The 54,889-nt window shown below is 67.2% G+C and carries 57 protein-coding genes, 2 tRNA genes and 1 pseudogene (2 of these 60 cut by a window edge); 34 read left to right on the forward strand and 26 right to left on the reverse strand.

Annotation, left to right across the window (positions count from 1 at the left end):
* On the reverse strand, positions 1-407 hold the 5' portion of the coding sequence (locus HH110_RS01050) for a lipocalin family protein (RefSeq protein ID WP_176987935.1). Its footprint begins 88 nt before the window's first position; the window shows 407 of its 495 coding nt (coding positions 1-407); it begins with the start codon at positions 405-407; its stop codon lies beyond the left edge, outside the window.
* 182 nt (positions 408-589) lie between these two features.
* Between HH110_RS01050 and HH110_RS01055 the strand changes: the two genes are divergently transcribed.
* On the forward strand, positions 590-838 hold the full coding sequence (locus tag HH110_RS01055; protein ID WP_176987936.1) for a hypothetical protein: 249 nt from the start codon (positions 590-592) through the stop codon (positions 836-838).
* Between the two features lie 117 nt (positions 839-955).
* Positions 956-3,370, forward strand: a complete 2,415-nt coding sequence (locus HH110_RS01060) for a DUF3772 domain-containing protein (protein ID WP_241696357.1) — start codon at positions 956-958, stop codon at positions 3,368-3,370.
* A gap of 193 nt (positions 3,371-3,563) precedes the next feature.
* On the opposite strand, the gene HH110_RS01065 is transcribed toward HH110_RS01060, so the two are convergent.
* Together HH110_RS01065 and HH110_RS01070 are read right to left on the reverse strand one after the other, a co-directional pair.
* A complete protein-coding gene (locus HH110_RS01065) occupies positions 3,564-5,666 on the reverse strand; it encodes a phosphoglycerol transferase I (protein WP_176987938.1) in 2,103 nt (700 codons plus the stop codon).
* Between the two features lie 285 nt (positions 5,667-5,951).
* Positions 5,952-7,607 (reverse strand): annotated as a pseudogene (locus HH110_RS01070) (ABC1 kinase family protein); the annotation flags it as partial.
* A 165-nt stretch (positions 7,608-7,772) separates the two neighbouring features.
* Between HH110_RS01070 and HH110_RS01075 the strand changes: the two are divergent.
* Positions 7,773-8,684: a DUF808 domain-containing protein gene (locus HH110_RS01075; RefSeq protein ID WP_176987939.1), complete on the forward strand. Its 912-nt coding sequence runs from the start codon at positions 7,773-7,775 to the stop codon at positions 8,682-8,684.
* Positions 8,685-8,696: 12 nt separating this feature from the next.
* On the opposite strand, the gene HH110_RS01080 is transcribed toward HH110_RS01075, so the two are convergent.
* The 3 genes from HH110_RS01080 to HH110_RS01090 are packed head-to-tail and all read right to left on the reverse strand — an operon-like array spanning position 8,697 to position 11,502.
* Positions 8,697-9,356, reverse strand: a complete 660-nt coding sequence (locus HH110_RS01080; RefSeq protein WP_176987940.1) for a hypothetical protein — start codon at positions 9,354-9,356, stop codon at positions 8,697-8,699.
* Positions 9,343-9,879: an RNA polymerase sigma factor gene (locus tag HH110_RS01085; protein ID WP_176988461.1), complete on the reverse strand. Its 537-nt coding sequence runs from the start codon at positions 9,877-9,879 to the stop codon at positions 9,343-9,345. The genes HH110_RS01080 and HH110_RS01085 overlap by 14 nt, the downstream gene beginning before the upstream one ends.
* Before the next feature lie 57 nt (positions 9,880-9,936).
* A complete protein-coding gene (locus HH110_RS01090) occupies positions 9,937-11,502 on the reverse strand; it encodes a GGDEF domain-containing protein (RefSeq protein WP_176987941.1) in 1,566 nt (521 codons plus the stop codon).
* A 133-nt stretch (positions 11,503-11,635) separates the two neighbouring features.
* Between HH110_RS01090 and HH110_RS01095 the strand changes: the two genes are divergently transcribed.
* From HH110_RS01095 to HH110_RS01115, 5 genes are all read left to right on the forward strand, one after another.
* The gene (locus tag HH110_RS01095; protein WP_176987942.1) at positions 11,636-12,274 is read left to right on the forward strand and encodes an NAD-dependent dehydratase; all 639 of its coding nucleotides are present in this window, start codon (positions 11,636-11,638) and stop codon (positions 12,272-12,274) included.
* A 71-nt stretch (positions 12,275-12,345) separates the two neighbouring features.
* Positions 12,346-13,224 carry a tryptophan 2,3-dioxygenase gene (locus HH110_RS01100; RefSeq protein ID WP_176987943.1) on the forward strand — a complete coding sequence of 293 codons (879 nt, stop codon included), beginning with the start codon at positions 12,346-12,348 and terminating at the stop codon, positions 13,222-13,224.
* Between the two features lie 243 nt (positions 13,225-13,467).
* On the forward strand, positions 13,468-14,970 hold the full coding sequence (locus HH110_RS01105) for a peptide MFS transporter (RefSeq protein ID WP_176987944.1): 1,503 nt from the start codon (positions 13,468-13,470) through the stop codon (positions 14,968-14,970).
* A gap of 8 nt (positions 14,971-14,978) precedes the next feature.
* Positions 14,979-15,587, forward strand: coding sequence for a thioredoxin family protein (locus HH110_RS01110; protein WP_176987945.1), 609 nt, complete (start codon positions 14,979-14,981; stop codon positions 15,585-15,587).
* Between the two features lie 120 nt (positions 15,588-15,707).
* Positions 15,708-16,850, forward strand: a complete 1,143-nt coding sequence (locus HH110_RS01115; protein ID WP_176987946.1) for a hypothetical protein — start codon at positions 15,708-15,710, stop codon at positions 16,848-16,850.
* 82 nt (positions 16,851-16,932) lie between these two features.
* On the opposite strand, the gene HH110_RS01120 is transcribed toward HH110_RS01115, so the two are convergent.
* The gene (locus HH110_RS01120; protein WP_176987947.1) at positions 16,933-17,424 is read right to left on the reverse strand and encodes a MarR family winged helix-turn-helix transcriptional regulator; all 492 of its coding nucleotides are present in this window, start codon (positions 17,422-17,424) and stop codon (positions 16,933-16,935) included.
* Positions 17,425-17,551: 127 nt separating this feature from the next.
* Here HH110_RS01120 and hppD point away from each other — a divergent pair, with 127 nt between their 5' ends.
* Positions 17,552-18,667, forward strand: coding sequence for a 4-hydroxyphenylpyruvate dioxygenase (gene hppD / locus HH110_RS01125; protein ID WP_176987948.1), 1,116 nt, complete (start codon positions 17,552-17,554; stop codon positions 18,665-18,667).
* 106 nt (positions 18,668-18,773) lie between these two features.
* On the forward strand, positions 18,774-20,075 hold the full coding sequence (gene hmgA / locus HH110_RS01130; protein ID WP_176987949.1) for a homogentisate 1,2-dioxygenase: 1,302 nt from the start codon (positions 18,774-18,776) through the stop codon (positions 20,073-20,075).
* Positions 20,076-20,084: 9 nt separating this feature from the next.
* On the opposite strand, the gene HH110_RS01135 is transcribed toward hmgA, so the two are convergent.
* The 3 genes from HH110_RS01135 to HH110_RS01145 all read right to left on the reverse strand — a co-directional run bounded on the left by HH110_RS01135 (position 20,085) and on the right by HH110_RS01145 (position 21,522).
* A complete protein-coding gene (locus HH110_RS01135) occupies positions 20,085-20,381 on the reverse strand; it encodes a plasmid stabilization protein (RefSeq protein WP_176987950.1) in 297 nt (98 codons plus the stop codon).
* Between the two features lie 2 nt (positions 20,382-20,383).
* The gene (locus tag HH110_RS01140; RefSeq protein WP_176987951.1) at positions 20,384-20,851 is read right to left on the reverse strand and encodes a hypothetical protein; all 468 of its coding nucleotides are present in this window, start codon (positions 20,849-20,851) and stop codon (positions 20,384-20,386) included.
* Between the two features lie 140 nt (positions 20,852-20,991).
* Positions 20,992-21,522, reverse strand: coding sequence for a hypothetical protein (locus tag HH110_RS01145; protein ID WP_176987952.1), 531 nt, complete (start codon positions 21,520-21,522; stop codon positions 20,992-20,994).
* Between the two features lie 130 nt (positions 21,523-21,652).
* On the opposite strand from HH110_RS01145, the gene HH110_RS01150 reads away from it, so the two are divergent.
* Positions 21,653-22,261 carry a hypothetical protein gene (locus tag HH110_RS01150; protein ID WP_241696358.1) on the forward strand — a complete coding sequence of 203 codons (609 nt, stop codon included), beginning with the start codon at positions 21,653-21,655 and terminating at the stop codon, positions 22,259-22,261.
* 100 nt (positions 22,262-22,361) lie between these two features.
* Positions 22,362-23,324, forward strand: a complete 963-nt coding sequence (locus tag HH110_RS01155) for a calcium/sodium antiporter (RefSeq protein ID WP_176987953.1) — start codon at positions 22,362-22,364, stop codon at positions 23,322-23,324.
* A gap of 36 nt (positions 23,325-23,360) precedes the next feature.
* Here the strand turns inward: HH110_RS01155 and HH110_RS01160 are convergent, their stop codons facing one another.
* The 8 genes from HH110_RS01160 to HH110_RS01195 all read right to left on the reverse strand — a co-directional run bounded on the left by HH110_RS01160 (position 23,361) and on the right by HH110_RS01195 (position 31,214).
* A complete protein-coding gene (locus HH110_RS01160; protein WP_176987954.1) occupies positions 23,361-23,780 on the reverse strand; it encodes a Na+/H+ antiporter subunit G in 420 nt (139 codons plus the stop codon).
* A complete protein-coding gene (locus HH110_RS01165; RefSeq protein WP_019185292.1) occupies positions 23,777-24,061 on the reverse strand; it encodes a K+/H+ antiporter subunit F in 285 nt (94 codons plus the stop codon). The genes HH110_RS01160 and HH110_RS01165 overlap by 4 nt, the downstream gene beginning before the upstream one ends.
* Positions 24,058-24,564, reverse strand: coding sequence for a Na+/H+ antiporter subunit E (locus HH110_RS01170; RefSeq protein WP_176987955.1), 507 nt, complete (start codon positions 24,562-24,564; stop codon positions 24,058-24,060). Before HH110_RS01170 ends, HH110_RS01165 begins: the two co-directional genes overlap by 4 nt.
* A complete protein-coding gene (locus tag HH110_RS01175; protein WP_123729955.1) occupies positions 24,561-26,096 on the reverse strand; it encodes a monovalent cation/H+ antiporter subunit D in 1,536 nt (511 codons plus the stop codon). Before HH110_RS01175 ends, HH110_RS01170 begins: the two co-directional genes overlap by 4 nt.
* The gene (locus HH110_RS01180) at positions 26,093-26,476 is read right to left on the reverse strand and encodes a Na+/H+ antiporter subunit C (RefSeq protein ID WP_019185295.1); all 384 of its coding nucleotides are present in this window, start codon (positions 26,474-26,476) and stop codon (positions 26,093-26,095) included. The genes HH110_RS01175 and HH110_RS01180 overlap by 4 nt, the downstream gene beginning before the upstream one ends.
* On the reverse strand, positions 26,476-29,304 hold the full coding sequence (locus tag HH110_RS01185; protein WP_176987956.1) for a monovalent cation/H+ antiporter subunit A: 2,829 nt from the start codon (positions 29,302-29,304) through the stop codon (positions 26,476-26,478). The genes HH110_RS01180 and HH110_RS01185 overlap by 1 nt, the downstream gene beginning before the upstream one ends.
* Positions 29,305-29,663: 359 nt before the next feature.
* Entirely contained in the window at positions 29,664-30,149 is a 486-nt protein-coding gene (locus HH110_RS01190; RefSeq protein WP_176987957.1) for a DUF962 domain-containing protein, read from the reverse strand.
* A 138-nt stretch (positions 30,150-30,287) separates the two neighbouring features.
* Entirely contained in the window at positions 30,288-31,214 is a 927-nt protein-coding gene (locus HH110_RS01195; protein WP_176987958.1) for a phosphoribosylaminoimidazolesuccinocarboxamide synthase, read from the reverse strand.
* Between the two features lie 143 nt (positions 31,215-31,357).
* On the opposite strand from HH110_RS01195, the gene HH110_RS01200 reads away from it, so the two are divergent.
* The 10 genes from HH110_RS01200 (at position 31,358) to HH110_RS01245 (ending at position 39,576) form a co-directional block, all read left to right on the forward strand.
* The gene (locus HH110_RS01200; RefSeq protein ID WP_123730837.1) at positions 31,358-31,687 is read left to right on the forward strand and encodes a DnaJ family molecular chaperone; all 330 of its coding nucleotides are present in this window, start codon (positions 31,358-31,360) and stop codon (positions 31,685-31,687) included.
* 42 nt (positions 31,688-31,729) lie between these two features.
* Positions 31,730-32,407 (forward strand): ribulose-phosphate 3-epimerase, encoded by a 678-nt coding sequence (gene rpe / locus HH110_RS01205; protein ID WP_070426117.1) that lies wholly within the window; start codon positions 31,730-31,732, stop codon positions 32,405-32,407.
* A 12-nt stretch (positions 32,408-32,419) separates the two neighbouring features.
* Positions 32,420-32,899, forward strand: coding sequence for a GNAT family N-acetyltransferase (locus tag HH110_RS01210; protein WP_176988463.1), 480 nt, complete (start codon positions 32,420-32,422; stop codon positions 32,897-32,899).
* 9 nt (positions 32,900-32,908) lie between these two features.
* Positions 32,909-33,502, forward strand: coding sequence for a hypothetical protein (locus HH110_RS01215; protein WP_176987959.1), 594 nt, complete (start codon positions 32,909-32,911; stop codon positions 33,500-33,502).
* A 203-nt stretch (positions 33,503-33,705) separates the two neighbouring features.
* Positions 33,706-34,638 (forward strand): lipid kinase YegS, encoded by a 933-nt coding sequence (yegS, locus tag HH110_RS01220; RefSeq protein ID WP_176987960.1) that lies wholly within the window; start codon positions 33,706-33,708, stop codon positions 34,636-34,638.
* Positions 34,639-34,805: 167 nt separating this feature from the next.
* Positions 34,806-36,281, forward strand: coding sequence for an anthranilate synthase component I (gene trpE / locus HH110_RS01225; RefSeq protein ID WP_176987961.1), 1,476 nt, complete (start codon positions 34,806-34,808; stop codon positions 36,279-36,281).
* Positions 36,282-36,356: 75 nt separating this feature from the next.
* Entirely contained in the window at positions 36,357-36,935 is a 579-nt protein-coding gene (locus HH110_RS01230; protein ID WP_070472319.1) for an aminodeoxychorismate/anthranilate synthase component II, read from the forward strand.
* A gap of 32 nt (positions 36,936-36,967) precedes the next feature.
* On the forward strand, positions 36,968-38,005 hold the full coding sequence (gene trpD / locus HH110_RS01235; protein WP_176987962.1) for an anthranilate phosphoribosyltransferase: 1,038 nt from the start codon (positions 36,968-36,970) through the stop codon (positions 38,003-38,005).
* 63 nt (positions 38,006-38,068) lie between these two features.
* A complete protein-coding gene (gene trpC / locus HH110_RS01240; RefSeq protein WP_176987963.1) occupies positions 38,069-38,863 on the forward strand; it encodes an indole-3-glycerol phosphate synthase TrpC in 795 nt (264 codons plus the stop codon).
* Positions 38,860-39,576 carry a haloacid dehalogenase-like hydrolase gene (locus HH110_RS01245; protein WP_176987964.1) on the forward strand — a complete coding sequence of 239 codons (717 nt, stop codon included), beginning with the start codon at positions 38,860-38,862 and terminating at the stop codon, positions 39,574-39,576. The genes trpC and HH110_RS01245 overlap by 4 nt, the downstream gene beginning before the upstream one ends.
* Positions 39,577-39,625: 49 nt before the next feature.
* Here HH110_RS01245 and HH110_RS01250 read toward each other — a convergent pair whose 3' ends face one another.
* Positions 39,626-40,387: a sulfite exporter TauE/SafE family protein gene (locus tag HH110_RS01250; protein ID WP_176987965.1), complete on the reverse strand. Its 762-nt coding sequence runs from the start codon at positions 40,385-40,387 to the stop codon at positions 39,626-39,628.
* 74 nt (positions 40,388-40,461) lie between these two features.
* A complete protein-coding gene (gene crp / locus HH110_RS01255) occupies positions 40,462-41,127 on the reverse strand; it encodes a cAMP-activated global transcriptional regulator CRP (RefSeq protein ID WP_088433580.1) in 666 nt (221 codons plus the stop codon).
* Positions 41,128-41,297: 170 nt separating this feature from the next.
* Between crp and speD the strand changes: the two genes are divergently transcribed.
* Together speD and sugE are read left to right on the forward strand one after the other, a co-directional pair.
* Complete coding sequence (speD, locus tag HH110_RS01260; protein ID WP_019185315.1) at positions 41,298-42,092, forward strand: adenosylmethionine decarboxylase; 795 nt, start codon at positions 41,298-41,300, stop codon at positions 42,090-42,092.
* A gap of 170 nt (positions 42,093-42,262) precedes the next feature.
* On the forward strand, positions 42,263-42,580 hold the full coding sequence (gene sugE / locus HH110_RS01265) for a quaternary ammonium compound efflux SMR transporter SugE (protein ID WP_176987966.1): 318 nt from the start codon (positions 42,263-42,265) through the stop codon (positions 42,578-42,580).
* A gap of 102 nt (positions 42,581-42,682) precedes the next feature.
* Here the strand turns inward: sugE and coq7 are convergent, their stop codons facing one another.
* Positions 42,683-43,327 (reverse strand): 2-polyprenyl-3-methyl-6-methoxy-1,4-benzoquinone monooxygenase, encoded by a 645-nt coding sequence (coq7, locus tag HH110_RS01270; RefSeq protein WP_121040609.1) that lies wholly within the window; start codon positions 43,325-43,327, stop codon positions 42,683-42,685.
* Positions 43,328-43,507: 180 nt separating this feature from the next.
* Between coq7 and rplM the strand changes: the two genes are divergently transcribed.
* Together rplM and rpsI are read left to right on the forward strand one after the other, a co-directional pair.
* Entirely contained in the window at positions 43,508-43,936 is a 429-nt protein-coding gene (rplM, locus tag HH110_RS01275; protein ID WP_038685795.1) for a 50S ribosomal protein L13, read from the forward strand.
* A 2-nt stretch (positions 43,937-43,938) separates the two neighbouring features.
* Positions 43,939-44,331 carry a 30S ribosomal protein S9 gene (gene rpsI, locus HH110_RS01280; RefSeq protein ID WP_019185318.1) on the forward strand — a complete coding sequence of 131 codons (393 nt, stop codon included), beginning with the start codon at positions 43,939-43,941 and terminating at the stop codon, positions 44,329-44,331.
* Positions 44,332-44,707: 376 nt separating this feature from the next.
* Here the strand turns inward: rpsI and HH110_RS01285 are convergent.
* A tRNA-Gln gene (locus HH110_RS01285) sits at positions 44,708-44,782 on the reverse strand.
* A 49-nt stretch (positions 44,783-44,831) separates the two neighbouring features.
* Positions 44,832-44,908, reverse strand: a tRNA-Met gene (locus tag HH110_RS01290).
* A gap of 122 nt (positions 44,909-45,030) precedes the next feature.
* On the opposite strand from HH110_RS01290, the gene HH110_RS01295 reads away from it, so the two are divergent.
* The 3 genes from HH110_RS01295 to bfr all read left to right on the forward strand — a co-directional run bounded on the left by HH110_RS01295 (position 45,031) and on the right by bfr (position 46,574).
* Positions 45,031-45,663 (forward strand): RNA pyrophosphohydrolase, encoded by a 633-nt coding sequence (locus tag HH110_RS01295; RefSeq protein WP_176987967.1) that lies wholly within the window; start codon positions 45,031-45,033, stop codon positions 45,661-45,663.
* A gap of 117 nt (positions 45,664-45,780) precedes the next feature.
* Entirely contained in the window at positions 45,781-45,987 is a 207-nt protein-coding gene (locus HH110_RS01300; RefSeq protein ID WP_088433582.1) for a bacterioferritin-associated ferredoxin, read from the forward strand.
* A gap of 116 nt (positions 45,988-46,103) precedes the next feature.
* Complete coding sequence (gene bfr, locus HH110_RS01305; RefSeq protein ID WP_176987968.1) at positions 46,104-46,574, forward strand: bacterioferritin; 471 nt, start codon at positions 46,104-46,106, stop codon at positions 46,572-46,574.
* A 1-nt stretch (position 46,575) separates the two neighbouring features.
* On the opposite strand, the gene HH110_RS01310 is transcribed toward bfr, so the two are convergent.
* The 3 genes from HH110_RS01310 to HH110_RS01320 are packed head-to-tail and all read right to left on the reverse strand — an operon-like array spanning position 46,576 to position 51,452.
* A complete protein-coding gene (locus tag HH110_RS01310) occupies positions 46,576-48,906 on the reverse strand; it encodes an ATP-binding protein (protein WP_241696359.1) in 2,331 nt (776 codons plus the stop codon).
* Between the two features lie 2 nt (positions 48,907-48,908).
* Positions 48,909-50,768, reverse strand: coding sequence for an EAL domain-containing response regulator (locus tag HH110_RS01315; RefSeq protein ID WP_176987969.1), 1,860 nt, complete (start codon positions 50,766-50,768; stop codon positions 48,909-48,911).
* Between the two features lie 57 nt (positions 50,769-50,825).
* On the reverse strand, positions 50,826-51,452 hold the full coding sequence (locus tag HH110_RS01320; RefSeq protein WP_176987970.1) for a DUF4126 domain-containing protein: 627 nt from the start codon (positions 51,450-51,452) through the stop codon (positions 50,826-50,828).
* A gap of 181 nt (positions 51,453-51,633) precedes the next feature.
* On the opposite strand from HH110_RS01320, the gene HH110_RS01325 reads away from it, so the two are divergent.
* The 5 genes from HH110_RS01325 to ampE form a co-directional block, all read left to right on the forward strand.
* Positions 51,634-52,383 (forward strand): DUF6776 family protein, encoded by a 750-nt coding sequence (locus tag HH110_RS01325; protein ID WP_176987971.1) that lies wholly within the window; start codon positions 51,634-51,636, stop codon positions 52,381-52,383.
* A 4-nt stretch (positions 52,384-52,387) separates the two neighbouring features.
* Positions 52,388-52,849, forward strand: a complete 462-nt coding sequence (locus HH110_RS01330) for a polymer-forming cytoskeletal protein (RefSeq protein ID WP_176987972.1) — start codon at positions 52,388-52,390, stop codon at positions 52,847-52,849.
* Between the two features lie 37 nt (positions 52,850-52,886).
* Positions 52,887-53,276 (forward strand): iron-sulfur cluster insertion protein ErpA, encoded by a 390-nt coding sequence (gene erpA, locus HH110_RS01335; RefSeq protein ID WP_176987973.1) that lies wholly within the window; start codon positions 52,887-52,889, stop codon positions 53,274-53,276.
* 68 nt (positions 53,277-53,344) lie between these two features.
* Positions 53,345-54,250: an NAD(+) diphosphatase gene (gene nudC, locus HH110_RS01340; RefSeq protein ID WP_176987974.1), complete on the forward strand. Its 906-nt coding sequence runs from the start codon at positions 53,345-53,347 to the stop codon at positions 54,248-54,250.
* 120 nt (positions 54,251-54,370) lie between these two features.
* Positions 54,371-54,889, forward strand: the 5' portion of a protein-coding gene (gene ampE / locus HH110_RS01345) for a regulatory signaling modulator protein AmpE (RefSeq protein ID WP_176987975.1). 375 nt of this gene lie beyond the right edge of the window; only the first 519 of its 894 coding nucleotides appear in the window; the start codon lies at positions 54,371-54,373; the stop codon falls past the right edge of the window.

Below are 54,889 nucleotides of genomic sequence, written 5' to 3' on the forward strand. Positions count from 1 at the left end.
TGCGTGGTGCGGTCGAGCGTGGGGGTGCGCGAAAGCAGCCAGAGGAACTTGCGGTCCGGGCTGCCGACCAGCGAGACGCTGTAATCCGGTGCGATCTGGATCACCCAGTAGTCGCCCTTGGTGAAGGGCAGCCAGCGCAGCCCCTTGGGCAGGAAGCTGACCTCCAGCCGGGCCGGGTCGTTGTCCACCGGGCAGGCTTCGCCGTCGGCTTCTTCGATCTCGTTGCCCATGCGGCAGCGGTTGAGCACGGCCACATGGCCGTTGTCCTTCAGGCTGTAATGCGCGGAGACATCCGTACAACCTTCCGGCTCGTGCTTCATCGGCAGGCGGGCGATCTCATACCAGGTGCCCAGGTAACGCGGCAGCTTGAGGTCGGGAACGGTTTTCAGGTCGGGATGTGTGGTCATGGGGGACGGCTGGTGGGAGTGCGATCCCACGATGCCGGGGCCGCTGCCACGGCCGGGTGAAGCCCGGGCGATTGCGGCGTCGAGACAGTCCGTTGTGGCCGTGTCATGTTCCGCTTCCGATGGCGGCGCTATGCTGGGCCGGAGCGCCGCGGGCGCTTCTTTCAACAGCGATGGAGATGCGGATGTACCAGGTGATTCTGCTCAAGAGCGAAACCGGCGTTGCCCGCCAGCAGCGGGAAACGGCCGACGATGTGATCGACCATGAGGGCGTGAGCTATACGCTGCGGGCCGGCCCACGGCAGCCGCTGCCGACCGATCACGCCTGGGACGAGATCGCGGTGTACGCGCCCGAGGAGATCACCGAGGAGGAGTTCCAGGACTGGTATGCCCGCCTGCAGCCGCAGGTCGAAGAACTCCGCCTGAAGTACTGAGGGCCGCATACCTGTTCTGAACGGGGCCCGGTTTATAGTCGCGGGCAGGCGCGGTGGTCCGCGCGAACCGTTGGTGCTGGCGTGTCGCTTCGTCATTCTTCGTTTGTGGTGCGGTCGTTGTCGTGGCTGCTGTTGTTCGCCTGGCTGGGGGCCGCGCCGATCGCGCTGGCCCAGGCCGGTGACGCGGATCCGGACCCGGCCAAGCAGCTGGCCGAGGCCGAGAAGACCTTCCGGTCCATCAATGATGACCTGGAGGATGCGGCTACCACCGAGACGCTCAAGACGCTGTCCGACCGCGCCCTGTCCGTCCAGCGCGATGCGGATGGCCTGCAGACGGCGCTGGACCCGCAGCTGAAGCAGGTCGATGCGCGCCTGTCCCAGCTCGGCGAGGTGGCCGAAGGCACCGTCGAGCCGCCGGAAGTCAGCCGGCAGCGCAAGGCGCTGAACCAGCAGAAGGCCGACATCAACGCGCAGATCGCCCGTGCCAAGCTGCTCTCGGTGGATGCCAAGCAGCTCGGCGAGCGCATCGAGAAGATGCGGGTCACCCAGTTCAGCGAACAGCTCACGCGCAAAGTCGCCTCGCCGTTGTCGCCGTCGCTGTGGCGCAGCTTCGCCAAGGATGTGCCGGACGACGTGCAGCGCTTGGCCATCCTGTACCGCATGGGTGAGGACGCCGCGCGCAAAGCCATCGCCAAGCATGGCTGGACCGCGCCGCTGATCGGGCTGGCGGTGGCCCTGATGATGTTCTTCCCGCTGCGGCTGTGGCTGCGCGCGCTGGGCCGGCGCTTCGCCGCCTCCGAGCGGGCGCCCGATGGACGTCTGCGCCGTTCCGGCCTGGCGGTGTGGCTGCTGCTGGTCGGCACGCTACTGCCCGGCCTCGCCGCGGTAGCCCTGGTCGAGTCGCTGGATGCGATCGGGGCGATCCCGCCGCGCCTGCAGTCGGTGGCCGAGACGTTCGAAGTCGCTACCTTCGTGGCTGCCTTCATCGCCGCGCTCAGCGCCTGCCTGCTGGTGCCCAAGCGGCCGTCGTGGCGCCTGCTGTCGCTCGACGACAGCGCGGCCTGGCGCCTGCGCAAATACGCCTGGGGCGCGGCTGGCCTGACCTGGCTGAGCATCATGCTGGTCGCCCTCGACCGTGCGGCGCGCACCAGCGCGGTGACCACGGTGGCCGCGGACGGGTTGATGGCGGTGACCTATATGGCGCTGATCATCGCGATCCTCGTATCGCTGGCGCGCATGCACAACCGCCAGGCTGCCGAAGCCGCCGAAGCCGAAGCGCGGGCCGATCCCCGGGCCGGTGGCGATGGCAAGGTGCGGGGCGCGCCGCGCCGCAGCGGCTGGATCGTGCTGGCGCGCCTGGCCGGCCATATCGCCGTGGCAGCGGCGGTGATCGCCACGCTGCTGGGCTACCTCAACTTCGCCCTGTTCGTCGCCCAGCAGCTGATCTGGGGCGCGGTGGTGCTGATGGCCGTCTCGCTGCTGCTCAAGTTCGCCGACGACCTGGCCACCTGGGTGCTCGCGCCCAGCAGCCGTGCCGGGCAGACCATCGTGTTGACTACCGGGCTCAGCGAGTCGCGGGTGGAGCAGGCCGGCGTACTGCTCTCGGCGGTGCTGCGCGTGGGCGTGATCGTGCTCGGCCTGCTGGCGCTGGCCGCACCGTTCGGCAACCTCAACGCGTTCCTCGGCGGGCTGGATTCGCTCACGGGGGGATTCAAGGTCGGCGAAGCGACGGTCACACCGAGCACCGTGATGTACGCCGTGCTGGTGTTCCTGGTGGTGTGGGCGGTGACGCAGGCGTTCCAGCGCTGGCTCAGCGATACCTACCTGCCCAAGACCGAACTGGACGCCGGCGCGCGCAACTCGATCAGCACGGTGACCCGCTACCTCGGCATCATCGCCGCGGTGCTGTGGGGTCTGACCGCGCTGGGGATCGGCTTCGAGAAGCTGGCGCTGGTGGTCAGCGCGCTGTCGGTGGGTATCGGTTTCGGCCTGCAGGCGATCACCCAGAACTTCGTGTCCGGCTTGATCCTGCTCGCCGAGCGGCCGGTCAAGATCGGCGACTGGGTCAAGCTGGGTGATCAGGAAGGCGACATCAAGCGGATCAGCGTGCGCTCGACCGAGATCCAGGTCGGCGACAAATCCACGTTGATCGTGCCGAACTCCGAGCTGATCACCAAGACCATCCGCAACATGACGATGGGCAACGCGCAGGGCCGGATCCAGATCCAGTTCTCGGTGCCGCTGAACACCGATGTGGCCGCGTTGCGCCAGATTCTGCTGGATGCGTACACCGAGCACCCGGGCGTGCTCGGCGATCCGGCGCCGTCCGTGTTCATCGACTCGATCGCCAACGGGCAGATCGCGATCAACAGCTTCGCCTACGTCTCCGGCCCGCGGGCGGTATACGGAGCGCGCAGCGAGCTGTACTTCACGATGCTGCAGACGTTCGCCGCTGCCGGGATCGCGCTGTCCTCGCCGACGGATATCCATCTGGTGCGTGACCCGGCAGCGAAGCCCGACCCCGACGCGTAAGCAGGCCGGTAGGTACCGACCGTTGGTCGGTATCGTCGCGATCCAGGTGTCGGTCGGTACCGCCGCGATGCAGGTAGTGCCGGCCGCTGGCCGGCAGCTGCACGATGCAGAGAGAATCGAGAGCCGGCCAGCGGCCGGCACTACCGATATCGACCGCCGACAGCCCCCCGATGTTGGCCGGGGAGGTGCCGGATCAGCCGCGGTTGCCGCGGCGCGACGGCACCAGCGCGAAGGTATCCACGGCGAGCTTCTCGGCATGGTTCAACCACGCCCGCACTTCCAGGTCATCGACCTCGTGGTCCAGGCCGAAGCTGAGGTTGATACGGCCTTCGGCGTCCGGCTGCACCCACTGCTGGGCGACCACCACCTTGCGCTGCGACGACACCGCCTCGATCCAGAAGCCACGGTCCGGCGACTGCTTGGTCACCAGCTGCACCATGTACTGGCCGGCGCGGGTGCGGCGGCCCTTCTGCGTGATCATGTGGGCCTGGCGGATGCTCGGGCGCGGGCCGTTGAACGGATCCAGCGGGCCATCCACGGCCACGCCACCGCGCAGCTGGTCATCGCGGAACAGCTTGATGCCCTTGTCCTGGTTGACCAGCATCGCGCACCAGTCGCCATCGGCCGAGCCATCCTCGAAGGCGGTGCAGCGGTCGACGTAGGCCAGCGTATTGGACGGATCGGCGAGATCGAACTGCTTGGAGGTGTTCTCCAGGTAGACCGATTTCAGGTCCCAATGCTTGTCGTACTCCAGCAGCACCGGCGGCTGTACATGCTGCAGGCCGATCACCACCTGGTTGTCGTCATCGATGCGCAGCTGGCGGGTCTTGTCGCCCAGCCACAGCGAGCGCGAGAACGCCAGGTAACGCGGGTAGTCCTTGCCGTTGTCGCGGAATACCGCGGCACTGGCACTGTCCGAACGTTCCGGGTGCAGCAGCGAGCGGCCGAAGCCGATCGAATCGATGGCCGGGTCGATCAGGCTCAGCAGGGTGGCGCCCGAGTCCAGCGTCGAGCCGGCCGGCGCGGCCAGCTGGCGAGGTGCGATGTCCTTGCCCAGGAACAGCAGCAGGTTCTCGCGGTCCTGCTTGGCCAGGATGTGGCTGAGATCGTTCGGCATGGCTAGGTGATCGGAGGCGATCACGATCAGCGTGTCCTCGCCATACGGGCTGGCCTGGATGCGGTCGACCAGCTTGGCGATCAGCCCGTCGGTGCACTTCAGCGCATTGAGCATGCCGATGTTGCCGTGCTCGCTCTTGTAGCGGGTGCCTTTGCAGGCCACCGGCAGGTGGCCGGCGGGGTGATGGGTGTCCATCGTCAGCGTGGTCAGCATGAACGGCTCGCCCTTGCGCGAGAGCTGCACGAAGCGGTCGTAGGCCTTGTCCAGCAGCACATCGTCATGCACGCCCCACGGCGAGAAATGCGCGCGGGTGACCTTCTGCTTCTTGAACCAGGCCAGGTCATCGACGGTATCGAAGCCGTGCGTGGCCAGGAACTGGCCCTTGCCGGCGAACTGGCCGTTGGCGCCGCCCAGGTAATGATTGGTGTAGCCCTGCTGCTTGAGGTAATCGCCCAGGCAGACCGCTTCGGGCAGGAAGCTGCCCATGCGGCCCATGCTGTTCTCATCTTCCTTGGCGGTGGTCAGCGGCACGCCGCACATCGAGGAGACCAGGCCGGCGATGGTCCAGCCACCGCCTTCGGCCGAGACCAGCCCGCGCACGTCCAGCGACTGCGCGGCCAGCCGGTTGATGTTGGGCATCAGGTCCGGGAACGTGTCTTCATTGAGATAGGTGCGCTCCAGGCTTTCGCCGTAGATCCACACGATGTTGCGCGGTTTGGTCAGCGGCTGCGTCGGCACGCGGTACTCGGCCTTGACCATGCTGTAGTCGACCGGGCGCATCTGCTGGTACAGGCGCTGGCCATCGCTGTAGAGCGGGCTCACCACGATGGCGACGAACCACATCGCCATGAAGCCGGCAAACACCGCCTTGCCATGCGCTGGGCGGTGCCGACGACGCAGGCGCGCCAGCAGCAAAGGGGTGAGCGAGACCAGAGCCAGTGCGATGAAGCCGGCAATGTAGTGCTTGAAGTCGGCGACGCCTGCGCCTTCCATGTCCGCGCCGAGGTGATACAGCGTGGCCGCGTTGAGTCCGTCACCGGACAACTTGTTGATCAACCACCATGCACTGAGCGTCAGCAGCAGCAATGACATCAGGCTTGCCTTCCACCACACCCATTTGTCAGATGCGAGGAACAGCAGGGTGAGCAGCAACAGCGACAGCAGCAGGATCCAGAGCATAAGCACTTTTGGCAGTGGAGACAGGTGGTGATGGACGCCATGACGACGCAATTCCCATCCGACCGGCTGTCCCAACCACATATGCATGACAGGCCGATGACTGGATCATGCCTGCACGAACCTGACTGAAATGTTTGTTGAAAACGACATTTCCCATCACGCATCGCACTGCGATATGCGACGTAAAACATGCGTGAAGAAGTGCGCGCGATGCTGCATTGCATCGCGCGTTTTTCAGGCGTCTAGCGCTTGTGTCTGAATGCGTGTCGCAGGCGCGCGAACGCGTCAACGGTGCCCGCGTTCTTCCTTCGAGCGCGCACGACGATCGAAGATCAACGCACTGAGGATGATGCCCAGCCCAAGGAACACGCCGATCAGCATCAGCGTGAATGCGATGGCGGGATAGCCGAACAGATGCCAGCCGGTATCGACCTTCATCATCATCGCGGCCGCAAGAATCAGCGCCGCGGTGACGATGCCGGCAGAGACGCGGTTGGCGATCTTCTGCAGGTTCTCCATCAGGCGGGATTCTTCCAGCCCGGTCACTTTCATCTGCAGGCGGTTCTCGGCGAGCAGCGCGAGGATGTCGGTCATCTTGCGCGGTCCATCGCGCAGCAGCTGCTGCATCTCCATGGCCTCGCTGGCGAGATTGGCAGCGGACAGGGATTTCTTCAGTCGCGCCCGCATCACGTGCTGCAGCTGTTTTTCCACGATGCGGCGGGTGTCCAGGTCCGGCGACAGCAGGCGGCAGACGGTCTCCAGATTCAGCAGCGCCTTGCCGAGCAGGCTCAGCTCCGGCGGCGTCCGCAGGCCGCTGGCGGTGGCGATGCGCACCAGGTCCAGCACCACGCGGCCTTCGGAGAAGCTGCTGTTGGCGGCATAGCGCGCGATGATCTGCCCGGTCTCGCGCAGGTAACGTTCTTCATCGAAGAACTCGAGCCGCGTGCTGATGCCGATGATCTCATCGGCCACTTCTTCGCCACGTCCATCCACCGCAGCGAACAACAGTTTCAGCAGGCGTTCGCGCAGACGCGGCGGCATGTGCGCGACCATGCCCAGGTCGAAGATCGCCAGGCGACCCGCCGGTGTGACACGCAGGTTGCCCGGATGCGGATCGGCGTGGATCTCGCCATGCACGAAGATCTGGTCGACATACCCGCGGATCAGCGCGGCGGCAAGCGGCGCCATCGGCTGCTCGGTGCGGCGCACGTCGGGGATCATGTCCACGCGCACGCCCTGGGCCAGTTCCATGGTCAGCACGCGATGGCTGCAGTAATCCCAGATCGGCTGCGGTACCCACAGCGGCTTGAACGGCTTGAGGTGCTGGCCGAAGCGCTGCAGGTTCTCCGCTTCGGCCTGGTAGTCCAGCTCCTGCATCAGGGTCTTGGCGAATTCATTGAGCCAGTCGCGCAGGCGTACGCGACGGCCGACCTGGGTGAGGTGGTCGGCGGCCAGCGCGAAGCTGCGCAGCACCTCCAGGTCCGAGCGCAGCTGCGCGGCGACCTCCGGCTTCTGCACTTTGACCGCCACCTGGCGTCCATCGTGGAGTTCGGCGCGGTGCACCTGGGCGATCGAGGCGCAGCCCAGCGGCACCGGATCGAAACTGGCGAACAGCTTGGACACCGAGGCCCCCAGCTCCTGTTCGATGATGGCCGCGACCCGCTCGACCGGGATCGGCGCGACGTTCTCCTGCATCCTTTCCAGCGCCGTGGCGAACTCCACCGGCACCATGTCGGGACGGGTGGAGAGCATCTGGCCCAGTTTGACGAAGGTCGGCCCCAGCGATTCCAGATCGGTGACGAACTGCTCCGGGTTGCCCTCCGGCGGCACATCGTGGACCGCGCGCGAGTCCAGGTTCATGCCGGAAAACACCCCGGAATTACGGTAGCGCAACAGCAGGCGCAGGATCTGGCTGCGGCGGTTCATGCCCTTGACCAGCGACGGCGAACCGGGGACGACGGGCGTGGTATTCAAGCAGGACTCCGGGGCGACGATCACCGGCAGTGTGGCGGGGCGGCAGTGGTGGGCCGGTGAATCCGTGCCCGCTACCGCGACAGGGGGCGGATCGGTCAGAATCGGCGCTCCTGCTTCCTCTTTGGATCCACCATGGCCGGTGCCAGTCTGTTCGCGTTGCTCGATGATATTGCGTCCCTGCTGGACGACGTGGCGGTGCTGACCAAGGTCGCGGCCAAGAAAACCGCCGGCGTGCTCGGCGACGATCTGGCGCTGAACGCACAGCAGGTGACCGGGGTCAGCGCCAACCGGGAGCTGCCGGTGGTGTGGGCGGTGGCGAAGGGCTCGCTGGTCAACAAGGCGATCCTGGTGCCGGCCGCGCTGGCGATCAGCGCGTGGCTGCCGTGGGCGATCACCCCGCTGATGATGATCGGTGGCGCGTTCCTCTGCTACGAGGGCGTGGAGAAGCTGGCGCACCGCTTCCTGCACTCGCGCGATGAGGATGAGCAGCGCAGGGCCGAGCGGGTCAAGGCGCTGGCCGATGAGAAGGTGGACATGGTCGCGTGGGAGAAGGACAAGGTGAAGGGCGCGATCCGCACCGACTTCATCCTCTCGGCCGAGATCATCGTGCTGTCGCTGGGCGTGGTCTCGAGCGCACCGTTCCTCAACCAGGTCACCGCCTTGGTGGTGATCGCGCTGGCGATGACGGTGTTCGTCTACGGCCTGGTCGCCGGCATCGTCAAACTCGACGACCTGGGCCTGTACCTGTCGAACAAGGGCGCGGCGCTGGCCGCGATCGGCCGGGGCCTGCTGGTGGCCGCACCGTGGCTGATGAAGTTCCTCTCGGTCGCCGGTACCGCGGCGATGTTCCTGGTCGGTGGCGGCATCCTGGTGCACAGCATCGCGCCGCTGCACCACGCGATCCTGGCGATGGGCGGCGACGGCAGTTGGGGCTGGCTGATCAATGCGCTGGGCAACGTGATCGTCGGCGTGGTGATCGGTGCGGTGGTGCTGGGGGCAGTCACCGCGTTCCAGAAGCTGCGCGGGGCCAAGCCCGCGCACTGAGGCGCGGCCGGGTCAGGCCGTTTCCCACCCGCGCAGGGCGTCCAGCTCGGCGCGGGCACGGGCCAGCCGGCGGCCGGACAGCGCGTCGATCGCGCGTTGCAGCCACGGGGATGCCGGTGCGCGCTGGACCCAACGGCGGGCCAGGACCAGCGCGGCCAGCATGGCCAGCGTCCCGGCACCCAGCGAGACCAGCAGCCACAGGGCGGCGAACGCGCCCAGGTCCACCCCCCACGCCTGCCAGGCCACCAGCACCGGCACCGCCAGCCACAGCCAGCACCACGGCAGGCCGAGCAGCAGTTCGGTCACCGCCGTGTGCCGGCGCAGCGCGGCCAGCTGCTGCGATTGCTCCAGCACCGTCTGCGTCGGCTGCAGCTGCCGGCGACGCTGCAGGCGGGTGATGCTGGCGATGATCGCCGCGATGCAATAGGCATGCAGCGCCAGCGCGCTGAGCATCACTGCCAGCGGCGGTTGCTGCCACCACTGGCTGCCGCAGTACACCGCCAACCCCAGCCAGAACACCAGCTGCAGTCCCTGCCACAGGCTGAAGAGGCCCAGCTGGCGCTGGACGCTGCGTTGCTGGTGGCTGCGCCACGCCGCCAGCGCGAACGCCTCCTGCGCATCAGTGGGGTTCCCGACGCTGTTCCACAGCTGCTTGAGTTCATCCGGTTGCATGGCGGGCTCCTCGGTCCGTGGGATTCAGGCGCGTGCGCAGTTGCTGGCGCAGGCGGTGCAGGCGGGTGGAGACGTTGGCGACGCTGATGCCCAGCACCTCGGCGATCTGGCGGTGGTCGTGGTCGTCCAAGTGCAGCAGCATCAGCGCACGGTCCAGCGGCGGCAGTGCATGGATGGCGACCTCCAGCTGATGCAGGGTGTGGCGCTGTTCGGGCGGAAGCGCCTCGTCGGTCGCGGGCAGATCGTCATCCAGGGGCGCGTGGTGCTGCTGCCTGTGCTGCTGCCGCCGCCATTGCGAGATCGCCACGTTGAGTGCCACCCGGTACAGCCAGGTCGAAAAGCGTGCCCGCGCCGGGTCGAACCCTTCGAACGCCGCCCACGCCTGCACGCTGATCTCCTGGACCAGATCGAGCCGATCCTCGGGATGATGGCAGTAGCCGCGTGCCACGTTCAGCACGATGCCGCGGTGCTGCTCCAGCAGCGCGGCAAAGCGCGGGCGCAGGTCGGTGTCGCGTGCGGGCAGTGTCATGTCCATACCCGGGTGATTCGCGCCGGTGCGCGGAATATCACAGCCACGGGATCAGCCCGCCGGGGGTTCGGCCGCCTGCACGCGGTTCTTGCCGACCCGCTTGGCCGCATACAGCGCCGCGTCGGCGCGCCGCAGCAGCGCGTCCGCCGCTTCGCCCGGCAGCCATTGCGCCAGGCCGGCGCTGAAATGCACCGGCACCCGCTGTCCGTCCAGCGGCAGCGGCCGCTGCGCCAGCGAGCGCTGCAGGCGCAGCAGGGTGGACATGCTGTCCGCCGCCGGCGTTTCCGGCAGCAGCAGGACGAACTCATCTCCGCCCAGGCGCGCGATCGCATCGCTGCTGCGCAGGTGCAGCTGGCAGACCTCGACCAGGTGGCGCAGCACCGCATCGCCGCCGGCATGGCCGTGCAGCGTGTTGGTCTGGTGGAAATCGTCCAGGTCGAGCAGGGCCAGCGCCAGCGGATGGCCGTGGCGCGCGGCGCGCGCGCGTTCGCGCTCGAGCAGTTCGTCCAGCCCGCGCCGGTTGAGCGCACCGGTCAGCGGGTCGCTGCGGATCAACCCGGACACCTCGCGCAGCTCGTGCTCCAGCTCGGCGATGCGCTGTTCGGCCTGCTCCACTTCGCGGCGCGCGTTGCCGAGGTGGTCGCGCGCCTGCAGGGCCTGGTCCTGGACCCGGCCGGTATCCTGCAGGACGTCCTGCAGCAGCTGGTTGAGATCGGCGATGCTGCGCGCCTCCTTCAGGGCCAGCGCGTAACTGCTGATCCGGTCGTGGTACTCGCCGGTGCTGACCGCCATGCCGTCCAGGCGCTCGATGAAGCCGCCCATGACGTTCTTCATCGCCGCCTTGGATTCGACGATGCCCTGCTTGAGCAGGCCCTGCTTGTAGATCACTTCGCGCAGGTTGGCGCGTGCCTGTTCCACCGAGTCGCGATCGAGCGGGCCACCGATCAGCGAGCGCACCGCGTGCACCTGGCCGTGCAGCCAGCTGCTGTCATCGAGCAGCTCGCTGATGTTGTCCAGCAGCAGATCGAACAGGCTCAGCAGCAGCTCCTGCTGTTCCTGCCAGCCATCGCTGCGCACGCCGATCTGGTGCGAGAGCTCGCGCAGCCGCTGTTCGATCGGCTGCAGCGGCTGGCCCGGATGCCAGTGGCGCAGTTCACCGGCCAGCTGCACCGGCTCCTCGCGCAGCTCGGGCATGTTCTGCAGCAGGCTGGCCACGGTCACCCCGACGGTGTGACGCAGCAGCTCGCGCAGGCGCAGGCTGTCCGGCTGGCCGTCCGGCGTTTCCTGTTCGATGGTGCGGATGTACTTGTCGATCAGCTGGCGCATCGCGCGGCCGTAGCTGACCCAGTCGGCGCTGCGCTGCGCCGACTGCAGGCGCAGGCCCATGTCGCCCAGCTCGCCGGGGAGGGTGGACATGCCGTTGGCGAAGGCGGCCAGCAGCGGCTCGGGCGCATCGATGCCGGCGAACAGGCGCTGCAGCATCGCGCTGCTGCCGCCCTTCGGCCCGGGCGCCGGCTCGCTGGCGGCGTCCAGCGCCGTGTCCGCGCTCTGCCGCCGCGACAGCAGCCGCCCGACGGCGGTGCCGGAGCTGGGGGGAGCATCGTGCGGGTCCGTCATGCGGCAGATCCTTGCAGGGCACGGCCAAGGGCCGGAGCGGTGGAGAGGTGGGAACAGTATCGGCGCAGTCGGGTCGGGCTTGAACCGGCCCTGCATGGCAGGATGGTAAGCACGGCAATGGCAGGAGCGTGCGATGAAGGTGATGCTGGTGGGAGCGACCGGACTGGTCGGCGGTCATGTGCTGCGGCAACTGCTGGACGACCCGCGCTGCGATGCGGTGGTGGCCCCGACCCGGCGGCCGGTGGGCGTCACCGACGCGGCGCTGCTCAATCCCGTGGTGGACTTCGCGCAGCTGCCGGCCGAGGCCGACTGGTGGGCGGTGGATGCCGTGATCTGCGCGCTCGGTACCACGATCAAGCAGGCCGGCAGCAAGGAGGCGTTCGCACGGGTCGACCATGATTTCCCGCTGGCCGTGGCGCGGCGGGCGCGTGCCCAAGGCGCGCATGCCTTCGCGTTGAACTCGGCGATGGGCGCAGACGCGGGCTCGCGGATCTTCTACAACCAGGTCAAAGGGCGGCTGGAACACGACCTGCGGGACCTGGGCTATCCGTCGCTGACCCTGGTCCGCCCCGGGTTGATCGGAGGCGAGCGTGCCGAGCGGCGTACCGGCGAGCATCTGGCCAGTGTGGTGCTGGGCATGCTGGGTCCGGTGCTGCCGCGCGCGTGGCGGATCAACCCGGCCGAGACCATTGCCGCCGCGCTGGTCGAGGCGGTGCTGGTGCCGACGCCCGGCGTCAGGATCGTGGGCTCGGCCGATCTGGCGGAGCGCTGAGCCGCTGACGGGCGGATGCGCGGCCACCCGGCCACTGCGCTACCCTTTCTGCCCCTCAAGCGGTCCCTGCCATGTCCGTCGACAAGAACCAACGCGATCTCGAAGCTGGTATCCATACCAATCTGGAGGGGCGGCTGACCTACGGCGGCTATCTGCGCCTGGACCAGCTGCTGTCGGCCCAGCAGCCGCTGTCCAACCCGCCGCACCACGACGAGATGCTGTTCATCATCCAGCACCAGACCTCGGAGCTGTGGCTGAAGCTGCTGGCGCACGAACTGCGCGCGGCGATCGGCTTCCTGCAGCGCGACGAGGTGTGGCAGTGCCGCAAGGTACTGGCGCGCAGCAAGCAGGTGCTGCGCCAGCTGACCGAACAGTGGTCGGTGCTGGAGACGTTGACGCCCTCGGAGTACATGGGCTTCCGCGACGTGCTGGGTCCGTCCTCGGGCTTCCAGTCGCTGCAGTACCGCTACATCGAATTCCTGCTGGGCAACAAGAACGCGCAGATGCTGCAGGTGTTCTCGCATGACCCGGCCGGCCAGGCCCAGCTGCAGGAGGTGCTCGATGCCCCCAGCCTGTACGAGGAGTTCCTGCGCTACCTGGCCCGCTTCGGCCATCCGGTCCCGGCCGGCTACCAGGGCCGCGACTGGCAGCAGCCCCACGTGGCCGACGATGCGCTGCACCCGGTGTTCGAGCGGATCTACCAGAACACCGACCGTTTCTGGCGCGAGTATTCGCTGTGCGAGGACCTGGTCGATCTGGAGACCGCGTTCCAGCTCTGGCGCTTCCGCCACATGCGCACGGTGATGCGGATCATCGGCTTCAAGCGCGGTACCGGCGGCTCCAGCGGGGTCGGCTTCCTGCGCCAGGCGCTGGAGCTGACCTTCTTCCCGGAGCTGTTCCAGGTGCGCACCACGATCCGCAACGACGATCCGATGCCGCCGGACGCCTGATCCGGCATCGACGGCAATAAGCCTATTCATATTTAGCGGCCCCATCCGCCGTACGGTGCGGCAGGCCCCGTCGTTGCTGCGCTGCCGGTCCAGGACCGGCAGTTGCAGATGCAAGTTCAGCGACCGTGCCGCCAGCGGTACACATCAGCGTGTATTTGACGTGAACGTGGTTGGTCTGGGATTCTCCCGCGCTGCTTTCGCACATCGGACGTGCATGTCTTCCACCGAACCCAGGAATCCCGCATGAGCGTAGACGCCGCCGCGAAATCCGTTCCCGATCCGGCGCTGCCGGAGTTCAAGACTACGCTGGGCCATCCGCGCCCGTTGTGGATGCTGTTCATGACCGAATTCTGGGAACGCTTTGCGTTCTACGGCATCCGTTGGGCCCTGGTGCTGTACATCGTCGCGCAGTTCTTCGACGGTGATTCGGCCGGCCAGGCCGCCGCCAGCCGGACCTACGGTGCCTATCTGGCGCTGGTCTACGCCGCCGCCATCTTCGGTGGCTACGTGGCCGACCGGGTACTGGGCTACCAACGCTCGATCCTGACCGGTGCGGTGATCATGGCTGCGGGCCTGTTCATGGTCGCCATGCCCAACAAGGAAATATTCGAGTTCGGCCTGGCCACGATCATCATCGGCAACGGCCTGTTCAAGCCGAACATCTCGACCATGGTCGGCAAGCTGTACGGCCTGAAGGATGAGCGCCGCGATTCGGGCTTCACCATCTTCTACATGGGCATCAACATCGGCGCGATGATCGCCCCGGTGCTGACCCAGTACCTGGCCGAGCGTGTGTTCGGTACCCAGGCGATGCCGTCCTACAAGATGGTCTTCATCGCGTCGGGCATCGGCATGCTGATCAGCCTGGCCTGGTTCTACGTCGGCCGCGCCGGCCTGAAGGGCATCGGCGCCCCGCCGGCCGGTGCCGAAGGCTATGGCCGCATCGTGATGGTGTTCATTGGTGCGATCGTGGCGATCCCGGTCGCGTTCTTCCTGCTCTCCACCGGCGCCACCGCGCTGGCCTGGATCCTGGGCGTGATGTTCATCGCGCTGGCGATCCTGCTCCTGGTCGAAGGCATCCGCGAAGGCAAGGTCCAGCGCGACCGCGTGATCGCGATGCTGATCATCTTCACCTTCAACGTGATGTTCTGGATGTTCTTCGAACAGGCCGGCAGCTCGTTCACCTTCCTGGCCGACAACATCGTCAACCGCAACCTGGGCGGCTGGGAATTCCCGACCGCCTGGTTCCAGTCGGTCAACTCGGTGGCGATCATCACCCTGGCGCCGATCATTGCCTGGATCTGGATCAAGCTGGGCCGCGCCAACCCGTCGATCCCGCGCAAGTTCGGCCTGGGCCTGCTGTTCAACGGTGCGGCGTTCGCGCTGCTGATGGTGGCCCTGTCGAGCATGGTCGTGGACGGCAAGATTCCGTTCTGGACGCTGTTCATGGTCTACGTCATCCAGTCCGTCGGTGAGCTGTGCCTGTCGCCGATCGGCCTGTCGATGGTGACCAAGCTGGCCCCGGTGCGCCTGGTCGGCTTCGGCATGGGCGGCTGGTTCCTGTCCACCGGCATCGGCAACAACATGTCCGGCATCTTTGCCGGCGTGGTCAGCGGCGAAGGCGGCATGACCGTGGAATCGGCGCTGAAGGGCTACACCTTCGGCTTCTGGGCGTTGATCATTTCCGGCGCGGTGCTGTTCCTGGTCGCCCCGCTGATCAACAAGCTGATGCACGGCGTCAAGTGAGGACTGCGATGCGCATGAAAGCCGTCGGGATGTCGATGATCGCGGCCGGCCTGCTGGCCGCCTGTTCGCCGTCGTCGGCGCCCAGCACTGCACCTGCGCAGCCGCTGGATACCTCCGAGCAGAAAGCCCCGGTCGCCGATCCCGGCGAACCGGTGGCCTCGGGCAACACCCCGGCCGCGGCGGACATCGCCGCGATCGCGGCGCTCAACGCCCAGTTCGATCCGGCGCGCGACCCGGTCGCCGACCTGGCTACGGCCAAGGTCGAAGCCCAGCGCGGCGGCAAGCGCATCATCGTGGACGTGGGCGGTGAGTGGTGCCCGTGGTGCCATCTGATGGACGGATTCATCGAAGGGGATGCGGAGATCCGCAGCTTCCGCGATGCGAACTACGTCTGGATGAAGGTCAACTACAGCGAAGAGAACGAGAACGCGGCCTTCCTGTCGCAGTTCCCGGCCGTGAAAGGCTACCCGCACCTGTTCGTGCTCGATGCCGACGGCAAACTGCTGCACTCGCAGTTCACCGGCGAGCTGGAGGCCGACAAGGGGCAGAAGAAGGGCTACGACCGTGGCCGCTTCTTCGCCTTCATGAAGCAATGGGCGCCCCCGAAGGCGTCGTGATCGAAGAGGCCGCGGATTTCGCGGCCTTTTTTTTGCCCTCAATTTCCGCGCCCTGCTGCCGCTACCCCCAAGGACCTCATGCCGCGCTGTTCGTGGCGGGCAACCGACGGAATTGGACGCATGCAGCCGGGCACCAGCGACAGCACCACCGATATTTCCCTTGATGCGCCGGCCGGCGTGAGCCTGCCGCCGGTCGATGTCCTGCTCGACGACCAGACCGCGCCGGATGCGCTCGATGGCGAGGCCGGGACGCCGGCACCGGGCGCGATCCGCTACCGCCTGCCGATGGTCTCCGTGCCCGACAACGTGCTGCTCAAGGCCGCGGTGCAGAAGCTGGTGGAGCAGAAGGCGCAGCTGGATGCACTGGCACGCCAGGGCAACCTGCCCGGCCTGATCCCGGCCGAGTGGCAGGGCAGCGGCATCCGCGGCGTGGACCTGCAGGGTTTCGTGCTGAGCGTGGTGCCGTTCCTGCAGAACGCCAGCAAGGACGAAACCGCCCCGGCACGCCTGCCGCTCAAGCACGTGCTCGGCGATGCCGGGCGCTGGGACCAGCACGACGTGGAGGAGCCCAGATCGCTGGCGTTCTTCCTGGCCAGCGATGATCGCGCCACTGCCGGCACGAAGGATCCTGCCGAGGTGTACCTGGTCGGCGCGCTCGGCCTGGCCTGGGCGCACGAAGGGCGCACCCGCCCGGGCTTCCTGCGCGCGATGGGGTACGACAGCATGGCCGCGCGCGTGCACCTGCTGCCGTATCCGGCGGCGGCGCAGCTGGCGCTGTACAGCGTCACCGCGCACGGGGTAACCCAGACCTGGTGCGTGCTGGACCGGCGCAAGGTGCGCCCGCTGCCGGCACCGTGGATCAGCGTGCCGCTGCTGACCGCGTACGGGGTGAACGCCCCGCAGACCTGGCCGACCAGTTTCCCGGCAGTGGAGGAGGTGGCCGCACTGCTGGCCGCCGCGCGGGGCGGCAAGGGGCCGGTCGAAGCGGACCTGGGCAAGGTGGCCGCCAAGGTCGCCCAGGACGCATCGGGCGAAGCCTGGATGCCGGTCAGCCTGCTCCAGGTCGGCACCTGGGCACCGCGCTGGCGCTACTTCATGGCCACCTTCATCGGCCTGCCGTCGCTGTTGCTGGTGGTCGCCGCGCTGGCCCTGCCGGGCGCGATCGAAGCCGCCGCCGTGGCCGCCTCGCTGGGTTTTGCCGGCGGCGCGATCGGTGCCCTGGCGGCGCCGTGGGTACATGCACGGCGCAAGCACCTGAGCTGAGGCGCAACGGAGGCGCAACGACCAACGGTCGTTGCCTACCGGCATCGCGCAGGTACCCACCGTGGGTGGGTACGCCTTGCGATCAGGCCTCGTCCATCCGTTGCAGGCCTTCGCCGGCCAGGCGCAGGATCAGCGTTTCCAGCATCTGCTCTTCCTCTTCGCTGAGCACGGACATCAGCTTGCGGGTGATGTCGATCACCAGCGGGGCGATGGTCTCGTACACCTCGAATCCGGCGGCCGACAGCGCCAGCACCGAACGGCGGCGGTCGTCGCCATGGGTTTCACGCTTGATGAAGCCCCGTTCGAGCAGTCTGGCCACGGCGCGGCTGACCGCGACCTTGTCCATCGCGGTGCGATCGGACACCTCGCTGGCCGACGAGCCCGGATAGAGCGCCAGGACCGTGATCACCCGCCACTCGGGGATCGCCAGGCCATAACGGTCCCCGTACAGCTTGGCGATATTGCCGCTGACCCGGTTGGACAGAACGCTCAGCCGGTACGGCAGGAACTGCTCCAGATCGAGCAGGGCGTGCGAGGCGCGGATGCTGTGACTGCTGGGATCGGGCGGGCTCATGCTGCGGTGCACCTTGATGGTGGTTTCATGTGAAACTATAACCTACGTTCCGGACTCCGCATTCTCGCGGGTCTGCCTTCCTACCGCACCTGGTTTTTTCCGATGCGGACTGCTTTGGAGCCACAGCATGACCAGCCAAACGAGCACCGCGTCCTACGCACCCGATCCGGGCATGCAGGTCACCACCTTCGAAAACCCGATGGGCATCGATGGTTTCGAGTTCGTCGAGTTCGCCGCCCCGGCCGGCCGTGGCGCGGAACTGCACGCGTATTTCCGCAAGATGGGCTTCACCGCGGTGCTGCGCCACAAGCAGCGCGCGATCACGGTCTATCGCCAGGGCGACGTGAATTTCCTGGTCAATGAAGAGCCGGATTCGTTCGCCTCGGACTTCGCCGAGAAGCACGGCCCCTGCGCCTGCGGTTTCGCGATCCGCTTCAAGAAGCCGGGCGACGAGGTCTACCAGATGGCGCTGGGCAACGGTGCCGAAGCGATCGATTTCAAGCCGGAGACCCGCGCCGTCGCCGCCCCGATCATCAAGGGCATCGGCGACTGCATGCTGTACCTGGTCGATCGCTACGGCGCCAACGGCAGCATGTTCGATACCGACTACGCGCCGATCGAGGGCGTCGACCCGCGGCCGAAGGGCTTCGGGCTGACCTTCATCGACCATCTGACCCACAACCTGTACTTCGGCAACATGCAGCAGTGGTCGGACTACTACGAGCGCCTGTTCAACTTCCGCGAGATCCGCTACTTCGACATCAAGGGCCTCAAGACCGGCCTGGTGTCCAAGGCGATGACCGCCCCGGACGGCATCGTGCGCATCCCGCTCAACGAATCCTCCGATCCGAAGAGCCAGATCAACGAATACCTCGACGCCTACAAGGGCGAGGGCATCCAGCACATCGCCTGCTTCACCGAGAACATCTACGAGACCGTGGAAGCGATGCGCGCCCAGGGCGTGGAATTCCTCGACACCCCGGACACGTATTTCGATGTGATCGACATGCGTGTGCCCAACCACGGTGAAGACGTGGCCCGACTGGCGAAGAACAAGATCCTGATCGACGCCGACCCGGAGACCCACCAGCGCAAGCTGCTGCAGATCTTCACCACCAACTGCATCGGGCCGATCTTCTTCGAGATCATCCAGCGCAAGGGCAACGAAGGCTTCGGCGAAGGCAACTTCACCGCGCTGTTCGAGAGCATCGAGCGCGACCAGATGAAGCGCGGCGTGCTGTAAGGCACTCGGCCGCCACCCGCGTTACGCTCCAACGGTGGCATCCGCGCCCGCGCGGGTGCCACCGGCTGTATTCCCTTGCCATCCACGCCTCCGGCGGAGCAGGACCATGAACAACCCGATGTCATCGCGCGGTTACCAGACCGGTTTCGGTAACGAGTTCGCCACCGAGGCGGTGCCCGGCGCACTGCCGGTAGGGCGGAACTCCCCGCAGCGTGTCGCCCATGGCCTGTATGCCGAACAGCTGTCCGGTACGGCGTTCACCGCGCCGCGCGGCAGCAATCGCCGCAGTTGGGTGTACCGCATCCGCCCGGCGGTGACCCACGGTGAATTCACCCCCTTTACCCAGCCGCATCTGCACGGCGACTTCGCGCATGGCGCGGTCTCGCCCAACCAGCTGCGCTGGGATCCGTTGCCGCTGCCCAGCACGCCCACCGATTTCATCGAAGGGCTGTACACCATGGGGGGCAATGGCTCGCCGGACGCCCACGGCGGTGTCGGCATCCACCTGTATGCCGCCAACCGCGACATGCAGGGCCGCTATTTCTACAACGCCGATGGCGAGCTGCTGATCGTGCCGCAGCTCGGCCGCCTCCGCCTGCTCACCGAGCTGGGCGTGATCGAGATCGAGCCGCAGCAGATCGCGGTGATCCCGCGTGGCGTGCGCTTCCGTGTCGAACTGCCTGATGGCGAGGCGCGCGGCTATGTCTGCGAGAACTTCGGCGCGCTGCTGAAGCTGCCGGACCTGGGCCCGATCGGCTCCAACGGCCTGGCCAATCCGCGCGATTTCGAGACCCCGCATGCGGCGTTCGAGAACCTCGACGGCGCGTTCGAACTGGTCGCCAAGTTCGAGGGCCAGCTGTGGCGCGCGGACATCGATCATTCGCCGCTGGACGTGGTCGCCTGGCACGGCAACTATGCGCCGTACCGCTACGACCTGCGCCGCTTCAACACGATCGGCTCGATCAGCCACGACCATCCCGATCCCTCGATCTTCCTCGTGCTGCATTCGCCCAGCGACACGCCGGGCACCAGCAACATGGACTTCGCGATCTTCCCGCCGCGCTGGCTGGTCGCGCAGGACACGTTCCGCCCGCCGTGGTTCCACCGCAACATCGCCAGCGAGTTCATGGGCCTGATCCATGGTGCCTACGATGCGAAGGCGGAAGGCTTCGTGCCGGGTGGTGCCTCGCTGCACAACTGCATGAGCGGCCACGGCCCGGACGCGGCGACCTTCGAGAAGGCCTCCGCGGCCGACCTGAGCCGGCCGGACGTGATCAAGGACACGATGGCCTTCATGTTCGAAACCCGCGGCGTGATCCGTCCGACCGCCCAGGCGATGGAGGCGGCGCACCGCCAGCGCGGGTATCAGCAGTGCTGGCAGGGGTTGAAGGCGAATTTTGCTGGGTAGAGCGGATGCTCAGATGCCGTCCGAGTGGCGGCGGGTCGGCAACACGCGGTCAATGTGAACGTCGTTGCCCGTGCGTTGGTAGGCGATCAGATAGCGTCCATCGCGCGTTGCATACAGAAACGTGCCTTTGATGGCATCGAGGCGATACAAGGCCGCGCCATCCAAGGCATCACCTTCGCTCTCAATCGCATTGTCGCGCGCGAGGGCTGCGGCAAACAGGTGCGGATCCGGCAGCGTCACGGCGCGCTCGAAAGCCGAAACGAGTTGTCTCGCTCGATCCTCGATGGCCTGCCGGCCCCACGCCACTGTCATTCCTTGGACGAGTGGCGCTTCAATGCCGTTTGCAACTGGTCACCGAGCCGCGTTTTCAGCGCCTCCATGTGCAGGTGTGCTTCTGTGCTGGACAGTGGCGGCCGTGGATCCGCGCGCGCTTCGGCCACCGCTTCACGGATGCGCTCCAGATAGGCCGAGTCTTCATGCAGCTGTTTCAGTGCGCGTGCCCGATCCGGTCGTGAGCGGCGCAGGGGCTCGGCACCCGCCGTCGCCGTGGCGTCCACGCGATAGCGTGTGATCCCCAGCTGGGCCAGCACACGCGCGGCCGCGTGGACGCCGGAGAACATGCGGGGCGTCCCATCTTTGGTGGCCAACGCGCGTTCGCTGTTCTCCAAGGCGAAGGTGACGACATAGCCACCCGGTTCCGCAGTCACCGTCGTTTCGCGCAGACTGCCGGCTTCAGCGAGTTCGCGGGCAGTCGCCAGTCTGATCGTGTCGACCACGCTCGACTCCCAATTAACTGTTATTTGGGAATCATACATGGGTTAAACCTCGCCAGCGGATGGACCTTCATCGTTGCGCCGAGCCCTTCGCCACGTCCAATTCAACCTCTTCATCGAAACCGGATTCCCGCAATACCGTCTCAAACCACGTCGATCTGGAACCGGTCGGCATGCTCCTTCGGCAGCACCTCCAGCAACCGCTGCCGCACCCGTTCGGCATAGCCGGTGGAGGTCAGCCCGGGCAGCGTCTCGAGGGCGGCGTGCAGCGCGGCCATGACCGCGTCATCGCTGCGCGACTGCTGCAGGGTATGGAACAGCGCCGCCGCCTGCGGATGACGCTGCAGTTCCAGGATGTCCAGCAGGTAGATGCGGGCGGCGACCAGCGAGCGGCGGCGTTCGGTCACCGGCACCGGTGCCACGGTCGGCATCACGCCAGGCGCGGGCGCGGCGGGCGCGACAACGGCGGCCTCCGCGACCGCACGCGACACCAGGTACCCGCTCTGGATCAGCTGGATCACCATCGCCGGGGTTTCCGGTCCGACCAGCTGGCCGAGCTGGACCAGGTCACGCTGGCCGTCGCACAGGATCAACAGCCGGCGCTGGCGCATGTCCAGGGGAGCACGGTGGGCCTGCAGGGCAGTGCGGGCGAGATCGGTCTTCTGCGGTTGCATGGGGGCGGGGTCGATGCGGTGCAGGCCGAGCCTGAACGCGGCAGGTGAAACGCGGATGACAGCGAGCCCGTGCATGTCGCCCACACGGCCCTCGCGCTAGGCTGCGCCCATTCAACGGGAGGATGCAGGCATGAAACAGCTTGGAAGCGTGATGGCATTGGGGATGGTGCTGGCCTTGGCGGCGTGCGGGCGCGCGCCGGAAACCCCGTCCAGCGATGCCGAGGCGGCCGTGCCTGCACCGGCGGCGGACACCGCACCCGCAGCGACCACCCCGGCGGCACCGGGCACGGCAACGCAGGGACCGGCGCGCCTGGATGGCTACGGCCCCGTGGCGCTGGGCAGCGCGCTGGACGAGGTACGGGCGGCCTGGAAGGAACCGCTGCAGGGCGAGGTCGCCGACGACTACTGCCATGCGCTGCGGCCCGAAGGCGCGCAGGCCGAAGACGTGATCTTCATGATCGAAGGCAGGCGCCTGGTGCGCTATGACGTGCGCAACGATCGCATCGTCGCCCCGGGCGGCGGCAAGGTCGGCATGTCGCTCGGCCAGCTGCAGACGCTGTACCCGGACCGCGGCGACCTGACGCCGCACAAGTACGACGAGAAAGGCCACAACCTGCGCGTGCGCCCGGCGACCGAGGGCGGCGCACTGGTCAACTTCGAGATCAACGGCAATGGCAACGTCACCGCCTGGCGGGTCGGCAAGACCCCGCAGGTGGACTACGTGGAAGGCTGCTCCTGAGCCACCGGCACCGCCCCGGCCACGGCGCCGGGGCGGGCCTTCACCGTTCGGCGTGGGCTGGCCCTAGAATCGGCTCACATCTGTCACCGGGGAGCACCAGATGATCGCTGCCACTGTTTGGTTCGTGCTGGGCCTGGTGCTGTTGGCACTGGGGGGCGATGCCATCGTCAAGGCCGCCTCCGGGCTGGCCCAGCGATTCGGCGCCTCGCCCTTCGTGGCGGGGTTGTTGCTGGTCGCCTTCGGCACCTCGCTGCCCGAGCTGGTGGTCAATGCCCGGGCCTTCGTGGTCGGGGCGGAAGAACTCGCGCTGGGCAACGCGGTGGGCAGCAACATCGTCAATGTCGGGCTGACCCTGGGCCTGGCGGCCCTGGCCGCGCCGCTGCTGGTCCGCGCGCGCCTGCTCTCGCCCCTGCTGGTGTGCCTTGCGGCGGCCAGCCTGCTGCTGATCCTGTTCGGCCTGGATGGGGTGATCGCGCGCTGGGAAGGGGCCGTGCTGCTGCTCGCCTTCGTCGCCCTGCTGGTGTTCCTGCTGCGTCGCGCGCGGGCGGAATCCGAGCCGGTGCGCGAGGCCATCGCCGGCTATGCGATGACCCGCACCGGGCTGTTCCTCAATATCCTGCGGCTGCTGTTCGCGGCGGTGTGCCTGTACCTCGGCGCGCGCTGGATCGTGCAGGCCGCACCGGTGTTCGGCGCCGGGCTGGGCTGGTCGCCACTGCTGGTCGGCCTCCTGCCGGTGGCGATCGGCACCGCGCTGCCCGAAGTCGCCGCGGCGGTCGCTGCGGCACGCCGTGGCCAGGGCGACATGGTGCTGGGCCACGTGATCGGCTCGAGCCTGTTCAATCTGCTGGTGGTGGTCGGCGGCATGGCCGCGCTGCGTCCGCTGGCGCTGCCCGCGTCGTTCGTGAAGCTGGAGCTGCCGGCGGCGATCGCCTTCGTGCTGGTGCTCTACCCGATGCTGCGCGGTGACCTGACGATCAGCCGGCGCGAAGGCGCGGTGCTGGTGGTGGCGTTCGTGGGTTGGATCGCGCTGGAGCTGGCGTTGATTGGCGGCGTGTGGGGTTGACGGCCAACCGTTGAAGCAGCCGGCCAGCGGCCGGCGCTACTGGCTGTCGCGGGAAATGGGCGCCTTCGCATCATCGGCGTCGTCGTCGTCGTCGCGGCGCGGTTCCGGCGGCGGCAGCTGTTCTTCCTTGGCGGTCTTGTGGCCCGGCAGCTCCGGCCGGGTTTCCATCAGCAGCGACAGCGCGGCCTTGGCCATCATGTGCGCGCTGATCGGCGCGGTGATGAACAGGAACACGGTGATCAGCAGCTCGCGCGGCTGCGGGTCTTCGCCGAGGAAGATGTGATAGCAGACCGAACCCACCAGCACGCAGCCCACGCCCAGCGTGCTGGCCTTGGTCGGTGCATGCAGGCGCTTGAAGAACGTGGACAGCTTCACCAGGCCGAGCGCGCCGACCAGGATGAAGAAGCAGCCGAACAGCAGCAGGATCGACAGCACGATCTGGATGAAGGTGATCATTCGACAATGTCCCGGCGCAGCACGAACTTGCTGAGCACCACCGTACTGCCGAAGCCGAGCATGGCGATGATCAGCGCGGCCTCGAAGTACACCGCCGAGTTGAGGTACATGCCGAACAGCATCAGCTCGGCGATGGCCGTTACCGACAGGGTGTCCAGGGCAAGGATGCGGTCGGGCACGGTCGGGCCGCGCAGCAGGCGCCAGGTGGCCAGCAGCATCGCCAGGCCGACCACGTGCATGCACACCACCATCGTGGTCTGGATGAACATATGTCCGGTCATGGGAAAATCTCCATCAGCGGGGCTTCGTAGCGGGATTTGATCTGCCGGATCAGCTCGTCCGGATCATCCAGGTGCAGCACGTGGACCAGCAGGTACCGGCGGTCATCCGACAGCGCGGCCGAGACGGTGCCCGGGGTCAGCGTGATCATGCTGGTCAGCGCGGCGATACCGTGGATGTTGGCGATATCCAGCGGCAGCCAGATGAAGCCCGGATGGATGCGGCGCTCCGGGCCCAGCACCTGGATCGCGACCCGGATGTTGGAGACCAGGATGTCCCACAGGGTCACGAACACCAGTTTGGGCAACGGCTTGAGCGAGCCGATCCGCGCGAACTCGCGGTCCAGCCGCGCCGCGAACAACGGCACCACCACGCCCAGGATCATGCCGAGCACGATCTGGCCGACGGTGAAGCTGTCGGACATCAACAGCCAGAACGCCACCACCATCACGCTCAGCGAGGGCGAGGGCAGGATGCGCTTGTACAGGGAAGGCTTGCGCGTCATGGCTGGCGGATCTCCGGCGTGGTGGCGCGCAGTTCACCGACGTAGTCCTGCGGCTGCAGCAGCTGTGTGGCCATCGCATCGGTGTGCTGCATCAGCGGGCCGGCGAACACGCTCATCGCGATGCCATAGCTGAGCAGCAGCGCGGCGGCGAACAGTTCCACGGTGCGTGTGGGGGCCTTGCGCGGTTTGGGCGCGCCTTCTTCGACGACCGGTACGCGCCAGAACAGGCGGATGCCGCCCCGGGTCAGGCCGACGATCACCATCAGGCTGCTGCCCAGCACTGCGGCCCACACCGCCCAGGTGTACTGCGCCGGCATGCCGGCCAGCAGCGCGGCCTTGGCCAGGAAGCCGGACAGCGGCGGCAGGCCGGCTACCGAGACGGCGCCGATCAGGAAGAGCACGGCAGGCGTTTCCTTGCCCGGCATCGGCGCGATGACTTCCTTGCGGTCGCTGGCGCCGCCACGACGGCGGCGGATCAGGTCGGCGATGAGGAACAGCGCGGCGGCCACGAAGGTGCTGTGCGGCAGGTAATACAGGCCGGCCGAGAGTACTTCCGGCGTGCGCACCGAGAAGGCGATGAACAGCGTCGCCGCCGAGACCACCACCAGGTAGGAGATCAGCACGCGCAGGCGCGCGGCGGCGAGCACGCCCAGGCCGCCCAGCACCAGCGTCGCCACGCCGGCCCAGAGCAGCCACTGGCTGCCGTAGCCGGCCATCGGGCCCGCGCCTTCGCCGAACCACAGCGTGCTGACCCGCAGCACTGCATAAAGGCCGACCTTGGTCATGATCGCGAACAGTGCGGCCACCGCGGCCGGTGCACGTGCATAGGCTTCCGGCAGCCACAGGTAGAGGGGCATCAGCGCGGCCTTGCTGCAGAACACCAGCAGCAGCAGGCCCATGGTCGCCTTGACCAGGGTCAGGTGCGAGGCCGGGACTTCGGCGATGCGCTGGGACAGCTCGGCCATGTTGAGCGAGCCCAGCGAGGCGTACAGCAGGCCGAGTGCGATCAGGAACAGGGTCGAGGCGGTGACGTTGAACACCACGTAGTGCAGGCCGATGCGCATGCGCAGGCCGCGCCCGCCGCTGAGCAGCAGGCCGTAGGAGGCGATCAGCATCACCTCGAAGAACACGAACAGGTTGAAGATGTCGCCGGTCAGGAACGCGCCGTTGAGGCCGACCAGCTGGAATTGGAACAACGCGTGGAAGTGTGGCGCGCGCCGGTCCCAGCCCGAGCAGGCATGCAGCAGGCAGGGGATGGCCAGCAGCAGCGTGGTCACCAGCATCCAGGCCGAGAGGCGGTCGGCCACCAGCGCGATGCCCAGGCGCGAGGGCCAGTCACCCAGCAGGTATACCGCGATGCTGCCGTCGGCGGTCTGCGCGAACAGCAGCGCGACGGCGGCGGCGAGTGCGGTCAGCGTGGTCCACGCCACCGTGCGCTGCACCTTCGGCCCATAGCGGCGATGCTCGACGAACAGCGAGCAGGCTGCGCCGAACAGCGGAATCAGGATGGGCAGGATCACCGCATGGTTCATGCGCCGCCCTCCCGGCCCGGCGCGGTGTCGGCGGGGAGTTCTTCTTCTTCGTGCGCGTCCACGTGGTCGCTGTGGTTGTCGCTGCGGCTGCGCATCGCCAGCACGATGCTGACTGCGGTCATCGCGAACGCGATCACGATGGCGGTCAGCACCAGCGCCTGCGGCAGCGGATCGGTGTAGTTGCCCAGGTCGCTGTCGATGCCCTCACGCAGCACCGGCGCCTTGCCCTGGACCAGGCGGCCGCCGGCAAAGATCAGCAGGTTGGTCGCATACGAGAGGAAGGTCATGCCGAGGATCACATCGAAGCTGCGCGCGCGCAGCAACAGATAGATGCCGATCGCGCTCAGTACGCCGATGGCGCTTGCCAGGGCCAGTTCCATCAGTGCATCTCCCCGGTTTTTGCCGAACGGCGGGTGGGATCGATCTCGCCTTTGCGGGCGTTGCGGGTGCGCGAGGGCTTGATCGTGCCCATCATCGAGAGCATCAGCATCACGCCGCCGAACACCACCAGGTACACGCCGGTATCGAAGCCGATCGCACTGGCCAGCGGTACCTCGCCGATCAGCGGAAGGTGCAGGTCCAGATGACCGCTGGTCAGGAACGGCACGCCGAACAGCATCGAGGCGCAGCCACTGAGGATGGCGATCAGCAGGCCGGCACCGATGCAGCGGATGTAATCGAAGCCGAAGCGCGATTCCACCGAGGTGGTGCCCTGGATGACGTACTGGATCAGCAGCGGCACCGCCAGCACCAGGCCGGCGATGAAGCCGCCGCCGGGCGCGTTGTGGCCGCGCAGGAACAGGAAGATGGAAACGGTCAGGGTGAGCGGGAACATGACCTGGGCCAGATCGGCCGGCACCGGCAGCTTGATCGGCGGGCCGGGCATGATCTGCTCCGGCGCCATCCGCGAACGGCGCAGCATGGCGTGCACCACCAGCGCGGCGATGCCGAACACGGTGATTTCGCCGAAGGTATCGAAGCCACGGAAGTCGACCAGGATCACGTTGACCACGTTCTGCCCATAGGCCTCCGGCAGCGCACGCGCCAGCAGCTCGCCGGCCATGGTGTTCGGCGGCAACGTCATGGCGGTGTAGGCCATCGCGGCCAGGCCGCCACCGGCGACGATCGCGATTACCGCATCGCGCCGCTTGCGCCAGACCGACTTCTCCGGCGGCGACTGGATCGGCAGGTAGTTCATGCCCAGCAGCATCAGCACCAGGGTGACCATCTCCACCAGCAGCTGGGTCAGCGCCAGGTCGGGTGCGGACAGGAACACGAAGGTCAGCGAAACCATCAGGCCGACGCCGCCGACCACCAGTACCGCCAGCAGGCGCTGCCGGTAGACGAACAGCGCGCCCAGCGCGCAGGCCATCATCACCAGCCACAGCGCCCAGCCCAGCAGCGGGATCGGCTGCGGCGAGGGCCAGTTGGGCGAGGCCGGGTTGGCCACGAACGGCGCGGCGGCGACGATGATCGCCACCACCACCAGCGCCATCAACATGCGTTGCAGGCTGCCGTTGGCCAGGCCCTGGGTGAGCCGGTGGGCGAAGCCGAACACCAGGTCCAGCTGCTTGTGGAAAATGTTGCGGCCGATGCTGCGGCTGACCACCGCATGCAGGTTGATCAGGCGGCGCAGGCCGAAGTACAGCGCGATACCGCCGATCACGCCGGCGATGCTCATCATCAACGGGGTATTGAAGCCGTGCCAGACCGAGAGGCTGTAGGCCGGCATCGCCGGGCCCAGGATCGACGACGCGGCGGCATGCAGCACCGGCGCGATGGTGATCGCCGGCGCGACGCCGACGGCCACGCAGACCACCACCAGGATCTCGACGGGCACCTTCATGAAGCGCGGCGGTTCGTGCGGCACCCGGTCCAGATCGTGCGGGCCCTTGCCGAAGAACGTGTCGTGCACGAAGCGCAGGCTGTAGGCCACGCCGAACACGCCGGCCAGCAGCGCGGCGATCGACATCACCACGCGCATGGTTTCCGGGCCGCCCGCGGTCAGCGCCTCGGCAAACAGCATTTCCTTCGACAGGAAGCCGTTGAGCAGCGGAATGCCGGCCATCGCGAGCGAGGCGATGATCGCCAGCGCGCTGGTGATCGGCATCAACCGCCGCAGGCCGCCCAGCTTGCGCATGTCACGGGTGCCGGTCTCGTGGTCGATGATGCCGGCGGCCATGAACAGCGACGCCTTGAAGGTGGCGTGGTTGAGGATGTGGAACACGCCGGCCACCACCGCCATCGGCGTGGACAGGCCGAACAGCATGGTGATCAGGCCGAGATGGGAGATCGTCGAATAGGCCAGCAGGCCTTTGAGGTCATGCTGGAAGATCGCGTTCCAGGCGCCGATCAGCAGGGTGATCGCCCCGATGCCGCTGACCGTATAGAAGAACAGATCGGTGCCGGCCAGCGCCGGATGCAACCGGGCCAGCAGGAACACGCCGGCTTTGACCATCGTCGCCGAGTGCAGGTAAGCCGAGACGGGCGTCGGCGCGGCCATCGCGTGCGGCAGCCAGAAGTGGAACGGGAACTGGGCGCTCTTGGTGAAGATGCCGGCCAGGACCAGGAACAGGGCATACGGGTACAGCGAACTGGCGCGGATCAGATCGCCGGCGGCGAGCACCGCGTCCAGTTCGAAGCTGCCCACGATGCGGCCGATCAGCAGCACGCCGCCGAGCAGGGCCAGGCCGCCGCCGCCGGTGACCACCAGGGCCATCCGGGCGCCCTCGCGGGCGTCCTGGCGGTGCGACCAGAAGCCGATCAGCAGGAACGAGCTGATGCTGGTCATTTCCCAGAACACCATCAGCAGCAGCAGGTTGCCCGAGAGCACCATGCCGAGCATGGCGCCCATGAACAGCAGCAGGTAACAGTAGAAGCGGTGGGCGCTGTCGCGGGCGCTGAGATAGTAGTGGGCGTACATCACCACCAGCGCGCCGATCGCCAGCACCATCCCGGCGAACATCCAGGCCAGGCCGTCCAGGCGCAGCGAGAAGGCCAGCCCGATCTGCGGAATCCACTCCCCGTAGCTGCGGACGATCCCGCCGTCCATGATCGCCGGGGTCATCGTCGCCAACAGCGCCAGTCCTCCCAGCGGAGCGGCCGCGGCTACCCAGGCGGCCGTGGAGCGGGAGGTGCGGCGGAATGAAGCGACGGCCACTGCCATCAGGAAGGGCAGGGCGAGCAGCAGGAGCAGACTAGGATTCATGCAGGGAATGCGGGATTCACGAGCAGGTCGTTCAGTCTAACAGGCAGGCAATTGCTGCCGATACACCCGAATACGCCCTCAATTGCATCTAACGTGCACTGATTCATTTTTTCGGGGCGGCGCATGGCCCCATTCGGGTCCGTCGAAGGCCGTATGGAGGCCCACCCTCGACTTTGCCGATTGTGGCCGCCCGGAGGCCATCGAAACGGGTCCGGAACCAGTCGTCGCAGGGGCTGCGGGACGGTCGGGGCGTGCACGAAGATGAACGGTGACCGACGCTCGAAAGGCCACTGCTGACGATGCTGGACGGTCCGGCGTGGAGTACCGGTGAGCGCGCCCGCTCGTTCAGGAAAAACAGGTCAGTAGCGCCAACCCATCCGGCGGTAGACCTTGGCCAGGACCCACAGCGGGCCGATCAGCAGATAGACCAGATCGGTCAGGAAACTCGGCTTGCGGCCTTCGTGCTTGTGCCCGATGAACTGCGCGACCCAGGCGACGGCAAAAACCCCCAAGGCCAGCCAGAACAGGTTCACCAGGCCGATCTCGGCTTCCAGCAGGCGGCACACGCAGCCGCTGACGAAGAAGATCGCCAGCATGCCGTAGCCCAGCGTGCGCGAGAGGCGGTTGTAGAAACACCAGGCGGCGAACATCGCCAGGCCGGCCCAGATCCCGTTCTGGAACCAGGTGATCAGCGGCGGGAGGCACCACAGCAGGCCGATCACCGACCACAGGATCGCCGGAACGGCCACGACGTGGATGCGCTGGTTCAGCACATTGCGGTGATCGTCGGAATAGCTGGCGAAGTAGCGGTCGATCGGGCGTGCGAGCTGGGTGGCGGTCTGCATACTGCGTCGCTTCCTCGGACAACGGTAGTGCCGGCCGCTGGCCGGCAACTCAGCATAGCCGAGTTCGTGAGGTTGCCGGCCAGCGGCCGGCACTACCCCGGCAACGCCCCCAGCCACGTCGGCCGGGGGCGCAGGGAATCAGTCGACCGAGATGCCGGCCAGGCGCTGCAGCGCCTCGGCGTACTTGGCGCGGGTGCGCTCGATGATCTCGGCGGGGATGCTCGGGCCGGGCGCGGTCTTGCCCCAGTCCAGCGTCTCCAGGTAATCGCGGACGAACTGCTTGTCGTAGCTCGGCGGGCTGGTGCCCACCTCGTACTCGTCGGCCGGCCAGTAGCGCGAGGAATCCGGCGTCAGCATCTCGTCCATGATGTACAGACGCCCGTCGGCATCGGTGCCGAACTCGAACTTGGTGTCGGCCAGGAGGATGCCGCGCTCGCGGGCGTACTCGGCCGCGAAGGCGTAGATGCGCAGGGTGGCGTCGCGCACGCGCTCGGCCAGGTCCGCACCGACCGCCTTGACCATCGCATCGAAATCGATGTTCTCGTCATGGTCGCCGACGGCGGCCTTGGTCGAGGGGGTGAAGATCGGTTCGGGCAGCTGTTCGGCCTGGCGCAGGCCATCGGGCAGCTCGATGCCGCTGATCTTGCCGGTGCGCTGGTAGTCCTTCCAGCCGCTGCCGATCAGGTAGCCGCGGGCGATGGCCTCGACCGGGACCGGCTTCAGCTTGCGGGTGACCACGGCGCGCTTGGCGTACAGGGCCGGATCCACGCCCTCGGGCAGCACGCTGGCGACATCGATGCCGGTCAGGTGGTTGGGCATCAGGTGTGCGGTCTTGGCGAACCAGAAGTTCGAGACCTGGCAGAGCATTTCGCCCTTGCCGGGAATCGGATCGGGGAGCACCACGTCGAAGGCTGACAGACGGTCGGTCGCGACCATCAGCAGGTAGTCCCCCGGCGGAGTGCCGGCGGGGAGCCGGTCGCGCGGAATGTCGAAAACATCACGCACCTTGCCGCGATGGCGCAAGGGCAGGCCGGGGAGATCGGATTGCAACAACGTGGTCGGCACGGGCACTCCTGAGGCTTCGTCATGACAGCTGTCCAGGGGACCCGGAGGGCCCGCACAGACAGCGGGCGGCCTAGTGTAAAGCGGGTTGGGCCCGCTGTGACGTAAAATGAGGATCCTTTATCGCCTCGGCTGCCCAGACCACCATGCGCTGGTACGGAAAACTGCTCGGATTCATCGCTGGCGCCCTGTTGTTCAGGCCCAATCCGCTGTTCGGGGCCGTGGTCGGGCTGTTGCTGGGGCATGCCTTCGATGCCGACTGGTTCCGGCTGAACAGGGAAAACCCCTACCGCGAGCTGGGGCTGACCTCCGAGGCGACCGATGCCGAGATCGACCTGGCCTACCGCCGGCTGATGTCCCAGTACCACCCGGACAAGGTGGTCGGCGCGGCGCCGGAGCTGCGCCAGCAGGCCGAGCGCAAGTCGCGCCAGCTCAATGCCGCCTACGACCGCATCAAGACCCTGCGCAAGCGCTGATTCCGCGCGGCGCCCCCTTTCAACATCCTGAAGGCCCCGGCCATGTCCAATTGCATCATTGCTCCCTCCATCCTGTCCGCCGATTTCGCCCGCCTGGGCGAGGAAGTGGACAACGTGCTCGCGGCCGGCGCCGACTGGGTGCATTTCGATGTGATGGACAACCATTACGTGCCGAACCTGACGATCGGCCCGCTGGTCTGCCAGGCGCTGCGCAAGCACGGCGTGACCGCGCCGATCGATGTGCACCTGATGGTGGAGCCGGTGGACCGGATCATCCCGGATTTCGCCGAGGCCGGCGCGACCTACATCAGCTTCCATCCGGAGGCCAGCCGCCACGTGCACCGCACGATCCAGCTGATCCGTTCGCTGGGCTGCAAGCCGGGCGTGGTGCTCAATCCCGCCACGCCGGTGGACATCCTGGACTGGGTGCTCGATGACCTGGACCTGGTGCTGGTGATGTCGGTGAATCCGGGCTTCGGCGGCCAGGCGTTCATTCCGTCGGCGCTGGACAAGGTGCGCGCCATCCGCAAGAAGATCGACGCCAGCGGCAAGGACATCCGCCTGGAGATCGACGGTGGCGTAAAGGCGGACAACATCGGTGCGATCGCGGCGGCCGGTGCGGATGCGTTCGTGGCCGGCTCGGCGATCTTCAATGCGAAGACGAGCTACCAGGACATCATCGCGCAGATGCGCGGCAACGTCGCCGCGGCGCGGGGCTGAGCCATGGGACCGGTGGCTGCCGTGACGATCCGCGTGGCCACCGCTGACGATGCGGCGCTGATCCTGCGTTTCATCCGCGAACTGGCGATCTACGAGAAGGCCGAGGCGTCGGTGCAGACCGACGAAGCGGGCATCCGCGCGAGCCTGTTCGGGCCGGAGGCGAAGGCGCACGCGCTGATCTGCGAGGCCGACGGCGTGGCGATCGGGTATGCGGTGTACTTCTACAACTACTCGACGTGGCTGGGCCGCAACGGGATCTACCTGGAAGATCTGTACGTGAGTCCGGAGCATCGCGGCAGTGGTGCGGGCAAGGCGCTGCTGCAGCACATCGCGCGGATCGCGGTGGCCGGGAACTGCGGCCGTTTCGAATGGTCGGTGCTGGATTGGAACGAACCGGCGATCCAGTTCTACGAAGCCGCCGGCGCGAAGCCGCAGAGCGAGTGGACGGTGTACCGGATGGAAGGCGAGGCGCTCAAGGCCTTTGCCGGCTAGGCTGCCCAGATGGCTGAGGCCTCAAGGACAAGCGCCATCGCCGCACTCCGCCAGGCGCTGCCGGCCTCCATCGCACTCTGCAGGCAGGCATTGGAGGCGTCGGGCGGCGATCTGCAGGATGCCCATGCGTACGTCGTGCGTCAGCTCGGCGCCGATTACATGCGACACACGGGTGTGGACGCCGCACAGGCTGCCGCCGATCTGCATGCAACCGGCCATGACGTGGAGCGCGCCATCGCCCTGTGGCGGCGTCAGCACCCCTTGCCGCCGTTCGCCGCGATCGCAAAGGGGCGCCCCATGGCTGCGGAGTTTGCTGCTGCGGAACCCGGGCTGCAGCGTTTCGCCCATGTTCTTCCGGGTGCGCAGGGTGTCCACGAACTGCGCTTGATCACCCATGCCGTGCGCTTCACCGAGACCGCCTACGGTTTCGATTACGACGTCGCCTTGCGCGACGCGCAGACCCGGGTGGAACGCTTGTTCGCGTCCGGCCTCCCGGCGCTCGCCGCCCTGCTGCAGGCGCAGGCGATCGACGAAGGGATGCTGCGCAGTCTCGATGCCTTTGACAGCTGTCTGTTGCATAGCGCCATCGAGGCCTATCTCTGAGCAGGCAGCCATGCCGCCCACAAAAAAAGACCGCACCATTGCTGGTACGGCCCTGGGAACTGCGGGAGGCTGATCCTGCCTCCATCCATCTTCCCTGCTATGGCCTTCCATTCTCCGGGGGATCGGTGACGCTTTGATGACGTTCACCGGCGGCCACGCCGTCCGCTGCTAGCCTTCGCTTCCCCACTCCCTGGAAGTACCGCATGACCCGTCCCCATTGGCGTTTGATCCTCAACGGAAAGGCCACCGGCAATGAGGATGTGCGCGAGGCGGTGGCGGCGATGCGCGAGCGCGGGGTGCAGCTGGAGGTGCGGGTGACCTGGGAATCGGGCGATGCCGAGCGCTACGTGGCCGAGGCGATCGCGCACGGGGTCGATACGATCATCGCGGCCGGCGGTGATGGCACGCTCAGCGAGGTGGCCGAGACGCTGGCGCATCGCGAGGAGTCCGCCGACGCGCTGCCTTCGCTGGGGCTGTTGCCGCTGGGCACGGCCAATGATTTCGCCACGGCGGCCGAGATTCCAGATGCACCGCTGGCAGCGCTGGAGCTGATCGCGCACGCGCCGGCACGCCCGGTCGATCTGCTGCGCATCGATGCCGATGGCAAAGTGTGGTGGTGCGCGAACGTGGCCAGCGGCGGCTTCGGCACCGACGTGACGGTGGAGACCGACGAGGGCCTGAAGAAAGTGCTTGGCGGGCTGGCCTATCTGGTCACCGGGGTATCGCGGCTGGGGCGCATCGATCCGATCCAGGCGCAGGTCCGGGCGCCGGGGTTCGCGTGGGCCGGCGGCTTCATCGCACTCGGCGTGGGTAATGGCCGCCAGGCCGGCGGCGGGCAGGTCCTGTGCCCGGAGGCCCTGATCGATGACGGACTGTTGGATGTCACCGTCATTCCTGAGCTGAGCGGGGAGGTGACGTCGACCCTCGCGGCACTGGTCAAGGGCGGCAAGCGCGGCGCGCTGGAGCAGGTGGCCGAGCGCGTCCAGGCGCCGTGGGTGGAGATCGAGGCCGAGCTGCCGCTGACGCTCAACCTGGATGGCGAGCCGGTCCAGGCCCGGCATTTCCGCATCGACTGCGTGCCGGGCCGGGTCAACCTGCACGTGGCGCTGGACAGCCCGCTGCTGTCGCGCGGCTGATGCGCCGGGCGGCGCCGGGTTCCATCCGGTGCCGTCAATGCGGTACAGTCGCCGGGTGTCCATTCTGACGACCCCGCATACCCTTTCTTCCGCTCGCCGTTGGTGGCGATGGTGGCCTGTTGCCGTCGTCCGTCCCGCCACCGCCGTTTCCCGGAAGGAAAGTCGTCTTGATCACGCTCGAGCAGTTCCAGCAGCAGGCCGCTGAAGGCCACACCCGCATCCCCGTCGTCCGTGAAGTGCTGTCCGACCTGGACACGCCGCTTTCGGTCTATCTGAAGCTCGCCGACGGCCCGCATACCTATCTGTTTGAATCGGTCGAGGGCGGCGAACGCTTCGGGCGCTATTCCATCATCGGCCTGCCGGCACGCCGGGTATATGCCTTCCACGGCCATACCCTGACCATCAGCGAGTCCGGCACGGTGGTGGAAACCCGCGAGGTCGCCGACCCATTCACCGAGGTCGAGGCGCTGCGCAGCGCCCACTCGGTGCCAAAGCTGGCCGGTCTGCCGGGCTTCACCGGTGGCCTGGTCGGCTGGTTCGGTTTCGAGTGCATCGGCTATATCGAACCGCGCCTGGCACCGCCGCGTGGCCGCGATGAGCTGGGCACGCCGGACATCCTGCTGCTGCACTCCGAAGAACTGGCGGTGTTCGACAACCTCAAGGGCCGCCTGTACCTGATCGTGCATGCCGACCCGGGCCAGCCCGGTGCATGGGAGGACGCCCAGGCCAAGTTGGATGCGCTGGTCGCCAAGCTGCGCGCCCCCGGCGCCGGCTACCCCGCGCCGATCACCCGCGATGTGCTGGACGAGAACGATTTCGTCTCCGGCTTCACCCGCGAAGGCTTCATCGCCGCGGTCGACAAATCCAAGGAATACATCCGCGCCGGCGACATCTTCCAGGTGGTGCTGAGCCAGCGCCTGAGCGTGCCGTTCAAGGCACGCCCGGTGGACGTGTACCGCGCGCTGCGTGCGCTCAATCCCTCGCCGTACATGTATTTCCTCGATACCGGTGATGTGCAGGTCGTGGGCTCCTCGCCCGAGATCCTGGTGCGGCTCCAGGATGGCGAAGTCACCGTACGCCCGATCGCCGGCACCCGCCCGCGTGGCGCCACGGTGGAAGAAGACAACGCACTGGAAGCCGAACTGCTGGCCGATCCCAAGGAACGCGCCGAGCACCTGATGCTGATCGATCTGGGCCGCAACGATGCGGGCCGCGTGTCCAAGGCGGGCACGGTGGAAGTGGGCGAACAGTTCGTGATCGAGCGCTACAGCCACGTCATGCATATCGTCAGCGAAGTGACCGGCAAGCTTCAGCCGGGCCTGAGCTATGCCGATGTGCTGCGCGCGACGTTCCCGGCCGGCACCGTCAGCGGCGCGCCGAAGATCCGCGCGCTGGAAGTGATCCGCGAGCTGGAGCCGATCAAGCGCAACGTCTACGCCGGCAGCATCGGTTACATCGGCTGGCACGGCGATGCCGATACCGCGATCGCGATCCGCACCGCGGTGATCAAGGACGGCCGCCTGCACGTGCAGGCCGGTGCCGGCATCGTCTACGACTCCGATCCCGGCAAGGAATGGGACGAGACGATGAACAAGGGCCGCGCGCTGTTCCGTGCGGTCGCGCAGGCTGCCAAGGGCCTGTAACGGCACGCAGCCGCACTGCCTGACCCGTGCACGGTGCCGTGCACGCCACTTCCCCTTTCAAGACGGATCCTGACCATGTTGTTGATGCTCGACAACTACGACAGCTTCACCTACAACCTCGTGCAGTACCTGCAGACGCTGGGCGCCGAGGTGAAGGTGGTGCGCAATGACGCGTTGAGCGTCGATGAGATCGCCGCGCTCGCACCCGAGCGCATCGTGATCTCGCCCGGCCCGTGCACGCCGAACGAAGCGGGCGTGTCGCTGGAGCTGATCCGTCGGCTCGGCCCGACCACGCCGATCCTGGGCGTGTGCCTGGGCCACCAGAGCATCGGCCAAGTGTACGGCGGCGATGTCATCCGCGCCACCAACATCATGCACGGCAAGACCTCGCCGATCCGCCATGAAGGCAAGGGCGTGTTCGCCGGCCTGCCGGACCGCTACCAGGCCACGCGCTACCACTCGCTGGTGGTCGACAAGACCACGTTGCCCGCGTGCCTGGAGATGACCGCCTGGACCGAGAACGAGGACGGCTCGATTGAAGAGATCATGGGCCTGCGCCATCGCGAGCATCCGGTCGAGGGCGTGCAGTTCCACCCCGAGTCGATCCTCACCGAGCACGGCCACGCCCTGCTGAAGAACTTCCTGCAGCGCTGAGCGCGCCGCACCTGCATCACAAAGGACCCCGCATGACCTTCTCCCCCCAGGAAGCCCTGCAGCGCACCATCGAGCACCGCGAGATCTTCTTCGACGAAATGGTCGACCTGATGCGGCAGATCATGCGCGGTGAAGTGTCGCCGGTGATGACCGCCGCGATCCTGACCGGCCTGCGGGTCAAGAAGGAAACCATCGGCGAAATCGCTGGTGCCGCCACCGTGATGCGCGAGCTCGCCCTCGCGGTACCGGTGGAGGACAAGGCGCATCTGGTGGATATCGTCGGCACCGGTGGGGATGGTTCGCACACCTTCAACATCTCCACCTGCGCGATGTTCGTGGTCTCCGCGGCCGGCGCCAAGGTGGCCAAGCATGGCAACCGCAGTGTCTCCTCCAAGTCCGGCAGTGCCGATGCGGTCGAGGCGCTGGGCGCGGTCATCGATCTGCGTCCGGACGAGGTCGCACGCGCGATCACCGAAACCGGCATCGGCTTCATGTTCGCGCCGATGCACCATCCGGCGATGAAGGTCGTCGCGCCGGTGCGCCGCGAGATGGGGGTACGCACGATCTTCAACATCCTCGGCCCGCTGACCAATCCGGTGGGTGCGACCAACGTGCTGATGGGCGTGTTCCACTCGGATCTGGTCGGCATCCAGGCGCGCGTGCTGCGCGAACTCGGCGCCGAGCGCGCGCTGGTGGTGTGGGGTCGCGACAACATGGACGAGATCTCGCTCGGCGCCGGTACGCTGGTCGGCGAGCTGCGCGACGGCAAGGTGCGTGAGTACGAGATCCATCCGGAAGACTTCGGCATCGCGATGTCGGCCAGCCGCAACCTCAAGGTCGACGGTCCGGAAGAATCCATCGCGATGCTGCGTGGCGTGCTCGACAACCAGCCCGGCCCCGCGCTGGACATCGTGGCGCTCAATGCCGGCGCGGCGCTGTACGTGGCCGGTGTCGCCGACAGCATCGCCGATGGCCTGGCCCGCGCCCGCGCGGTGCTGGCCGATGGCAGTGCGCGCTCGCGGATGGAGCAGTACGTGGCCGCCACCTGCCGTATCCGCGGGGCCGTCTGAGCCCGCGTTTTCAGAATTCAGCGGGGCTGGCCGATAATGGCCGGCCTCCAGGACCCCAATGACATGAGCGACATCCTCGATACCATCCTGGCCCGCAAGGCCGAAGAAGTCGCCGCACGCCGTGCCCAGGTGCCGCTGGAGGCGCTGATCGCGCGCGTGGAGCAGGCTCCGCCGGTGCGTGGCTTCGCCGATGCGCTGCGTGCCTCGATCGCCGCCGGCAACCCGGCCGTGATCGCCGAGATCAAGAAGGCCAGCCCGTCCAAGGGCGTGATCCGTCCGGACTTCCATCCGGCCGACATCGCGGTGAGCTACGAGTTCGGCGGCGCCAGCTGCCTGTCGGTGCTGACCGACGTGGATTTCTTCCAGGGCAGCGACGCCTACCTGCAGCAGGCTCGTGAAGCCTGCACGCTGCCGGTGCTGCGCAAGGACTTCGTGATCGATGCCTACCAGGTGTACGAAGCGCGCGTGCTCGGCGCCGACTGCATCCTGCTGATCGTGGCTGCGCTGGACGATCGCCAGCTGGCCGAGCTGTCCGACCTGGCCATGCAGCTGGGCATGGACGTGCTGGTGGAAGTGCACGACATCGACGAGCTCGAGCGCGCCATCCAGGTGCCGGTGCCGCTGATCGGCATCAACAACCGCAACCTGCGCACCTTCGAGGTGTCGCTGCAGACCACGCTGGACATGCGCCAGGCCGTTCCGCGCGACCGCCTGCTGGTCACCGAAAGCGGCATCCTCGGGCCGGCCGATGTCACCGTGATGCGCGAGGCCGGGGTCAACGCCTTCCTGGTCGGCGAGGCCTTCATGCGCGTGGAAGAGCCCGGCGAGGGCCTGCGTCAGCTATTCTTCAGCGCATGACAGCGATCTACCCAACGCCGCGCGACGACGCCCCGCTGGTGGTCTTCGACTTCGATCACACCCTGTATGACGGCGATTCCGGCAGCCATCTGTTCGCCTGGCTGATCAAGCGCAACCCGCTGCGGCTGCTGGCCGCCCTGGTCGCGACGCCGCTGCTCGGCCCGCTGGTGGCGTTCCTGCCGACCCGCCGCCGCGGCATCTCCGGCTACGTCTGGATTGCCACGTTCGGCCTGCACCGGGCGCGCGAGTTCAACAAGGTCATCGACCGCTACGTGCTCAAGCACGAGGCCGACATCCGCCGCCGGCTGCTGCCGGTCGCGCTGGAGGTGTTTGCCCGGCATCGTGCCGCCGGCGACCGCGTCGTGGTCGCCACCGGCGCCCCGCCGGAGCTGGCCCGCGCGATCCTGGCCTTTGTCGCCCACCAGGGCGTGCCGGTGATCGGCAGCGAGGTCGGCCCGTTGCTGGGCGCGGTCATCGCCACCCGTCACTGCCACAACGAAGAAAAGATGCGGATGCTGCGCGAGCGCGGTTATGGCGAGATCGATGTCGCCTACTCCGACAGCAGCGCCGACCTGCCGTTGCTGCTGGCCGCTGCGGCACCGGTCGTGGTCAATCCGAAGGCCTCACGCGTGGCGTATTTCCGCCAGGTGCTGCCACCGGGTACCCCGGTGCTCAACTGGGGCTGTGTCGACCGGGCCGGCGATCCGGTCTGATCCGGCGCTGAAAACACCCGGGAAGGGCTGAAAAGGTGTCGCGTCCGGCTCAGCCTGCGCGCCACTGCACGATGGCGTGGCCGATCTGGAACAGGCTGATGCCCAGCACCAGCACGCCGACGGCGACCAGCACCCAGCGTTCCTTGACCTTTTTGACCAGGATCGCGGCCACCGGCGCGGCCATCATGCCGCCGATCAGCAGGCCGGCCACGATGTTCAGGTACTGCACGCCCATGGTCAGCAGGAAGGTGATCGATACCGCCAGCGTCACCACGAACTCGGCCGCATTGACCGTGCCGATGGTGGTGCGCGCCTGGCCGCCGCGGGCGAGCAGGGTGGAGGTCGCCACCGGACCCCAGCCGCCGCCGCCGCTGGCATCCAGCAGGCCGGCCACGAATCCCAGCAGCGGGACGCGCTTCACTTCCTGGGCGGGCAGCATCCGTCCGGCCGCGCGCAGCAGGATGAAGATCGCCAGCACCAGCAGATACATATAGATGAAGGGGCGGATCACGTCACCGGGCAGCTGGGTCAGCACGTAGGCACCGACCACGCCGCCGACCGCGCCGGGCAGGGCCAGGCGCAGGAACAGCCGGCGGTCCACGTTGCCGGCGACCAGGTGCGAGACCCCGGAGGCCCCGGTGGTGAAGACTTCAGCGGTATGGATGCTGGCGCTGATCGCCGCCGGCGGCAGGCCCATGCTGAGCAGGACCGAGGAGGACACCAGCCCGAAGGCCATGCCCAGCGCACCGTCGACCAGCTGCGCGCCGAGGCCGATCAGGATGAACCAATAGAATTCGCTGCCCAGTTCCATCGCAACAGCCTAGCGGCAAATGGGCAGGTAGTGCCGGCCGCTGGCCGGCAACTTCGCCATCCCGCAGGAACCGATCAGCGGGTGCCGTACAGCACGACGGTCTTGCCGCGGGCATGCAGCTGCCCGTCGGTCTGCAGCTTCTTCAGCACGCGACCGGCCATTTCACGCGAGCAGCCGACCAGCCGGGCCAGTTCCTGGCGCGAGACGCGCAGCTGGGTGCCCTGCGGGTGGCTCATCGCCTCCGGCTCGCGCGACAGGTCATGCAGGGTGCGCACGATGCGGTCGGTGACATCCAGGAAGGCCAGGCGGCTGGCTTTCCTGCTGGTGTCGAGCAGGCGCTTGGAAAGCTGCTGGCCGATCGAATAGAGCAGGCGCGGGGCATCGGCCGAAAGCGGCCCCAGGAACAGCTGGTGCAGGCGCTCGTAGCTGATCTCGGCCAGCTCGCAGGGGGTACGGGTGCGCAGGATCACCTCGCGGCGGTCCGATTCGACGAACAGGCCCATTTCACCGACGAACTCGCCCGATCCGAAGTAGCCCAGCACCAGCTCACGATCGTCATCTTCCTCAGCCATTATTGAGACTGAGCCACTGATCACGTAGTAGAGGGTGCCGGCGGGATCCCCTGGACGGAACACGTCCGTGCGGGCGGGGTAACGGCGGCGGTGGCTGTGGGCCAGGAAGCGATCGATTGTTGCGATATCCAGGGCCAATGGGCTTGTGGCAAGGCGCACAGTTGACACGTTGAGGCGCTCCGATTGCTCATGAAGAATTCACGGCTATGTGCCGGGAGCTTAACGATCCGAATTGTTAAGGGCAAACCGAGCACAGGTATTCGTTTCAATGCAAGTTTCGCCACCGATCACTTTGCCCCATACTTGCTTCTTTCCCACCACACACAGGATCGACCGCCGTGGTCAAGCCGTTGCCTCGCCTGAGGTTGCAAGGTTTCAACAACCTCACCAAGGCGCTGAGCTTCAACATCTATGACGTCTGTTACGCCCGCACCGAAGAGGAGCGCCAGCGTTACATCGAATATATTGATGAAGAGTACAACGCCGATAGGCTGACTCAGATCCTGACCGACGTTGCCGAGATCATCGGCGCGAACATCCTGAACGTGGCCCGCCAGGACTACGACCCCCAGGGTGCCTCGGTGACGATCCTGATCTCGGAAGAGCCGGTGATCGACAAGAAGCAGGCCGGCAAGGAGTTGATCTCCGACGCCGTGGTCGCGCACATGGACAAGAGCCACATCACGGTCCATACGTACCCGGAAACCCATCCGCAGGAGGGCATCGCCACGTTCCGCGCGGACATCGATGTGGCCACCTGTGGCGTGATTTCCCCGCTGAAAGCGCTGAACTACCTGATCGAGAGTCTGGAATCGGACATCGTGATCATGGATTACCGCGTGCGTGGCTTCACCCGTGACGTGAAGGGTAAGAAGCACTACATCGACCACAAGATCAACTCGATCCAGAACTTCCTGGCCAAGAACATCAAGTCGCGTTACGAGATGTTCGACGTCAATGTCTACCAGGAAAACATCTTCCATACGAAGATGCACCTGAAGGACTTCGACCTGGATCAGTACCTGTTCGAAGAGAAGGCCAAGAACCTGTCGTTCAAGGAACGCATGAAGATCGAGGCGCTGCTGCGCCGTGAGATCGAAGAGCTGTTCCATGGGCGCAATCTGGCCGAGTAAGGCACGTTGCGATGTCGTCCCGGGCGCTGCCCGGGCGGCCTCGTCCAGGCGGGACGGCCCGCCCTGTGGAACCGGTGTTTGCGCAAAACCCGGTTTCACGGCAGCTACCGACGACGGTCCGGTGTGAAGACACCGGGCCGTTTTGCTTTTGTTAACCCAAGGAATCCCCCATGCCCTGGATCTATCTTCTGCTCGCCGGCCTGTTCGAGATCGGCTTCGCCATCGGAATGAAGTACTCCGAAGGCTTCAGCAAGCCGCTTCCCACCCTGGCCACCGTCGCCGCCGCCCTGGTCAGCCTGTACCTGATGAGCCAGGCGATGAAATCCATCCCGGTCGGCACCGCCTATGCGATCTGGACCGGTATCGGCGCGCTCGGCGTGGCGATGCTCGGCATCGCCCTGTTCGGCGACAGCGCCTCGCCGTCGCGGCTGGCCTGCATCGGCCTGATCGTGGCCGGCGTGATCGGCCTGAAGCTGGTCTCTGCCTGATCGTCGCCCGACCAACGGTCGGGCGCTACCGGTGGCAAGCCGGCCCGCAACCCATGCCGCGCGCGCCGTTCCGGTAGGTATCGACCGTTGGTCGATACGCCGTTACAACCGGTACGCGATGGTCTTCATGACCTTGGAGGCCAGCGCCATCACCGACGGGATCGGTGCGGGCAGCTTCCGCGCGCCGGCATGCTCGGCGTGGTCCGCGTGGCGGGCCTCGTCGATCTTCATCACCTTGATCACCTCGCGGCTGCGCAGGTCGGCCGGGGGCAGGGTGTCCAGGTGTTCATCCAGATGCGCTTCGACCTGGCGTTCGGTCTCGACCACGAAGCCCAGGTTCCAGCCGTCGCCACGCAGGCCGGCCAGGGTGCCGATGGTGTAGCTGCCGGCATACCAGATCGGATTGAACAGGCTGGGGCGGCTGTCCAGTTCGCGCAGGCGCTGGGCGCACCAGGCCAGGTGGTCGGTCTCTTCCTGGGCGGCATCGAGCAGGTGGGCGCGGGTTTCCGGCTCCCTGGCGACCGCAGCCTGGCCGAAGTACAGGCCCTGGGCGCAGACCTCGCCGACATGGTTGATGCGCATCAGCCCGGCCGCGTGGCGGCGCTCGGGATCGGCCATCTGCACGTCCGGGGTGGCCTCGGCGGGGTAGGGGCGGCTGGCCGGCGGGTTGCCGAACACGGTATCCAGGGCCCGCTGGGCTTCGGTCAGCAGGTGGTCGAGCGGCGTGATCTGGCGGAGCGCGGTCATGGCGGGCGGTGTCGCGGCGAGGGACTGTCGATTCTCGCCCCCGCGGACCGGCGTGCCAAGCCGGGATCCGGTCAACTTGCATGTGGTGGGCATGGCCAGTACAATCCCGCCTCTTCACAACGCGTGGCAGAGTTCCGGCCGTACTGCGCCGTAATGAGCCCGACCTACTAGAGTTCTTTCATGAGCACTTTCACTGCAAAGTCCGAGACCGTCCAGCGCGACTGGTATCTCGTCGACGCATCCGGCAAGACGCTGGGCCGTCTGTCCACCGAGCTGGCCCGCCGTCTGCGCGGCAAGCACAAGCCGGTTTACACCCCTCACGTTGATACCGGTGATTACCTGGTTGTCATCAATGCAGAAAAGATTGTCGTCACCGGCAACAAGCTGCAGGACAAGCTGTATCACCGTTTCACTGGCTACATCGGCAACCTGAAGACCGAAACTCTGGCCCAGGCGCTTGAGCGCCATCCGGAGCGTGTCATCGAGACCGCCGTCAAGGGCATGCTGCCGAAGGGCCCGCTGGGCCGCGCCATGTACCGCAAGCTCAAGGTGTACTCGGGTTCCGAGCACCCGCACGCCGCTCAGCAGCCTCAGGTTCTGGATATCTAATCATGGCTATCACGCAAAACTACGGCACCGGCCGCCGCAAGTCCTCCACCGCCCGCGTGTTCCTGCGCAAGGGCGCCGGCAACATCACCGTCAATGGCCGTCCGCTGGACGAGTTCTTTGGCCGTGAGACTGCGCGCATGATCGTGCGTCAGCCGCTGGAACTGACCAAGAACACCGAAACCTTCGACATCATGGTCACCGCCGCTGGCGGTGGTACCACGGGTCAGGCCGGTGCGATCCGTCTGGGCATCGCCCGCGCGCTGATCGAATACGACGAAACCCTGAAGTCCGAGCTGCGCAAGGCTGGCTTCATGACCCGTGACGCCCGTGAAGTCGAGCGTAAGAAGGTCGGCCTGCACAAGGCACGTCGCGCCACCCAGTTCTCCAAGCGCTGATCCATCGCGTCTGGCGTGGGATCCTTCGGGATCCCGCTGGGAGGTACGCAAAAGCCCGGCTTCGGCCGGGCTTTTGTCGTTTCCGCGATACGGGTTTCACCTGTGCGGATAGCCTGGCCGTCGGATCGGTGTTGCCACCGGTAGTGGTGGTGCCGACCGCTGGTCGGCTGCCTGGGCGGCGGCCCCCCATCCTCTTACTGGTGAAACAGCCCCCTTGGAGTCCAAGGGGGTGCGCCGGCAGGCGCGGGGATGTGGAGGGGGAGGGTTGGCGCCCACACCTTGCTGCGCAAGGTGTGGGGTCCGGGCGCGATGCGCCCGGACAAACGCCCAAACAAACAGAAAAGGCCGATCTTTCGATCGGCCTTTTCTGTTTGTTTGGCTGCCCCGGATGGATTCGAACCACCGAATGCCTGAGTCAGAGTCAGGTGCCTTACCGCTTGGCGACGGGGCAAAATGTGCGTGCAATTATTGCACTTTCTCCCTGAAAAACCAAGCGGACTTGGTGGCTATGGGTGGACTCGAACCACCGACCCCAGCATTATGAGTGCTGTGCTCTAACCGGCTGAGCTACATAGCCTCAGGGAGGCCGGTAATTCTGGAGATGTCTTCGGAATCTGTCAACACTTTTTCACCGCGCTTGTGAGTGGGCAGCGGGCGTGGCACAGTCCCGATCAGTAGATTTTTCTAGGAGTCCGCATCGTGATCGATCCGGACGGCTATCGACCGAACGTCGGTATTGTGCTGATGCGGAAGGATGGGCAGGTTTTCTGGGCACGACGTGTGCGCCGGGATGGCTGGCAGTTCCCGCAGGGCGGCATGAACACCGACGAGACGCCTGTCGAAGCCATGTATCGTGAGTTGCAGGAAGAAACCGGGTTGTTGCCGGAGCACGTTGAAGTGCTCGGGGCGACGCCGGGTTGGCTTCGCTATCGGCTGCCGGCACGGGCCATCCGCCGCAATGAACGGCAGGTCTGCATCGGCCAGAAGCAGGTGTGGTTCCTGCTCCGGCTGGCCGGGGACGAATCCCACGTCACCCTGGACCATACCGACAGCCCCGAGTTCGACCAGTGGCGCTGGGTCGATTTCTGGTACCCGGTGGAACACGTGGTGATGTTCAAGCGGGGCGTCTACGCGCGCGCCCTGCGCCATCTGGCGCCACTGGCGCGGGGGGTGGCCGGGACCGGGGTGGAATCGATGCCCAAGTCCGCGCAAGAGGCCTGGATGCCGGGCAACGCCGCCGGTCACGACCGGCCCCGCAAGCGCACCACGCCCAAGCGGGGTGGCGGGTACTGGCCGCGCAGCAAGGCCAAGGGCGAGCCGGGCGCGGTCTGAGCGATCTCTGGCGGCTCTGAACCGTATCGAGAATGATTCAGGTTCGAAATTGACAACCATTCGCATTTCCATTGGAATAGCAGCAGGCCAATCCGGGCCTGCCTGCCGAGTCCGCACGTGTACGTCTGCATCTGCAACGGGGTGACCGACCACCAGATCCGCGAAGCCGCGCAGAGCGGTGTCGTGAGCGTGTCCGAGCTGACGATGCGCACCGGGTGCGGCGCCACCTGCGGTTCCTGCCTGGACATGGCGGCGGACCTGCTGGCCAAATTCAGCGCCACCCACGATCTGCCGCTGCCCGTCCTGGGCCTGCAAGCCGCCTGAGATCGCTTCGCGCTCCGTGCTCGGCTGCGGGGCGCAACTGAGCACGATTCGCGTTCCTTCATGCCTGCGCGCGACGCGCTACAGTGCCCGCGATTCCACGCAGCAGGAGCACGCTCATGAAGGGCGACGCCAAAGTCATCGAATTCCTCAACAAGGTCCTCTACAACGAGCTGACCGCGATCAACCAGTACTTCCTGCACGCCAAGATGCTGAAGAACTGGGGCCTGAAGGAACTCGCCGATCACGAGTACAAGGAATCGATCGAAGAGATGAAGCATGCGGACATCCTGTCCGACCGCATCCTCTTCCTCGAAGGCCTGCCGAACTTCCAGGCACTGGGCAAGCTGCGCATCGGCGAGAACCCGGCCGAAATCCTGCAGTGCGACCTCAGCCTGGAACGCGATGGCGTGGTCACGCTGCGCGAGGCCGTGGCGTATGCCGATTCGATCGGTGATTACGTCAGCCGCCAGCTGTTCGTGAAAATCCTCGAGTCCGAGGAAGAGCACATCGACTGGCTGGAGACCCAGCTGGACCTGATCGAGCGCATCGGCGAACCGAACTACCTGCTGACCAAGATCGACGACTGAGTCAGCCCTGCAGCGGCGCGCGCAGGCGGGCGTGGTAGCCGGCCAGCGCGATCCGTGCACGCGCGAACTCGGCGATCAACAGCGCCACCGCCACGGCGGGGCGCTCCAGCGTGCCGGCGCGGGCATCGTGCTCGATCCGCCAGGCCGCGGCCGACAAGGCCATCGCACCCACATTCGCACTGGCCGACTTGAGGCTGTGCGCCAACGCACGCAGCTGGTCCAGGTCCGCCGCGACCGAGGCGTCCTGCAGCTGCCGGATCAAGGGCGGGGTGTCATCGAGGAACACGCCGATGATCCGCACGGTATCCGGGCCGATCACCTCCAGCAGTTCATCGAGCACCTCCTGGTCGAGCACCGGGGCGGGTGACGCGTCGCGTGCGGGAGGCAGTGCGGATGCGTCGGCGCCCTGCGGCGCGGGAGCCGGTGGCACGCGGGCCGTGTCGTCGGCCATCGCGTCGTCGGCCATCGTACGGCCCCAGCGCGCCAGCACGGCCTGCAGCGTTTCGCGGTTGATCGGTTTGGAGAGGTAGTCGTCCATGCCGGCCTGCAGACAGCGCTCGCGGTCGCCGGCCATCGCATTGGCGGTCATCGCGACGATCGGCAGGCGCGCCATGCGCTGTGCGGCCTCATGCGCGCGCCAGCGGCGGGTGGCCGCATAGCCATCCAGCACCGGCATCTGGCAATCCATCAGCACCACATCGAACGGCCGGGCGTGCAGCGCCTCCAGCGCCTGCTCGCCCTGCGTGGCGGTCTCCACCTCGCAGCCGAGCACCTGCAGCAGCCGCTGTGCGACCAGCAGGTTGACGCTGTTGTCTTCGACCAGCAGCAACCGCAACGGGAACTGGGGCAGCGCGGTGGGCGAGCCTGCGTACTCCACCTCAGCCAGCAATGCGGCTGGGCGCGCACTGGCCACCACCGGGCGCAGCAGCGCGTGCAGCTCGCTCTCGGCCGCCAACCGCGACAGCGCCCGTCCGGGGCCAAGCGCTTCGGGCGCGGGCGCCTCATCGCCATACAGCCACAGCAGCTTCGCCTCCGGATGCCGGCCAGGCTCCGCCACCGCTTTGTGCAGTGCGCCGGTGCCATGCCGCAGGCCGTCCGTATCCGCGATCACCCAGGCCAGGGCCGGATCGATGCCGGGGCGCTGCGGCGCGCGCAGGGCATCGATCGCCTCGGCACTGGTCTCCACTGTGTGCAGGCGCAGGTCATGATGCTGGGTCACCCGCTCGATGCGCTGGGCCAGCACCGGGTCGTGCGTGATCAGCAGGGCGCGGCGCAGGTTGCCGATCGCCGGCAGGTCGCCGATCACCTTGAGCAGGGGAATCTCGAACCAGAACGTGGCCCCGTGCCCGGGCGTGGAATGCACGCCGATGCGGCCGTGCATCAGGTCGATGATGCGCTTGCAGATCGCCAGGCCCAGCCCGGTGCCGCCATACAGGCGCGTGGTCGAGGCGTCGGCCTGGCTGAAGGACTGGAACAGACGCGCCTGCAGCGCGTCGTCTATGCCGATGCCGCTGTCGGCGATCTCGAACCGCAGCTGGTGCTGCGCGTTGGTCTCGCCTTGGCGCTGCACGCGCAGCCGGACCTGGCCACGCTCGGTGAACTTGATCGCGTTGACCAGCAGGTTGCTCAGCACCTGGCGCAGCCGCACCGGGTCGCCCCGGACCGACAGACGGACGGCCGGATCCAGCTCGAGCGAGAGCTGCAGGCCCTTGGGTTCGGCGGCGCGCTGCATCAACTGCACCAGGCCTTCGAGCAGCTCGCGCAGGTTGAAGGTGGTGATCTCCAGGTTGAGGCCTTTGGCCTCGAGCCGGGAGTAATCGAGGATGTCGTCGACGATGCGCAGCAGCTGCTGCGAGCTGGTCGCGGCGGTCTGCAGCATCTGCCGCTGGTCGCTGCCGAGCTGGCCGCGCGCGATCAGGTCGAGCATCGGCAGGATGCCGTTGAGCGGCGTGCGGATCTCGTGGCTCATCGTCGCCAGGAACTCCCCCTTGGCCAGCGCGGCGGCTTCGGCGGCCTGCTTGGCGGTGAGCAGTTCCTGTTCGAGCTGGTTCTGCTGCTGCCGGCGCTGCTGCAGCTGATCGCGCTCGAGCACGAGAGCCTCATTGCGCCGCTGCAGCAGCTCCAGCTGGTCCTGCGCTTCACGCCAGCGGCGTACCGCCTGGATGCCGGCGATCAGTGCCAGCACGCCGGTGCCGGCGGCAATGTGGATCCACGGCCCATTGGCACCGATGCGCGCCATCACCGCGGCAGTGGCACACAGGGCGGCCGCCGCGGCGCTGATCCAGAGCGAGGCCGGCGTGGGCAAGTGGGGTGGCCGTCCGTGGCGTCCCATGCTCAGAGCACCGAATTCTGGAAGTCGAAGTTCAGTTCGCTGCCGGCGGACTGGACCATGTTGCCCTGGATGAAATCGACCCCGCCGATCCACATGGCCGCCGCGGCCTGCGGATCCTCGATCTGCTGGCCGATGATGCGCAGCCCGGCGCGGTGCGCCCGGTCGATCGCCGCGCGCAGCTCGTCGCGGGTCTGCTGGTTGGTGTGGCTGTTGGAGAAGCGCGCGGCCATGCGGACATACGCCAGCGGCAGGTGCGCCATCAGTGCGTTGGCTTCGTCGCCCGGCTCGAACTGACTCAGGCAGAAGCGCACGCCGGCCGCATGCATGCGCGTGCAGAACTGCTGCAGGGTGACGGTGTGGATCAGCGCATCGGGCAGGCGCACATCGATGACCAGTGCGCTGCCATCGATCTGCCGGCTCGCCAGCGATTCCAGCAGCCAGTCGCCGAAGGCATCGCGGGCCAGCGTGCGCAGCGACTGCGAGACGAACAGGTGCAGCGGCTGCGCGGCGTGGCGGTAGAGATCGAGCAGGCCCAGCGCGTGGTCGAGCACCTGCTGGTCCAGATCGGCGATGCGCCCGGCCGCTTCGGCCGCGGGGATCACCTGGCCGGCGGCCAGCACGCTGCCATCGGCCTGCCGCAGGCGGAGCAGCACCTGGTACTGCGCGGTGTTGCCGCCGGCGACGGCCACGATCGGCTGGTAGGCCAGTTCCAGTTGGCCTTCGAGCAGGGCCAGGTGCTCCTGCGCAGCCACGTCTTCGCGGCGCACATAGGCGGCCACGCCGGCGGTGAGCAGGCGCGCCTGCAGCGTGGTGCGTTCGACCGCTTCCAGTGCGCTGCCCGCATCGGGGAAGCCTGGCGAGAGCTGGGCATGGCCGACCACGCCGCGCAGGTGCACCGATTCGTCATCGCGGATCACGAAGGCGCGCGAGGAGAGCTGTTCGCGCAGCGCATGTGCCATCGCATCCAGCGTGTCCTCGTCGACATCGCGGGCCAGCACCAGGAAGCTGTTGTCGTTCAGGCGCGCCAGCAGATGCGGCCGGGCGGCGTCGGCCAAGCGCTGGCCGGCCTGGGTCATCAGCCGTTCGAACGCGGCATAGCCATAGCGTTCGCGCAGACCGAGCGCGCTGGCGATCTCGATGAAGAACAGGCCGCCGCGATCGCGATGGCTGAGCGACGCGCCGAGCTGCTGCATCACGTGGTGGCGGGTCGGCAGCCCCGTTTCCGGGTTGTTGATGGCCGGCGCGCCATCCGTGCCCGCCTGCGAAGCTGCCTGTGCGCGTGCGCGGCGGATCCGGTTGGAGACCGCCGCGATCAGATGGCGTGGGCGGATCGGCTTGCTGAGGAAATCATCGGCGCCGCTGTCGAGCACTTCGAATTGACGCTCCGGATCCGGGTCGCCACTGAGGAACACGATCGGCAGCAGCTGCTGGCCGGGTTGCTGGCGGATCAGCGCGGTCAGGCGCATACCGTCCAGCCCGGGCAGGTGCAGGTCCATGAGGATCAGGTCGGGCCGATGCTCGGCGATCGCCTGCTGCACGCCCTCGGCATCGCTGTGCACCAGTGCCTCCATGCCGGCACCGTGCAGCACGCTCTGCGCGAACAGGGCCTGCGAACGGTCGTCTTCGACGATCAGCACGCGGTACGGAGGGTCGATGCCGGGCGGCGGCAGGGTGCCGGTCTCGGCGTGCATCGGGGGCAGCAGGGGCGGTGGGCTGGCCGGCGTCGGCATGAGCGCGACGACATTGCTGGGCGCCGCGGGGGCGGGCGAGGGCTGGCTGTGCCAGCGCTGCCAGTGGTCGGCCGGCGGCGTTTCAGCGCGCGCGGCGCGGGTGGATGCAACAACGTTGTCGTGAACGGCCATCAGTACTCCCAGTCTGCGCCGCAATTATGCGATGAACGCCCATGGGCAGGGCGCGCATTACCGTGGCAGGGTTCCCGGTTTGACCTGCGTCTGGCCGCTGTCGGCCTGACGCATCAGCCAGCGCATGCCTTTCCACAGCGTCCGCCAGATCATCCACACGACCAACGCACCGATCAGGCTGCATGCGACCACCAGGATCAGCGCCAGCCACGGGTGGGCCAGGGCGAGTGCCAGCCCGCCGACCACCACGGTGTCCTCCGCCGCAGAGGCCATCCAGTTGCTGGCCGGTTCGGGCGAGGTATTGAGCAGGGCACGGGTGCCGGATTTGAGTCCATGGCTGGCCAGCGCGACGCCGGCCCCGGCGACCAGCGCGGTACCGCTGAGCTCGCCAGTGGGCGAGAGCGTCGCGGCTGCCAGGAAGGCACCGGCCGGTACCCGGGCCAGGGTCTGAACCAGGTCCCAGACCGAATCGACCCCGGGAATCTTGTCGGCGAAGAACTCGGCGATGGCCAGTGCGGCCGAGGTGCCCAGCACCCACCACGATTCCGTGGCCTGCAGCGCAGGGGGCAGGTCGACCCAGCCGAGCAGCCCGGCCAGGCCGACGCCGAAGACGGTGAGGTAGACGCGGATGCCGGCCAGCCAGGCCAGCAGGATGCCGATCACGAACAGGTGGGCTTCGGTCATGGCACGCGCTCCGGCTGCAGAATGTGCACAGGCGCACACTATCGGGGATGACGTCCATGAACGCCACTGCCCCGATCCCGTGCCTGCGCGGACAAGGCCTTTTCCCTGACTTACACTAGCCCGTCGTTCCAGACAGGGGCCGTTGCGACAGCGCCCGCAGGCGCGGTCGTCCAGGACTGCCATGAATAAACCCGCACCTTCCCGCATCCAGATCCGCCGGCCGGGCATGCCGCCCGTGCAGGAACGCAAGCGCCTGCTGGTGCTGGGCGGGGCGTGGCTGCTGTCGCTGATCCTTGCCGTGCTGCTCGGCGCCTGGCTGGGCTCGCCCGGCGGCGACGTCGGCACCCAGCTCAAGGCGGCGGAGACCCGCAACGAGCGCCTCCAGCAGCAGCTCATCGAACTGCAGCAGCGCCAGGCGACCCTGCAGGCCTCCGACCGGATCAGCCGCGCCGCCAACAACGAGGTCCAGACGTCGCTGGGCGAGCGCGACGAAGAGATCGCCGGCCTGCGCGCCGACGTGGCCTTCTACGAGCGGCTGGTCGGTGCGACCAGCCAGCGCAAGGGCCTGAACACCCATTCGGTGGAGTTCTCGCCGGAAACGGGCGGCACCTGGCAGTACGCCGTGGTGCTGACCCAGAACCTGAACCGCGGGGCGATCAGCCAAGGGCAGATGCGCTTCACGGTGGAAGGGGTCAAGGACGGCAAGCTGACCTCGGTCAGCTGGGACGAGCTGCACCAGCGCACCAAGGTGCCGGGCCAGGAGTATTCCTTCCGGTACTTCCAGCAGCTCACCGGCAGTGTGATGCTGCCGCAGGGATTCACCCCGCAACGTGTGCGGGTCACGCTGGGATCGGGCGCGGGGGGCGCCACCCAGGTATTCGATTGGAAGCAGGCCGGAGCACCGGCGGCATCGGCAAAAGAAGGGGAGTAAGCCCATGTTTGGCAGCAACAAGTCCAACCGCGACGGACATCTGGTCGTGGACGCGCTGATCGGCGCGCAGGTGGTGATCCGCGGGGACGTGGAATTCAGCGGTGGCCTGTACGTGGAAGGCACCATCCTGGGCAAGGTGATCGCCCAGGACGGCGCCAGCAACGCCACCCTGACGGTGGCCGAGCACGGTGCCATCGAGGGTGAGATCCGCGCCCAGGTCGTGGTCATCAGCGGCCGCCTGGACGGGGACGTGCATGCCACCGAGCGGGTCGAGCTGACCCCGAGCGCCCGGGTGACGGGCAACATTCACTACCAGATGGTGGAAATGCACGCCGGCGCCCAGCTGACCGGCCGCCTGATCCACAGCTCGGCCCAGATGGCCCTGCCGCCGCCGTCCGGCGAAGCGGACGAGGGCAAGGGCAAGGACACCGCCGCCCGCAAGAAGCTGGCCGAGGCGATGGCCTGAACTTGAAAGCGTGCTCGTGCGCCCCCATGCTGGGGGCATGAGCACGCTTGTTTCCCTGCCCGGCGCACCCGCCGCCGCGCCGAACTACCAGTCCCTGGACCGTCCGCTGAACTTCACCGAGGCCGCCGCGGCCAAGGTCAAGGAGCTGATCCAGGATGAGGGCAACGCTGCCCTCGCCCTGCGCGTCTACATCGAAGGCGGTGGCTGTTCCGGCTTCCAGTACGGCTTCGAGTTCGATGAGAACCGGGCCCAGGACGATCTGGCGGTGGATACCGCCGGCGTCACCCTGCTGGTGGATCCGCTGAGCCTGCAGTACCTGATGGGCGCCGAGGTGGATTACACCGAAAGCCTGACCGGCGCGCAGTTCGTGATCCGCAATCCGAACGCGAAGACCACCTGCGGCTGCGGCAGCAGTTTCAGCATGTGATGCGCGCGCAACCGGCGGAATGCCGGTTGCCGCTTGCCAGTCCCGCCGAATGTGGGCAGGCTCTTGCGATGTCAAATTTCTCTTCGCAGCTTTCCGGTTTCGCCTTCGTCAGCGAGCCGCTGGAGCGCGCCGATACCCTGCGCGATGACGCCGATGCGTTGTCGCGGCTGTGGCCGGACGCGCGCGTACTGATACTCGATCAGGATGGCACGGCCCTGGCCGGCGATGACGGTCAGCCGCTGCCACTGACCGGCGCCGACCTGGGCGGTGGCCCGGGCACCGCGATCTTCCTCGGCCTGCGCGGCGAGCAGGCATGGTTCTCGATGGAGGCCGCCGGTCTGTCGGTGACGGCGCCGCAGCGGGTCGACCTGCGCCAGTCCGCCGCCACCTGGTCCATCGCCGATTCCACCGCCTTCTGTTACGCCCGCGGCATGTCCTACTGGCAGTCGCGCACGCGCTTCTGCGGGGTATGCGGTGGCGCGGTGACCTTCAGCCGCAGCGGGTTCGTCGGCCGCTGCAGCCAGTGCGCCACCGAGCACTACCCGCGCGTGGATCCGGCGGTGATCGTCGCCGTCGAGAACCAGGGCCGGCTGCTGCTCGGCCGCCAGGCCAACTGGGCCCCGCGCCGCTATTCGGTGCTGGCCGGTTTCGTGGAACCCGGCGAATCGCTGGAGCAGACGGTGGTCCGTGAGGTCTTCGAAGAGAGCCGGGTGCGCGTGCGCGAGTGCCGCTACCTGGGCACCCAGCCGTGGCCGTTCCCCGGCGCACTGATGCTGGGCTTCGCCGCCACGGCCGAAGACGACGTACCGACCGTGAACGGGGAGCTGGAAGATGCGCGCTGGTTCACCGCCGAGGAAGTGGGCGCGGCGCTGGCCCGGGATGTCGAGGACGACGGCGAAGGCATCCGCCTGTCCCCGCCGATCTCGATCTCGCGCAGCCTGATCGAGCACTGGTACCAGCAGCAGGTCGCCTGACCGTCGCGTGCCGTTGCCGCAGGCTGAACACGCGGCGCGGTACATTACCAACGGCCCGGGGAATTGCCGGGCCGCAAGGCATAGTAGCGGCGCGTTCCACGTCCCGAGCCGGAGGCTTACATGTTCACCACCCTGGTCGCCGTGCTGGTTGCCTTGGCCCTGGGCCATGTCGCGCCGGGCGCGGCCGTCGCGCTGCGGCGTTTCGGCCTCTATCGGCGCTGGCTGCAGTGGCTGGATCGGCATGCCGCCGAGGACGGGGCGTGGCGCGGCCGCAAGGGTGCCTGGCTGGCGGTGCTGCCGTTCGTGGCCGTGCTGGGCCTGCTGCAATGGCTGTTCGATGACCGCGTCTACGGCCTGCCCTCGCTGCTGCTGGGCGTGCTGGTACTGGTGATGTGCTGGGGCCCGCGCGATCTGGACCGCGATGTCGAGGCGGTGATCGATGCCGATGACGCCCACGCGCGCCACCTCGCGATCACGCGGCTGCAGTCGGCCGGCGGCAGCCTGCACGAAGACGTTCCCTCGCTGGTCGAGGCCACCGTGCTCAACGCGCTGCGGCGCTGGTTCGCGGTGCTGTTCTGGTTCCTGCTGCTGGGCCCAGTCGGCGCGCTGCTGTATCGCCTGCTGGCGCTGCTCGCGGTG

It is taken from the genome of Stenotrophomonas sp. SAM-B (assembly GCF_013387485.1).
GTDB classification, from domain to species: Bacteria; Pseudomonadota; Gammaproteobacteria; order Xanthomonadales; family Xanthomonadaceae; genus Stenotrophomonas; species Stenotrophomonas maltophilia_AA.

Bases quoted from the DNA above. Each gene is read 5' to 3' on its own strand.
- HH110_RS01165 (WP_019185292.1), bottom strand. From the start codon at position 24,061: ATGACCGGACATATGTTCATCCAGACCACGATGGTGGTGTGCATGCAC.
- HH110_RS01110 (WP_176987945.1), top strand. From the start codon at position 14,979: ATGCGCATGAAAGCCGTCGGGATGTCGATGATCGCGGCCGGCCTGCTG.
- HH110_RS01145 (WP_176987952.1), bottom strand. From the start codon at position 21,522: ATGCAACCGCAGAAGACCGATCTCGCCCGCACTGCCCTGCAGGCCCAC.
- HH110_RS01180 (WP_019185295.1), bottom strand. From the start codon at position 26,476: ATGGAACTGGCCCTGGCAAGCGCCATCGGCGTACTGAGCGCGATCGGC.
- hmgA (WP_176987949.1), top strand. From the start codon at position 18,774: ATGAACAACCCGATGTCATCGCGCGGTTACCAGACCGGTTTCGGTAAC.
- HH110_RS01095 (WP_176987942.1), top strand. From the start codon at position 11,636: ATGAAGGTGATGCTGGTGGGAGCGACCGGACTGGTCGGCGGTCATGTG.
- HH110_RS01155 (WP_176987953.1), top strand. From the start codon at position 22,362: ATGATCGCTGCCACTGTTTGGTTCGTGCTGGGCCTGGTGCTGTTGGCA.
- trpC (WP_176987963.1), top strand. From the start codon at position 38,069: ATGAGCGACATCCTCGATACCATCCTGGCCCGCAAGGCCGAAGAAGTC.
- HH110_RS01245 (WP_176987964.1), top strand. From the start codon at position 38,860: ATGACAGCGATCTACCCAACGCCGCGCGACGACGCCCCGCTGGTGGTC.
- coq7 (WP_121040609.1), bottom strand. From the start codon at position 43,327: ATGACCGCGCTCCGCCAGATCACGCCGCTCGACCACCTGCTGACCGAA.
- HH110_RS01315 (WP_176987969.1), bottom strand. From the start codon at position 50,768: ATGGCCGTTCACGACAACGTTGTTGCATCCACCCGCGCCGCGCGCGCT.
- HH110_RS01200 (WP_123730837.1), top strand. From the start codon at position 31,358: ATGCGCTGGTACGGAAAACTGCTCGGATTCATCGCTGGCGCCCTGTTG.
- HH110_RS01215 (WP_176987959.1), top strand. From the start codon at position 32,909: ATGGCTGAGGCCTCAAGGACAAGCGCCATCGCCGCACTCCGCCAGGCG.
- HH110_RS01230 (WP_070472319.1), top strand. From the start codon at position 36,357: ATGTTGTTGATGCTCGACAACTACGACAGCTTCACCTACAACCTCGTG.
- HH110_RS01175 (WP_123729955.1), bottom strand. From the start codon at position 26,096: ATGAACCATGCGGTGATCCTGCCCATCCTGATTCCGCTGTTCGGCGCA.
- HH110_RS01310 (WP_241696359.1), bottom strand. From the start codon at position 48,906: ATGGGACGCCACGGACGGCCACCCCACTTGCCCACGCCGGCCTCGCTC.
- nudC (WP_176987974.1), top strand. From the start codon at position 53,345: ATGTCAAATTTCTCTTCGCAGCTTTCCGGTTTCGCCTTCGTCAGCGAG.
- yegS (WP_176987960.1), top strand. From the start codon at position 33,706: ATGACCCGTCCCCATTGGCGTTTGATCCTCAACGGAAAGGCCACCGGC.
- HH110_RS01115 (WP_176987946.1), top strand. From the start codon at position 15,708: ATGCAGCCGGGCACCAGCGACAGCACCACCGATATTTCCCTTGATGCG.
- HH110_RS01150 (WP_241696358.1), top strand. From the start codon at position 21,653: ATGAAACAGCTTGGAAGCGTGATGGCATTGGGGATGGTGCTGGCCTTG.
- HH110_RS01120 (WP_176987947.1), bottom strand. From the start codon at position 17,424: ATGAGCCCGCCCGATCCCAGCAGTCACAGCATCCGCGCCTCGCACGCC.
- HH110_RS01185 (WP_176987956.1), bottom strand. From the start codon at position 29,304: ATGAATCCTAGTCTGCTCCTGCTGCTCGCCCTGCCCTTCCTGATGGCA.
- HH110_RS01325 (WP_176987971.1), top strand. From the start codon at position 51,634: ATGAATAAACCCGCACCTTCCCGCATCCAGATCCGCCGGCCGGGCATG.
- rplM (WP_038685795.1), top strand. From the start codon at position 43,508: ATGAGCACTTTCACTGCAAAGTCCGAGACCGTCCAGCGCGACTGGTAT.
- trpD (WP_176987962.1), top strand. From the start codon at position 36,968: ATGACCTTCTCCCCCCAGGAAGCCCTGCAGCGCACCATCGAGCACCGC.
- HH110_RS01250 (WP_176987965.1), bottom strand. From the start codon at position 40,387: ATGGAACTGGGCAGCGAATTCTATTGGTTCATCCTGATCGGCCTCGGC.
- HH110_RS01170 (WP_176987955.1), bottom strand. From the start codon at position 24,564: ATGACGCGCAAGCCTTCCCTGTACAAGCGCATCCTGCCCTCGCCCTCG.
- HH110_RS01065 (WP_176987938.1), bottom strand. From the start codon at position 5,666: ATGCTCTGGATCCTGCTGCTGTCGCTGTTGCTGCTCACCCTGCTGTTC.
- HH110_RS01160 (WP_176987954.1), bottom strand. From the start codon at position 23,780: ATGATCACCTTCATCCAGATCGTGCTGTCGATCCTGCTGCTGTTCGGC.
- rpe (WP_070426117.1), top strand. From the start codon at position 31,730: ATGTCCAATTGCATCATTGCTCCCTCCATCCTGTCCGCCGATTTCGCC.
- HH110_RS01190 (WP_176987957.1), bottom strand. From the start codon at position 30,149: ATGCAGACCGCCACCCAGCTCGCACGCCCGATCGACCGCTACTTCGCC.
- HH110_RS01105 (WP_176987944.1), top strand. From the start codon at position 13,468: ATGAGCGTAGACGCCGCCGCGAAATCCGTTCCCGATCCGGCGCTGCCG.
- erpA (WP_176987973.1), top strand. From the start codon at position 52,887: ATGAGCACGCTTGTTTCCCTGCCCGGCGCACCCGCCGCCGCGCCGAAC.
- HH110_RS01080 (WP_176987940.1), bottom strand. From the start codon at position 9,356: ATGCAACCGGATGAACTCAAGCAGCTGTGGAACAGCGTCGGGAACCCC.
- bfr (WP_176987968.1), top strand. From the start codon at position 46,104: ATGAAGGGCGACGCCAAAGTCATCGAATTCCTCAACAAGGTCCTCTAC.
- HH110_RS01330 (WP_176987972.1), top strand. From the start codon at position 52,388: ATGTTTGGCAGCAACAAGTCCAACCGCGACGGACATCTGGTCGTGGAC.
- HH110_RS01320 (WP_176987970.1), bottom strand. From the start codon at position 51,452: ATGACCGAAGCCCACCTGTTCGTGATCGGCATCCTGCTGGCCTGGCTG.
- HH110_RS01090 (WP_176987941.1), bottom strand. From the start codon at position 11,502: ATGACGGACCCGCACGATGCTCCCCCCAGCTCCGGCACCGCCGTCGGG.
- sugE (WP_176987966.1), top strand. From the start codon at position 42,263: ATGCCCTGGATCTATCTTCTGCTCGCCGGCCTGTTCGAGATCGGCTTC.
- rpsI (WP_019185318.1), top strand. From the start codon at position 43,939: ATGGCTATCACGCAAAACTACGGCACCGGCCGCCGCAAGTCCTCCACC.
- HH110_RS01075 (WP_176987939.1), top strand. From the start codon at position 7,773: ATGGCCGGTGCCAGTCTGTTCGCGTTGCTCGATGATATTGCGTCCCTG.
- HH110_RS01100 (WP_176987943.1), top strand. From the start codon at position 12,346: ATGTCCGTCGACAAGAACCAACGCGATCTCGAAGCTGGTATCCATACC.
- HH110_RS01055 (WP_176987936.1), top strand. From the start codon at position 590: ATGTACCAGGTGATTCTGCTCAAGAGCGAAACCGGCGTTGCCCGCCAG.
- hppD (WP_176987948.1), top strand. From the start codon at position 17,552: ATGACCAGCCAAACGAGCACCGCGTCCTACGCACCCGATCCGGGCATG.